This is a genomic window from Synechococcus sp. PH41509, assembly GCF_020514285.1.
In the GTDB taxonomy this organism is placed as follows: domain Bacteria; phylum Cyanobacteriota; class Cyanobacteriia; order PCC-6307; family Cyanobiaceae; genus Parasynechococcus.
Genome location: NZ_VTLD01000020.1, coordinates 54,003 through 108,167, shown reverse-complemented (window position 1 = coordinate 108,167; position 54,165 = coordinate 54,003). Strand labels below are relative to the sequence as shown.

The window sequence follows — 54,165 nt, the reverse complement described above, 5'->3', positions numbered from 1 at the left end:
AACTGGATGAAGGACATTCACGGCCAAGCGCCGTCACCCCCGATTCGACGGCCCCAACTCGCTGGGGTTGAGACGTCCACTGAGGCGTCTGAATCGCCTGAACAACCCGTGCAGAAGGTTGCTGACCAGCGGATTGATCTGGATCTCCATCCGTCTCAACAAGTTGCTGCGCCGGAGTTCGATCAGAATATCCAGCTATCTCCCTGAAAACAGCTCGGTTTTGCCGGTTCACGAGGCACAATGCCCTTAGGTCTCTTTACCCCAACCATGAGTCCCCTGATCCGGCCGCTGCGCAGTCTTGCCAATGGCCTTGGGGTCGCCTGGTGGGCTCGGATTCAGACATCAGGTCCCGATGTGACCTACTGGTTCGGACCGTTTGTCACCCGCAAAGGTTTGGAAAACGAGCTCAATTCCTTCCTTGACGACGTCAAGTCTGAGCAACCCCAGTCGATCAGCCACTCCCTGCTAAGGGCCCGTCGCTCCGAGCCCCTCACCATCACGGCTGAGGCCTGATCCTGCGGCTGATAGCGTCCTCCCTGCAATGGATCGCAGGGACATGACGATCAGCGCGTGGCGTCAGCAACTGCAGAGCGGTGAGATTTCCTCCCGTGAGCTCGTTGATCAACACCTCAAGCGGCTCGAAAACTCTGAGCCGTCTCTCAATGCTTTTGTTGAGGTGACGAGCGAAAAAGCCCGTGCTGATGCATCCAGCATCGATGAAGCACGCGCCGCTGGAGAGACCCTCGGCCCTCTGGCTGGATTGCCATTGGCCGTTAAAGACAACCTCTGCACCAAAGGTGTTCGCACCACTTGCTCCAGCCGCATGCTGGAACAGTTTGTGCCTCCCTACGAATCAACAGTGACCGAAAGGCTTTGGCAAGCCGGAGGTGTGCTGGTCGGTAAGACGAATCTGGATGAGTTCGCCATGGGCGGCTCCACGGAAACGTCGGCCTTTGGTGCGACTCAGAATCCTTGGAACACAGCCCATGTACCGGGCGGAAGCTCCGGTGGCAGTGCTGCGGCCGTCGCTTCAGGGAGTTGCGTTGCTTCTCTGGGGTCCGACACTGGAGGCTCCATCCGTCAGCCTGCGTCGTTTTGTGGCGTTGTGGGTCTTAAACCCACCTACGGCCGCGTCAGTCGTTGGGGTCTGGTGGCTTTTGCCAGTTCTTTGGATCAGGTGGGTCCCTTTGCAGGAAGTGTGGCTGATGTGGCCGAACTGCTTCAGGTGATCGCAGGGCCCGACCCCCTTGATTCCACTTGTCTTGATGCGGCTGTGCCTGATTTCAGTGCCGGCCTGAACCAGCCCATCAAGGGGCTCAAGGTTGGTGTGATCAAGGAGTGCTTCGATGCCGAAGGCCTCGATGCTGAGGTCAAGGCTTCGGTGCAGGCCTCTGCTGCTCAGCTGGAGGCTCTTGGCGCTGAGCTGGTGGAGGTGAGCTGCCCCCGTTTCAACGATGGCATCGCCACCTATTACGTGATTGCGCCGTCGGAGGCCTCTGCCAATTTGGCCCGTTACGACGGGGTCAAATACGGCTTTCGTGCGGACGACGCTGAGAGCCTTGCCGCGATGACAGCACGAAGCCGTGCTGAGGGGTTTGGTGCGGAGGTGCAGCGGCGGATCTTGATTGGCACCTATGCCCTTTCCGCCGGATACGTCGACGCTTATTACAAAAAGGCCCAGCAGGTGCGCACCCTGATCCGGCGTGATTTTGATGCTGCGTTCCAGAGTGTTGATGTGCTGCTCACGCCAACCGCACCGTCCACCGCGTTCAAGGCTGGCGCCCACGCTGATGACCCTCTGGCGATGTACCTCGCCGACTTGCTGACGATTCCCGTCAATCTCGCCGGGCTGCCGGCCATCAGTGTTCCCTGCGGATTCAGTGCGGCGGGTTTGCCGATTGGGATGCAGCTGATCGGCAATGTCTTAGACGAACCGCGTCTGCTCCAGGTGGCGCATCAGTACGAGCAGGCTGCGCAGGTGTTCGCTTCACGCCCTGAAGCCGCTCTGGTTCCCTGAGCTCCGCCACATGTGGGGTGTTTCGTTCCCCGTGAACGCTGGATCTTGCGTTGGGTCCTAGTCTGACCCCATGGCATTCGTCCCTCTCCACAACCACAGCGATTACAGCCTTCTCGACGGGGCGTCGCAGTTGCCGGCCATGGTGGAGCGGGCGAAGCAACTGGGCATGCCAGCGATCGCCCTGACCGATCACGGCGTGATGTACGGCGCCATCGAGCTTCTGAAGCTCTGTCAGGGCACCGATCTCAAGCCGATCATCGGCAACGAGATGTACGTGATCAACGGGTCTATTGATGATCCGCAACCCAAGAAAGAGAAGCGGTACCACCTGGTGGTGCTTGCCAAAAACGCCACGGGATACCGCAACCTGGTCAAGCTCACCAGCATCAGCCATCTGCGGGGGATGCGGGGACGCGGCATTTTTTCCCGTGCCTGCATCGACAAGGAGCTGCTGAAGCAACACAGTGAGGGGCTGATCATCGCGACGGCCTGCCTTGGTGGCGAGATTGCCCAGGCGATTTTGCGTGGTCGTCCTGATGTGGCACGCAAGGTGGCGGCCTGGTACCAGGAGGTTTTTGGCGATGATTACTACCTCGAGATCCAGGACCATGGATCTCCGGAAGATCGGATCGTCAACGTCGAGATCGTCAAAATCGCCAAGGAACTCGGCATTCAGATTGTTGCGACCAACGATGCCCATTACCTGAGCAAGCAGGACGTCGAAGCCCACGACGCTCTTCTCTGTGTCCTCACCGGCAAGTTGATCACCGATGAGAAGCGACTGCGCTACACGGGAACCGAATACATCAAGACCGAAGAGGAGATGGGGTGTCTCTTCGGTGACCATCTGGAGCCTGAGGTGGTCCAGGAGGCGATTGCCAACACCGTCAAGGTGGCCGACAAGGTGGAGCCCTACGACATCCTCGGGCGCTACCAAATGCCCCGCTTCCCGATTCCCGAAGGGCATACCCCTGTCAGCTACCTGAGGGAGGTGACGGAGCAAGGGCTGCGGGATCGCCTCGAGCTCGGTGTCGATGCTCCTCTGCCCGACGACTACGCCGAGCGCATGAGCCATGAGCTCAAGATCATGGAGCAGATGGGATTCCCCACCTACTTCCTGGTGGTCTGGGATTACATCCGCTTTGCCCGGGAACAGAGCATTCCTGTGGGCCCTGGCCGGGGCTCTGCTGCAGGCTCGCTTGTCGCCTACTGCCTTGGGATCACCAACATCGATCCGATCAGCAACTGCCTCCTGTTCGAGCGTTTCCTCAACCCGGAACGCAAGTCGATGCCTGATATCGACACCGACTTCTGCATTGAACGCCGTGGTGAGGTGATCGACTACGTCACCGAGCGCTATGGCGAAGACAAGGTGGCCCAGATCATCACCTTCAACCGGATGACCTCCAAGGCGGTTCTGAAAGATGTGGCCCGGGTGCTTGATATTCCCTATGGCGATGCCGACCGTCTGGCGAAACTGATCCCGGTGGTTCGCGGCAAGCCCGCCAAGCTCAAGGCGATGATTGGTGAGGAATCACCCAATCCCGAGTTCCGCGAGAAGTACGAGTCGGATCCAACGGTGAAGCGTTGGGTGGACATGGCGATGCGGATTGAGGGCACCAACAAAACCTTTGGTGTGCATGCAGCCGGGGTGGTCATTGCCGCTGACCCTCTGGATGAGCTTGTGCCGTTGCAGCGCAACAACGATGGTCAGGTGATCACGCAGTACTTCATGGAAGACGTGGAATCCATGGGTCTGTTGAAGATGGATTTTCTGGGGTTGAAGAACCTCACGATGATCGAAAAGACACTCGAGCTGGTGGAGGTGAGCAGTGGAACCCGCGTCGATCCCGACAAGCTCCCGCCGCAGGATGAAGAGACCTTTGCTCTTCTCGCTCGCGGTGACCTTGAGGGGATCTTCCAGCTGGAATCCAGTGGCATGCGGCAGATCGTGCGCGATCTCAAGCCGTCTTCTCTGGAAGACATTTCCTCAATCCTCGCTCTCTACAGACCGGGCCCCCTCGATGCTGGATTGATTCCCAAATTCATCAACCGCAAGCACGGGCGGGAGGCGATTGATTTTGCCCACGCGATCTTGGAGCCGATCCTGTCGGAGACCTACGGGATCATGGTGTATCAGGAGCAGATCATGCGTATCGCGCAGGATCTGGCTGGCTATTCCCTGGGTCAGGCCGATCTTCTGAGACGGGCGATGGGCAAGAAAAAAGTTTCAGAGATGCAGAAGCATCGCGGCATCTTCGTCAAAGGCGCTGGAGAGCGTGGCGTTGATGAAAAGGTCGCCGACGAACTGTTCGATCAGATGGTTCTCTTCGCTGAATATTGCTTCAACAAGAGCCATTCCACGGCCTACGGCGCCGTCACATATCAGACGGCCTATCTGAAGGCGCACTATCCGGTGGCCTATATGGCGGCCCTGCTCACGGTGAATGCCGGAGCGGCCGACAAGGTGCAGCGCTACATCTCCAATTGCAATGCAATGGGGATTGAGGTGATGCCTCCTGATGTGAACGCCTCCCTGACCGATTTCACCCCCAACGGCGATCGGATCCTGTTCGGTCTCTCCGCTGTTCGCAACCTTGGTGACGGAGCGATTCGGCAGTTGATCGCCGCCCGCGATAGCGATGGGCCCTTCCACTCCCTGGCCGATCTGTGTGATCGGATCCCCTCCTCGGTGCTCAATCGTCGTGGCCTTGAATCGTTGATTCACTGCGGCGCCCTGGATGCCATGGATCCGCAGGCCAATCGTGCCCAGCTGATGGCCGATCTGGACCTGCTCCTCGACTGGGCCTCCTCACGGGCTAAAGACCGTGACAGCGGTCAGGGCAATCTCTTCGATTTGATGGCCCCTGCATCCGATGACGCTGGCCCGGCTGATCTCAGCCATGCCCCCAAAGCTGCACCGGTGCCGGATTACCCCCCGACAGAAAAGCTGCGCCTTGAAAAAGATTTGGTGGGCTTTTACTTGTCAGATCACCCCCTCAAACAGCTCACGCCCTCCTCGAAACTGCTGGCGCCCATCGGCCTGGGATCCCTTGAGGAGCAGCCGGATAAAACCAAGGTGAGTGCCATCGCGATGGTGGCGGAGATGCGCCAGGTCACCACCCGTAAGGGCGACCGCATGGCGATTCTTCAGCTCGAGGATCTCACCGGAAGCTGCGAAGCCGTTGTTTTCCCTAAGAGCTACGCCCGCCTCGCGGATCATCTGATGGCCGAAGCCCGCTTGCTGGTGTGGGCTGGGGTGGATCGGCGTGACGAGCGCGTGCAGCTGATCGTTGACGACTGCCGCGCCGTTGATGAGCTCAATCTGCTTCTGGTTCAGCTCCCTTCTGATCAGGCCAGTGACATCGCCATTCAGCACAAGTTGCGGGAATGCCTGAACCAACATCGTCCCGAACGGGATGAGTTGGGCGTCAAAGTGCCTGTGGTCGCCGAGGTGCGTCATGGCGAGACCGTTCGCTACGTGCGACTTGGCCCTCAGTTCTGCGTAAAAAATGTCGATGCAGCGATCGAATCGTTGCGCAACCAAGCCTTTGAAGCCCGCAGCAGCGACCGTCTGGTTCTCACATGATGTTGTTTAGGTCATCAGAAGAGCACTCTTTAGGGCTCTTCTGATGACCTCTGCTGTTGCTTCTGGGCCCGGATCGACTCACGCATCCGCTGGACATTGGGTTTGAAGTTTTCAAAGCCCAAAAGGGAACCGGGTTCGGGATCCCAGCTGGCTGTCAACACGCCAACGCTGAGTCCCACCAGTCCTAGGAGGAAAAACAAGCCGGAGCCTGCGAGTGTGAGCCCCGGAGCGATATCGGCGATGCCACGGGTGACGACGACGTAGCTGCCAACAAAAACTCCCATCCCTGCGAGGGACGGGAGTCCTGTGAACACAGCCACACGACGAGCCATTCGATCGGCCACATACCGAGGAATGGCTTCCTGTCTGGGAGCCCCAGAGGCAGGCTTGCTTCCCTTCCCAGACCCTTTGGGCTCGAAGGGAAGGGCATTGCGTTGCTCAGCCATGGGGCAGTTCGATTAGCCGCGGATGCCCAGTTTGGCGATCGTATCGGCGTAGCGTTGCTCGCTCTTGCTGCGCATGTAGCTCAGCAGACGCTTGCGACGGCCAATCATCTTGAGCAGCCCCTGACGCGAGGAGAAGTCGTGGATGTTGTTCTGCAGGTGGCTGCTGAGACGGTTGATCCGCTCACTCAGCATGGCCACCTGGACCTCGGCCGAACCGGTGTCGGTGCCGTGGGTCTGGTGGGTGTTGATCAGCTGCTGCTTCTCGGTGGTATCAAGCGACATGCGCGGGGGGCGGCCCTGTCAGTGCAAACAACCAGCTTACCTTTGCGAGGGACGGATCAGGCCGATTCGCGACTTAGCCATTGGAGGCAGACCCGTAGCCAAGCGTCCTGGTCGCCTCCGGCAGGCGGGGGGCCATCTGCACCCTCGGCGATGGCACGGATGGCGCGACGGATTTCGAGATCGTCGTAACCCAGCATTGCCAGGGTTGCTTCGACGTCGGCCCCGCTCTCTGGCATCTGCTCTGAGCTGATTCCTTCAGCCAGGGAGGGAGCTGGATCAACGCCTGCGAATGCCGCGATGGAGGCCCTGAGTTCCACCGCAAGGCGCTCTGCTGTGCGTTTGCCGATGCCCTGCGCCTTGCAAAGTCGGCGCAGATCACCGCTGCTGATCGCTTCCACCAGTTCTTGGGGCCTGCATTCCTGCATCAGGGCCAGACCGGCCTGGGGACCGACACCGCTGACGCTGATCAGCAGCCTGAACAGATCCCGCTCCTGACGGAGAGGAAAGCCATAGAGGCTGCTGCCGTCCTCCCGCTGCACCTGATGAATCCACAGGTTCAGATCGCTGTCAGCAGAGAGGTTCTGCTGATGCCGCTCCGTCAGATGCACCTCATACCCGACACCACCGCAAAGCAACAGAACGCCGCTACGGTTGCCTTGAGTCCAGCACTCCATCGGTCGTCCTTGCAGCCAGCCGATCATGGGGAGAGGTTCCAACCGCGTCATGTTGCCGCAGCTGTCATTGCCTGTGTCTCTTTTGAAGCGTGTCTTGCAAAGGTTTCTTCAGGCGCTTTGCGTTTTGTCGATCGTGGTTTCCCTCACGGCCTGCAGTGGATCCCAACCGCCACGCGCTCTATTGAATGAAGCGCTGGCCCTGCAGATTCAGCTCACCCAGACGGCTATCGCCAGCTCCCTGGACCTCACCCCGATGCCCATCGCCCCCAGCGTTAGTCGTGTGCGGGTCGAAGACCAGGAAAGCTTCGCCCTGGGCGATGAGCAGGGCTTGAGGGTTTCGGGTCGGTTCGATTGGCAACTGCCCGGTGACCGCGTTCAGGTGGACAGCCCGTTTGAGCTGTTTCTGCAACGGGGCTCCCGCGGGCAGAGCTGGCGCCTGGTCCGCCCCAAGGGTGGAACGGATGACCGCCAGGCCTGGCTCACCTATCCCTTGGGATTGGACAAGGCCTGAGGTCTACTTCGAGTCGAGCTAACTCCGGGCCGACAGGCTGATCAGGGTGGCGGACAGCACAAGCATTCCCCCACCCACCTGCCAGGCATTCACCGATTCAGCAAACCAGAGCCAGCCCCAGCCAGCGGCGAAGACCACTTGCACGTAGTTGATCGACGTCGCTCGGGCGGCGGGCAGACAGCGCAGGCCTTCGGTGACCCAGATCTGGCCAAGCTGAGTCATCACGCCGACTCCCAGGAGCCAGAACCACTCGATGCCGTTGGGCCACACCCCCTGATGCAGCACCCAGGGCAGGGTCAGGGGAACCGAGATCATCGGGAAGTACAGGATGATCACCAGCGGGTGTTCGGTTTCCGACAGCCGCCGCACACTGACGTAGGCCAGGGCGGTCATCAGAGCGCCAGCAATGCCGATCAGGGCAGGGATGAGCTGAGCCGGCTGTGCTGTTCCCGTCAGCCACTGCGGTTGCACCACCAGCGTGACGCCGATCCATCCCAGCAGAACCGCTCCACTGATGCGTCGTCGGAGCGGTTCGCCAAGCAGTAACAGCGCCGCTAGGGCTGTGAATGTGGGGTAGGTGTACTGCAGCACCGTTGCCGAGGCGAGTGGCAGCTGATCAATCGCCTCGAAGAAACAAAGCAGGGCCAGGCTGCCCAGCACTCCACGGGCCACCAACAGCCCGCGTCGATGGCCCCAGGGAGAAATCCCGGCGAGGCGTAGCCCCACCCCGGTCAGAACGATGCTGATCAGCGCTCGGCTCAGCACGATTTCCACCACCGGAAGACGACTGTTCAGCTGCTTGACGCAGACCGTCATCAGACTGAAGGCCAAAGAGCTGAGGATTAGAGCCCGACTGCCCCGCACCGATTCCCGGTTCCACCAGGCTTGTTCGTTCTGCGTTTCGGCCATGGGTGTTCTGATGACGGGGTGCACGGAACCCTGCGACTTCGCAGAATGAACTGATGGTGAATGCCCGCCTGCACCCAAGAACGATCGAGGCCGTCAAGGAACGGGCCGACATCGTTGATGTGGTGGGCGAGCACGTGGTGCTCAAGAAGAAGGGACGGGAATTCGTCGGGATCTGTCCGTTCCATGACGACAGCAAACCGTCGATGACGGTGTCTCCCGCAAAGCAGTTCTACTACTGCTTCTCCTGCGGTGCCGGGGGCAATTCCATCAAGTTCCTGATGGAGTTCCAACGCCAGAGCTTCAGTGATGTCGTGCTGGATCTGGCGCGGCGTTACCAGCTCCCGATCGAGACGGTGGATGGTCCGCAGCAGGAGCGGCTGCGGCAGCAGCTTTCCCGTAGGGACAAGCTGCAACGGGCCCTGGCTCTGGCCGCCGGCTGGTTTCGCAGCCAGTTGCTCGCTCCCACGGGCGCAGAGGCCCTCAAATACCTCAGCGACTCCAGAGGTCTTAGCCCCGCCACCCAGGAGTCATTTCAGCTCGGCTATGCGCCGGATGAGTGGGACGGCCTGCTGAAGCATCTTCAACAGGTGGAGGGGCTGGCTCCAGAGCTCCTTGAGGCCGCTGGTCTGGTGGTGCCCCGCAAGGGCGGCAATGGCTTTTATGACCGCTTCCGCCATCGGGTCATGGTTCCGATTCATGACCGTCAGGGTCGGGTGATCGGCTTCGGGGGGCGCAGTCTTGATGGCAGCGAACCGAAGTACCTCAACTCCCCCGAGACCGAGGTGTTTGAGAAGGGAAAGCATCTGTTTGGCCTCGACAAAGCCTCCAATGCCATCCGTAAGGACGACAGGGCTGTGGTGGTGGAGGGCTACTTCGATGTGATTGCACTGCATGCCGCCGGCATCACCAACGCCGTGGCCTCCCTTGGCACGGCTCTGAGCAGTCAGCAGATCACCCAGTTGTGCCGCGTCAGCGACAGCAAGCGGATCGTTCTGAATTTTGATGCCGACGGAGCCGGTGTCCGTGCGGCCAATCGGGCCATTGGCGAGGTGGAGCAGCTGGCGATGCAGGGCCAGCTGGAGCTGCGGGTTCTGCACCTCCCGTCCGGGAAGGACCCCGATGAATACCTCAAACAGAACGGGGCCGGAGATTACCGCGCGCTGCTGGATCAGGCCCCCCTCTGGCTCGACTGGCAGATCGAGCAGGTTCTGGAGGCGAAAGACCTCAGCCGGGCTGACCAGTTTCAGCAGGCGGTGACGGCCCTGGTGGGGCTGCTGGGCAAACTGCCCCAGTCCGCTGTCCGCACCCACTACCTCCAACGGGTGGCGGAGCGGCTCAGTGGTGGGCAGGGACGGCTGGCGCTTCAGCTCGAGGACGATCTGCGCCAGCAGGTGAAGGGCCAGCGTTGGCATGGGCGCTCCAGCCGCCATGAGCAGCCGGGTGAATCCGGTCAGCGGGAGCGTTGCGAGGCAGACCTGCTGCGTTTGTATCTGCATTGCCCTCGGCATCGGGCCACGATTCGCCAGGAACTGCGCACGCGGGAACTGGAGGATTTCGCCATCCCCCATCACCGCCATCTTTGGGCGGCCATTACGGATCTAGAGGAGACCAACCTGGGTGAGGGGCGGTTGGAGGCGATCAGCCGATGCGACGACGACGGCGAGGGTCTTGATGTCATGGATCTGCCACGCCTGCTCACCGATCAGCTGTTGCTGGAGAGCAGTGCGCTGGTCTCCCGCCTGACGCCTCTCCTGGAGCCCGGTGAATTGCAGCTTGTTGCTTTGGCGGAGCCGTTGGAGCAGTTGCGGGGCATCGCTGCTCTGTTGGAGCGACAGAAAAGCCTGAAGCGCTGCCGGCATCTGCTGGAGGCCTGGGGTGGTCAGCGCCTGCAGACCCTTGAGGCCTGTATCGCCGTACTGATTGATCAGGACGCCTCGTCAGACGCGAGCAACGTGGACATGGAGCTACGGATTCAGGCCTTGTTCGATGACCTCAACCGTGATGCGCTGCGTTACCAGGAGCTTTATTACACCGAGAGAAAGCACATCGGCCATCTGGATCAGCAGCGTTGCGCGAGCTACACCGTTGCGGTCGATTCCCCTGCTGCGGCGACCTCAGGGGATGTGGTTCCTCCCGCCGCCTGAGCCATGGGCCATGGTTCTTGGCTTCGATGTGTGGTGAGGTTGCCAATGTTCTCGGCAAACTGCATCAAGACCTGTCCGTCGCGTTGAGATGTCTGAATTCTTCGAAGCGATCTGGCATGGCGATGGCGTCGGCGACGGCGGTGATCTCGAGGAAGCGCTGCAGGCCTACATCGCGGTGAAGCCGGAGGAGGGCGATTGGGTCGAAGCTTGCGCCGCCGAGGGAGCTGATCCGGTGATCGAGCGGTTCGCTTCTTTTGACGCCTACCTCGACAATGCCGATCCGCTTGAGCGCATCGCTGTAACCCCGCAGATGATCAGTGAAGCCCTCGCGTTGTTGCCGTCTTGATGTCTGATACGCAGCTTGATTTCGCGGCTCTCGCTCCGGTGAACCACCTCTGGCCGGCCTTCGTGGAGCGCTTGGGCTCTGACAAAGCGCAGCGGGCCGTGCGTCAGGCGTTGGATTTACAGGGCATGCGGGGACACCACGGCACGTTGCCGGTGTTGTTCACCGAAACCGGAGGATTGGCGCTGGCTAGCACCGATTTGGTGCGGGAGCAGACTGGCCTCAATGCCCATGGTGAGCGGATGGTGTTGCTGCTCAGCACACGTGAACAGGTCATTCAGTTGCTGCAGGAGGCCTGAGTGATGAACCCTCCTCCCTCTGAGCCACCCTCTCCTGCCAATAGCGGTCTTTATCTGGTTCCTTACTGGGTGCGTGGCGGTCGCCTCTGGGGCGTGATTGTGTTTGTTCTCGTGCTGGGTGGTCTCGTGGTGCCCATGCTGCTGTCGGCGGTGCGGCGCCAGGCCAGTTCACGCGGCTTCGGTCGTGGTGTCGCGACATCCCTTTGCAGTCTTGCTCACACCTCCACAGGCCTGAGTCGTGACGACGCCATGGCCGAGCTGGAAGAGATTCGAACCAGTTTTGTGCGCACGCGGGCGGTCGACGCTGAAGCTTTCCGCGACGGTGTGGATCAGGTGGCGATCAGCCTCCCTGCCTGCCGTTTTCTGGGTGAGCCGTGATCGATGGGTTCAGGCCCTCACCACGGGTAGATCCTGCAGACGGGTGGTGGCGGCGCGGCTGAGTTGCTCCCGTCGCATCAACCAGCTCGGCTGCAGTCCGCAGCCTGCCCATTGCAGGGTTCCACGCCCGTAACGCCGATTGATCTGGTCGATGGTCTGCATCAGGCATTCCCGTTTCTGCTGCTGCTCTCCACTCATCGGCACCATCAGATGGGTCTGGAGGATCTCATGGCTCTGCAGGTGCTGCATCAGCACGCCGGCCTTGGCCAGTTGACGGTGGGGGCGAAAGATTCGTGCCACCAAGGGTCGCGCTGCTTGCAGCAGCACGGCCGTGTCATTGCTCGGTAGATCCAGTTGCGTGCTGGCCGCTTGGCTGTAAAAGCCGGGAGCGAACGGGCTTGTGCGGGTGTAGATGGTGAGGGCTGCTGCCCGCTGCCGTTGCTTGCGCAATTTCTCGGCGGCGCGCACCACATAGGTCGTGATCGCCTGGTGCAGCTCACCCTCGCTGGTGATGGGTCGGCTGAAACTGCGGCTCACGCAGGTTTCCTGCTTCGGTGCCGGTGCAAGCTCCAGCGGTAGGCAGGCATGGCCGCGCAGTTCACGTTGCAGACGCAGACCCACCACGCCGCATTTGGCGCGTAGCTCACCGCTCGGCATGTCCCGCAGGCGTCGTGCGTTGCTGATGCCCCGCAGTCGACACCAATGGGCCAATTGACGACCGATCCCCCAGACATCCTCGATCGCAATTGTTTCCAGCCAGTGATCAGGGTTATCGCACTGGCCGAGGTCGAACATCCCGGCATGGTTCGGGGTCTGTTTGGCCAGGCGATTGGCCAGCTTGGCCTGTCCTTTGCTGGCCCCCAGGCCGATGGCGATTGGGATGCCGAGGTTCTGTCGGGCCCGTGCCCGCAGCTGCCGGGCCCAACCTTGTAGATCACCATTGCAGGGACGACGAATCCGCCCGAAGGCTTCGTCGATCGAATACACCTCCAGCTCTTCACAGTGGGCCTCCAGCAGGCTCATCATCCGCTGGCTCATATCGGCATAAAGGGCGTAGTTCGAACTGCGCACCACCACGTTGTGCCGTTCAAGCTCTCGACGCGCCTTGAAGTACGGCGTCCCCATGCGGATCCCCAGGGCACGGGCTTCGGCGCTGCGCGCCACGATGCAGCCGTCGTTGTTGGACAGCACCACCACGGGGTGGCCGATCAGGGCCGGGTCCAGGCTCTGCTCGCAGGAGGCATAGAAATTGTTTCCATCGATCAGGGCCGTGGCCTGAGGCATGGCGATGTCGCCTCAGAGCGGATGGATCACATGAATGGCGACGCCCCAGATCTGAACCTCGCCGCAGCGGTGAAGCTCCAGCGGGGGATAGTCCGGATGGGCGGCTTCCAGGCGCAACCTGCCGCGATGGCGCACCAGGCGCTTGAGGGTGAAGGCACCGTCAAGCACGGCCACGACCACCTTCCCCGGCCGCGGTTCGAGACTGCGATCGACCACCAGGAGATCACCGTCGTGGATGCCGGCGTCGGTCATGGAGTTGCCGCTGACATGCAGGAAAAAGGTGCTGGTGGGATGCCGGATCAGTTGTTCATTGAGGTCGATCCCTACATCGACGTAGTCATCGGCGGGGGATGGGAACCCAGCGGCAACGCATTCACTGGCTAGGGGCAGGGTGATCCGGGTTCGCCTTGGTTGCAGGGGCAGCGGACTGCGTTGGAGCTCCACGGCAACAGCAACAGCTGGCTAAATAGTACATGTGCACTGATCGCTATGGGGAGAGTCCGGTGAGGATGGTGGTCTTCGGGTTCTGGTATTGGCTGACTCTCCTTATCTCGTGGCCATGGCGTTGATCGATCAGCAGGGGAAGCGGGCGTTGCCTCTGGGGGGACGGTCTCAGAAAGAGGTGGCTCCGCAGGGTGAGGCTCCGGAAGAGTTGGGCCATGTCTTGGCGCTGGAGCTGCTGCTGCGGGTCTTCCAGCGCAGCGATCAGGGTTCTCTGCAGCGTGCTGCTGGAGCAGACAGCCTGCTGCTGGTGGAGCTGCCGATGGAGCGGCTGCCGGAGGATGTGCCCAGGCTTAAGGCGGCCTGGCTGAACACAGGTGATACGGCTGCATTCAAAGCGGCGTTGCAGACCTTTTCGCCGCGGGCCTGGACCGTATCGATCGAGAAATTCAAGCCGGTCGCTCTGCAGCCGTTGTGGTGAGGGGCGGGTGAGCCCAGATGTTCACGGCGACGGAGTAGCGCTCGCCTTCGAATGGGTTGATTCGATGCAGGATTCCGGGTGAGAAGAGCACCAAACGGTTCACCACAGGCGGGATCGAGATCACAGACCGGAACGTTGGCAGGGGGCCCTCATAGCCGTTGCTGATCGGGGGGTTGTCGGCGACCAGAAGTTCACCTCCAGCACAGCTGACGTGGGGATAGAACACTGTGGACAGCAACGGCAGTACGTAGCGGCCGCTGTATTGGCCTTCCAGTTCGTCCTTGTCGATGTGCCAATCGAGGTCGTTGTTGGTGTTGCACCACCACTCGATCCCGGCTCGCTGGGGTGCGAACGGTGTTGCTAGGGGGAGAAGAACCTTCTCGAGATAGCGATCGACGATGGCTTGCTGGGCGGGCGCGTGGATGGAGCGGGGGGTACCGCTCTCGGGTCGCCAGCTGAACTGAGCATCGCCGGAATGCTGCTCCCTGAGCCGGCCATGGATGTCGCAAAGATCCCGCAGGCGTTGCAGCTCCTCGGGCTGCAGCAGGTTGTCGACCACGTGCAGCATGGTTAGGGGTGTTGCGAGGCTTGCTTTTGCAGACGCATCACGTACTGGAACGCTTCGCTGTCTGTATCTCTTGCAATTTTTTTGAGTCCAAAGCTGTGATCGCTTTGGAGCAACCGATCGATGTTTTTGCAGGACACTTTTTTGCCCTCTGGTACTACGATCAAGGGAGGTTGAAAGTTGGCTTTTGGGCCCTCTAAAAGGTGAAGAATGCTGGGTATAGCGATTTCAGTTACGGGCCAGTGGCGTTTGGGCCTTCTCTTGAAGTAGTTGTTGTTGAAATAGTTGTTGAAGAGCACCCCGAAAGTTTTGAAGGTCGACCAGGGCATGTAGGCACCACAAACCCGGCCAACCCGAAGCTTTGAAGGGTCGTCGTCCAACATTTCCCTTATGAATTGTTTTAGATGAGGATCAGATTTAGCTTTTGATCTCCATTTCCAAAGACTCTTTCTGTCAAGCCGAAATGGCTTGGTGCCGCAGCCAATGCGGTGGCTTTGGAGTTGATCTTTTGCTTTGCCGGACACCAGCAGGTCGGTATCGGTGTGGATGAGGACCTTGTCGTGACTGTGGTGGTCGGAGAGGACGGTCTTGATGAGTTCACACAGGGCGTAAACGGTGCAGGGCCGCCAGGTGGGCTGCCTTCGTTTGGTGAAGTGGATGCTGTGCCCCTCCCGTTCGGCGAGCGCGGTGAGGTCGGATTGGAGGTCTGGATGACTCTCCAAAGAAACGTGGAAGTAATGACGCAACTCAAAGGGTGCAAGAAACACCCTGTAGTTCTCCAGTTGTCGGGCAATGTGATCAATTGACTGGCCATGGATCGGGGAGAGCAGAGCCAGACGCATGGTGGAGGGAGAAAGCTGCAGCGACCGCGAAATCTTAGGCGCGGTGATAAGGACTGCCTTGAACAATCGCCTGGGCCCGGAACAGTTGTTCCACAAGCATCAGTCGCGCTAGTTCATGGGGGAAGGTCATCGGAGAGAGGCTCAGGCGCCAGTGAGCCTGTGCCTTGAGTTCAGGGGTCAGACCATCGGCTCCACCAATCACAAAGACGAGCCGCTCGTAACCAAACTGTTCGAGTCGTCGCGCGAAGGGAACCGACGCCAGGGTCTCGCCCTGCTCCATTAGAGCGATCAGGGTCTCGTCTGGCCTTAGAGCCGCTCGGATCGCATCTGCCTCTTTGTCCGGGGTGCTGTCCCGAAGCTCGCTGATGGTCAATCCCGGCAGGCGTTTGAGGTAAAGCTCAATGCCCTCCTGAATCCAACTGCGCCGCACTTTGCCCACCGCAAGAATCCGACAACGAGCCGGGTTCAAACGTCATCTCCTTCGTCCTCGAGAAGCAGCTGGCCGAAGGCCACATAAAGGCTTTCCTCTTCGCTTCCCGGGTCAACCTTCGGCCGTTTTGGTTTGGTGTTTTTTCCAGGTCCAGCCTGGCTGCGCGTCGGGGCGGCCAGGCCTGGAACCTCGTTGCTGCTGTTCAAGGACGAAGACTGCCCCGACGGCTTGCGTTGGGCCTCCAACTGTTTGAGGCGGGCCATGAGGTGCTCAGGAACCGTGCCGTCCTGGCTGGCCTTCATCAGTTCCCGGAAAAGTTCCTCGGGATCCTTTTCCGTTTCGACGCGGTGGCGCGCTTGGCTTGCTTTGGCTGCCGCCGGGGGCTTGGGTTCTGGCAAACGTTCGGGGAGCTGGCGCCCCAACTCACGCAGGCGCTCCAGACTGCGGGGATCAAAGCTCATGGTTCAAGCGCAACCGAGACTTTCGCGGGTGCTTCGGCCAGTGACTGAATTAACGCCGTCGGCCACAGCACAAAGGCTTTTGAGTTGGTCACCGCGCATGGGGACATCGGTGAAGTCAGCTCCTGTGATCACCACATCCTTGAAGCGAGTGTTGAAGGCGAAGGATCCTTCCAGTACGGCATCCGAGAGGTTGGTTCCCGTCATCACGGCAGAATCCAGCGTGGCTTCGCGCAGATCTGTGCCGCTGAGGTCGGCGTCCTGCAGCTTCGCGCCGTAAAGGCTTGCCCCGCGTAGATCCGATCCAGAGAGATTGGCTTCGCGCAGGTTGCTGAGGTTGAAGGTGGCCCCACGCAGATCTTTGTCGGAGTAGTCGGCACCGATCAAGACCTGTTTGGCGACATCCATGGCCGCATGGGCTGGAGCTACCACCAGCCACTGAGCGGTTAAGACCAAAAAAGAGACCAGAAGGGCCGCGAAGCGTCTGCGCATGAGCGGAACAATCACCGCTGAACCCTAGAACCGTTCCTGGGGGGAATGGTTTGAACAAGAAAGTGATGGTTCATGCCGGTGAAGTCTCAATGCAGCGGTCGCTGGGCGGAACAGCAGGCCTTGCAACAGCTTGAAGCGAAGGGATGGCGGTTGCTCGATCGCAACTGGCGCTGCCGCTGGGGGGAACTGGATCTGGTGCTGGAACAGCATCAGCAGCTGTTGGTGGTCGAGGTAAAAGGGCGTCGCATCGCTCATTGGGACCGCCGCGGCCTGGATGCGTTTCATCCCGCCAAAAGGCGCCGCATGGCGCGTGCGATCAGTTGCTGGAGAGCTGCGCATCCAACCTGCGCCGAGAAGCTGCTCCGGATCAAGCTGGCTCTTGTGCCGTTGATGCCATCCCAAGAAACGATTTGCTGGATGGATGTGGAGCGGCTGTGCTGATGCACAGTTGATCCATGGGTTTCTCCGGACATCACGCCCGCAAGCGCTTCGGCCAGCACTGGTTGCGTGACGACTCCGTTCTGCAGCGGATTGTTGAGGCTGCCGATCTTCAGCCGACCGATCGTGTGCTGGAGGTGGGGCCTGGTCGGGGGGCTTTAACCGAGCGTCTTCTGGCTGCGGATGTGGGGGCAGTGCATGCGATCGAGCTTGATCGCGATCTGGTGGCCGGTCTGCAGGATCGTTTCGCTGATCACCCCGGGTTCAGCCTCCATCAGGGGGATGTTCTCGAGGCGCCCCTCGAATTGAGTGACGGTCACATCGCCGATAAAGTGGTGGCCAACATCCCTTACAACATCACAGGGCCTCTGCTTGAGCGGCTGGTGGGGCGGTTGGATCGCCCTGTGGAACCGCCGTACCAACGGCTTGTGTTGCTGGTGCAGAAGGAAGTGGCGGAGCGGATCCGTGCCCGTCCGGGCCACAGCAGTTTCAGCGCCCTAAGTGTGCGAATGCAGTTGCTTGCCCGCTGTGGTTCGGTGTGTCCAGTGCCGCCGCGCTGTTTTCAGCCCCCTCCGAAGGTGCAGTCGGAAGTGATCTGCCTGGAGCCTTTGCCGCCGTCCGAGCGGGTGGAGCCGGCCTTGGCTGCTCAGGTGGAATCCCTGCTGAAGCAGGCATTTCTGGCGCGGCGCAAGATGCTGCGCAACACCCTGGCGGGCGTGGCCGATCCCGACCGCTTGCAGGCTTTGGCTGCCTCCGCTGGCTTCAGCCTTCAGCAGCGCCCCCAGGAACTAGCACCGGACATCTGGGTTGCCCTGGCCAGGGGTTTGAATCGGGGCGACTGAACGACCACCATGATTACGGTGACGGCCCCGGCCAAAGTCAATCTGCACCTGGAGGTCCTGGGGCTGCGGTCGGACGGTTTCCATGAGCTGGCCATGGTGATGCAGAGCATCGAATTGGCGGACCGTCTCAGTTTTGAGAACACCGCCGATGCGCGGGTCAGCCTCAGTTGCGATGACGCCAGCCTCAGTGTTGGCGACGACAACCTGATCCTCCGTGCGGCTCACCTGCTGCGGGATCGTTCCGGCTTCAGTGAATTGGGGGCGTCGATTCATCTGGAGAAACGCATCCCCATTGGTGCTGGCCTAGCTGGAGGTTCCAGCGACGGCGCTGCGGCGCTGGTGGGTCTGAATGCCCTTTGGGGATTGGGCCATAGCCCCGCTGATTTGGAGCGGATGGCGGCTGAGCTCGGCTCTGATATGCCCTTCTGTGTCGCCGGGGGGTGCCAGCTCTGTTTCGGCCGAGGGGAACAGCTGGAGGCGGTGCCGCCGACCAACGAACCCCTGGCAGTGTTGTTGGTCAAAGACCCCAGGGCGAGCGTTTCAACGCCATGGGCCTACAAACGCTGCCGCGAGCTGAACCAATCCCGCTACCTCGCTGATGAGGCTGCGTTTGAACGCCGCCGGCAGGCCCTACGTCAGGACGATTGGCTGAACCCCTTGCGCAGCGATTGTCCACCGTCTTTGCGCAACGATCTGCAGGAGGTGGTGGCGCCCGAAACAGCTGCTGTGCGCTCGGCGCTTCAACTGTTGAAGAGCGTTCCCCACAGCCTGGCGGTGGCGATGAGCGGATCAGGTCCCAGTTGCTTTGCCCTGTTCCGTGATCTGGAGATATGTCGAGAGGTCCAGGGCGATCTCGCTCCCCAGCTGGAACGTGCCGGATTAAGGGCGTGGTCTTGCGCCTTTCGCCGCGATGGCGTGAGGATCGAGTCATGACTGATGCCAAGACCACAGAGAGCCCGGAGCCACGGGATCCCCGCAAAGGTCCGCTGAGTTTTCTCTCTGGGGCGCTCACAGCTGGATTCTTGGCTTGGCTTGCCCTGGGCTGGAGCCGGCGGATGGTGGTGTACTTCGCTGTTCACCCACCTCACTACAGCTCGCCGATTGCCCAAAACATTGCCGTCACCCTGAAGACCTTGCTGGTGGGCTTGTCCTTTCTGGCCACGTTCAGCACCGGGTTTGTGGCTCTCGGTCTGACCCTGGTGTTTCTTCGCAGTCTCTTTACGGCTCGCGATCAGAACCCTGCCTAGCGTCCGCTCATTGCCAGGGTTTGGATGACGCCCCACGACCTCGGTCAGCTGGCGCTGCTGCTGTCTCCAGCCATGCTTCTCTCGGTTTTACTGCTGTTCACCTTTGCGGCTGGCGGTTGACGCTGCGCTGACTGAGATAGCTTGGCGTCACCACCCGGATTGGCCGGGATCAAAGGGACGCCGTGGCAGGAACACTTCTCTTCAACGCCCTCCGGGAAGCCATCGACGAGGAGATGGGCAGAGACCCCCACGTCTGTGTGATGGGTGAAGACGTCGGCCATTACGGCGGCAGTTACAAGGTCACCAAGGATCTGGCGGAGAAATACGGCGATCTCAGGGTGCTGGACACGCCGATTGCCGAGAACGGATTCACCGGTATGGCGGTGGGTGCGGCGATGACCGGTCTCCGCCCGATCGTTGAAGGGATGAACATGGGCTTCCTGCTCCTGGCCTTCAACCAGATTTCAAACAACATGGGGATGCTCCGCTACACCAGTGGCGGCAACTTCACCATCCCCACGGTGGTGCGCGGGCCGGGTGGCGTGGGTCGTCAGCTTGGGGCTGAGCACAGCCAGCGGCTTGAGGCCTATTTCCATGCAGTGCCCGGCATCAAGATCGTTGCCTGCAGCACGCCCACCAATGCCAAAGGCCTGATGAAGGCCGCGATTCGGGACAACAATCCCGTGCTCTTCTTCGAGCATGTTCTGCTCTACAACCTCACCGAGGAGCTCCCCGAAGGCGACTACACCTGTGCCCTTGATCAGGCTGATCTGGTGCAAGAAGGTAAGGACGTCACGATCCTCACCTATTCCCGGATGCGTCACCACTGCCTCAAAGCGGTGGAGCAATTGGAAGCCGACGGCGTCAGCGTTGAACTGATCGATCTGATCAGTCTCAAGCCCTTTGATATGGAGACGATCAGCCGCTCCATTCGTAAGACCCACAAGGTGATTGTCGTGGAGGAATGCATGAAGACCGGCGGTATCGGTGCCGAGCTGATCGCTTTGATCACCGAGCAGTGCTTCGACGATCTGGATGCCCGTCCGATGCGTCTGTCCAGTCAGGACATTCCAACCCCCTACAACGGATCCTTGGAGAATCTCACGATCATTCAGCCGCATCAGATTGTTGAGGCGGCTCAGGCGTTGGTCAACAAGGACATCTGACGTTGATGGCGCGTTTTCAGGGTTGGTTTGCCCTTGTTCTTGCCCTGGCGATCGCAGCCGGGATGTTTTTAGTTCGTACTCCGCTGGAACTGGGCCTCGATCTGCGGGGCGGCAGTCAGCTCACTGTTGAGGTGAAGCCGGCCGGAGAGATCACCCGTGTGGGCTCCGAGGAAATGGAAGCGGTGAAAGCCGTGCTCGATCGCCGGGTCAACGGTCTCGGTGTGGCCGAGTCGACTCTCCAGACGGTGGGTGAGTCGCAGCTGGTGTTGCAGCTCCCTGGCGAACAGGACCCCACTGCTGCTGCGAGGGTTCTTGGCGACACGGCTCTGCTCGAGTTTCGTGCTCAGAAGCCCGATACCGAAGCTGAATTCCGTGGTCTGAGGCAGCTCCGCTCCCAGGTGGAAGCCATTCTCAAGCTCCGTGAGGATCAGATCCGCCGCGGTGAAACGCCGGCGCCGCTGGATCTGGATCAGCTCAAGACAACCCAGAAGACTCTTGGGCTCGAGGGCGAGGCCACCTCGGAGGAAGAGCAGCTTCGGGACTTGCTCGAGAAGGTCGACGCCGATTTGCTCACAATGCTTGAGCCGGCCGCACTGACGGGTAAGCAGCTTGTGACTGCCGGTCGTCAACCGCTACAGAACAACCCAAACAGCTGGGAAGTGACCCTCAACTTCGATGGGGAGGGAGCTGAGGCTTTCGCTGATCTCACCAAGTCGATTGCGGGCACCGACCGATTGCTGGCAATCATCTTGGACGATCAGCTGATCAGTGCCGCCAGTGTTGGTCCCCAGTTCAAGAGCGCTGGAATCTCAGGTGGTGCAGCCACCATCAGCGGCAATTTCAGTGCGGAAACGGCGCGCGAACTGGAGGTGAAGCTGCGGGGCGGCTCTTTGCCCCTCCCCGTTGAGGTGATCGAGGTTCGCACCATCGGCCCCACTTTGGGGGCTGAGAACATCCGCCGCAGCCTGGTGGCCGCCCTCTCGGGCCTTGCTCTGGTGGCCGTGTTCATGGTGGTGGCCTATCGCCTGCCTGGGGCTGTGGCTGTGATGGCTCTCAGCCTGTATGCCCTGTTCAACTTGGCGGTGTATGCCTTGATTCCAGTCACGCTCACCCTGCCGGGAATCGCTGGATTCATCCTTTCGATTGGTATGGCTGTGGACGCCAATGTTCTGATCTTTGAGCGCATCAAAGATGAACTGCGGCGGGGCAACACCCTGATTCGCTCGATTGATACCGGTTTCTCGGAGGCCTTTTCATCAATCGTTGATGGTCACCTGACCACGTTGATCAGCTGTGCAGCTCTCTTTTTCCTTGGCACGGGACTGGTCAAGGGCTTCGCGGCGACTTTGGGCATCGGCGTGTTGCTGAGCCTGTTCACAGCCCTCACCTGCACCCGCACCTTGTTGCGTTTCCTGATGGGTTACGCCGGTCTTCGTCGTGCCAGTAATTTCCTGCCCGCCCGGCAGCTTCCTTCTCCTTCCGCCTGAACCATGACTGAACCTTCGTCATCGGCAACAGCGGGCGAGGTCCGCAATCTGCGCTGGTCTCTCAGCAGCATGCGGCGCAGGGTGTGGCTGATCTCTGGCCTTGTGATGTTTGTGAGCCTGCTGGGGTTGCTGCTCAGCTGGCTGGATCCCGCCATTCGGGCCCCCCTGCGTCCGGGCCTGGACTTCACCGGCGGCACGCAGATTCAGTTGGAGCGCCGTTGTGATGACTCCTGCGGTGAGCTCAAGGCGATTGCGGTCTCCGATGTGATTCGCAGCCTGGACCTGCCAGTGGAGGAGGGGCAACCTCTCCCCAACCTGGGGGCGCCCCGGGTTCAGCTGTTGGATGGCGGTCAGTCATTGTTGTTGCGGCTTCCAACCCTGTCGGCTGCCCAGGGCCAAGCGGTGATCCAGGCGGTTGAACCGGTCGCGGGTCCGTTCCTCTCCGGTGGTCAATCGGTCGACACCATTGGTCCCAGCTTGGGTCGGCAACTGTTGCGCAGCAGCCTGATTTCTCTGCTGGTCGCCTTCAGTGGCATCGCGGCCTATATCAGCTTCCGCTACGACCGCCGCTACGCCTTCCTGGCCCTGGTGGCCCTTGCTCACGACGTTGCCATCGTTTGTGGTGTGTTCGCTTGGCTTGGCGTTGTGCTGCAACTGGAGGTCGACAGCCTCTTCGCCGTCTCGCTGCTCACGATTGCTGGATATTCGGTGAACGACACGGTGGTTGTGTTTGATCGCATCCGTGAACGCAGTAAGGATGCAGCTGATCTGCCTCTCTCTTTACAGGTGGATCAAGCGGTGTCGGCCACATTGACCCGCACCCTCTACACAAGCGGAACCACCCTGCTTCCTCTGTTAGCCCTGGTGTTCTTTGGTGGAGCAACGCTCTATTGGTTTGCGATTGCTCTGGCCTTGGGGGTCGTGGTGGGCTCCTGGTCGAGCATCGCCCTGGCACCCTCGCTGCTCACGCTCTGGGACCGTTCCCGTGACTGATCGCAGTGGCGAATCTCAACGGCGACGCCATCCTGCTCGGTGGTTTCCGATTCTTCTGATCCTCTTGGCCCTGGGCGATCTGCGCACCGAAGTGCAGCTCCTGAGTGATCAGTTCACATTCACAGGCTTGGGCTATGCGATTCGACATCACCAGTTGGCTGTGGTGGTGCTGCTGGGTTCACCGTCCCTGTGGCGTCGTTTCGGCTAGCTGGAGCCATTGCCGAATTCACGCCAGATTGAATCCCAGGTGCGCTGCTTCACATCAGTGTTCCAACGCCCCTGGCTGTGGGTCGAGGACCACCACGATTCGAACAGGTCCTGCGCTTCTTCGTGCAGTAATGCCGGATCGAGGTTCTCGCGAACCAGCTCCTTCACGGCCTGCCTCAGTTCCTCATAACGAGAGAAATTGAAGATGACGTCCAAGCCCGTTCGTCTCAAGACCTATTGGACACGCTATTGGATCGTTGGCCTGGAGGGGGTGGTGTTGGTATCAATCTGAACGTCATTGCGTGTTGCGCCTGAGCTACGACTCAACTGGTTGCTCAGGTCTCATGGAATTGAATCCTGGTCTCAATGAAGTGGTGTTCGGGTTGCGCGCCGAGGTTGAGGCTCTGAAATCACGGCTGAACAAAATTGAACGCGGCCAAGAGGTTGCGGTGTCTGCGGCCTATTGGCAAGCGGTTGAACGGGAACGCGATTCAAGTGAGAAGAAGAAGCGCCAGCTGCTCTAGGGGATTGAAAGCTCGCCCTGATCCGCTTGCCCTTGGTGCACGTTCAAAAAAAATTGGGACCCTCTCCCAAGAGCCCCAATGCTCGACGCGTCGCTCTCACGACACCGTAAAAGTACCTAGTCAGTGCTGGTCTCAGATGTGACCCTTGCTACAAGGTGTTCATTTGGATACACGGGTGGATTCTGGTCTTAGGCCCAGCGATCCATGATCTGCTGTACCACCACGCGCTGCATCAGCACCTGAATCACCACCACCAGAGGAAGGGCGAGCAGCACGCCTGGAAGCCCCAGCAGGGCGCCAAGGCTGAGCTGGGCTGTCAGGGCCACGGTCGGAAGCAGATTTACGGTTTTGCGCAGCAGCAATGGCGTGAGCAGAAATGCCTCGAGGTTCTGCAGCACCAGCCGGAAAACGAGCACTGAGAACATCAATTGCGGCGATTGCAGCAGGGCCAATCCCATCGGTAGAAGGGTTGCTGCCGTGGGGCCGATGGTGGGTACGAAGGTCAGCAGGCCGCAGACCAGGGCGCTCAACAGGGCAAGGGGAGCCTTGAGCAGCAACAGCCCACCCCAGGTGACCAAAAACACGCTGGTGGCGGAAAGGGTCATGCCGCTGAGCCAACCCCCCAGCGCTTGACGGCATTCATCCAGCAACAGTTCCATCTGCTGGCGGGCGGGGCGGGGCGTCACGGCGACGACCATGCGCCGATGGGAACTTGGATCCAGGGCCAACAAGATCGCTAGCAGGGCCATCAGGAACAGCTGAATCAGCGAATTCGCCGCACCGCCTGCAAAGCCCAGCAATGGTTGAAGCCCTTTCAAGTTGAGGCCCTCACCCAGCGCTTCATTCAGCTGTGCCAGGCGTGGCTCGCTGCTCAGCAGATCAGACACCTTGCTGAACAACTGCGGCAAATCACGACCCAATTGCTGGAACTGGCTGATGAGTTCCGGTACCAGCAGCTGTCCCAACAGCCCCCCTGCGACCAGCAAAATCCCAAGCACGGCAGCCAGGGCTTGTGGTCGTTTCAGCCGTGTTCGCTTCTGAACCTGAACAATCAGCACATCCAGTGCCACCGCAACCACCACGGCGCCGAACAGCACCAGGAGCACCCAGCGCAGGTGCCAGAGCAGCAGCACCAGCACCACCAGGGTGAGAGCAACAAGAAACGTGCCGGCTGTCATCGTGCGGGCTCCAGACGTTTCCAGCGATCCAAAACATCGTGGATCAGCACCTCACGAATGATCACCTGCAGCACCACCGCTAGAGGCAGAGCCATCAGCAGGCCGAGAGGTCCGAACAGCAGCGTGAACAAAAACTGTGCGGCCAGGGTTAACCCGGGCAGCAGCTTCACTTGGTGGTGCATCACCGAAGGCGTGATCACGTAACTCTCGATGTTTTGGATCACCACATAGACCCCTAGTACCGCCGCTGCCTTCCAGGGGGCATCCAGCAGGGCGACTGCCATCGGGAAGATGGTGCTCATCGTTGGTCCCACATTGGGGATCACGTTCAACAGTCCTGCCAGCAGTGCATTGGCCAGAACGAGTTTCACGCCCAACAGTGTCAGAGCGATGCTGCACAGCACAAACACCGCCAGTGAGCTGATCAGCACGCCGACCATCCAGCTACTCAAAGCGGCACCGCACTGATCCAGGATCCGCCGCCCACGGCGTCGATAAAAAGAGGGAATCAGCTGAAGCCCCACGCTCCGATAGGCCTGGGGTTGAATGCTGATCATCAAAGCGACTGCAAGCACGAACAACAGACGCAGCACCCCGTTGCCGAGGTTTCCCGCAACACCGAGCAGGCCCAGCAAGCCGCTGCCCACGCCTGCTGCCAGTGATGAACCATCGGGCACGAGTTGTCGCGGACCGCTCAGTTCCAGTTCATCGATGTCGGGGAATGCATCGGCGCCATAGATGGCTTCGCTGATGGTGTCGATCCAGTCGACTCCCATCCGAACCAGGGTCTGACCCGCTTCGGGCAGCTTCTGCAGCAGCAGGGCAAATTCCTCGAGGAATGGGGGCACCACAACACCTGCAGCCCCAGCGACGAGTAAGAGCAACCCGGCGATGCAGAGAATCAAGGCCAGAGGCCGTTGCATCGGCCTCCGTTCTCGAAGGATGCCCACAAGTGTGCAAAGGGCCATGGCCAGAACAACTGCAGCAAAGAGCAGTAGAACCAGCTCGCGCAGGGACCACAGCAAGATGATCGCTGCGATCAAGGCTGTTAACGACAGCCAGTGGGGCAGTCTCAAGCTTGTTGATCGTCGGCCGCGTCAGTCTGATTGGAATCCTGATTTTGTGAATAACCCAAGCCGTTGGCCTCGGCGTAGCGCTGGGCAAAGCGCATGAATCGCTCGAAATCCTCTTCGGATTTCCATGAGTAAACGGCTTCAAGAGCACTCGCTGTGCCGTTCACAAACTTGCCGTTCACTTCTCGGGTGACCATCTCACCTTCTTCATCGACCATCCACATGCCAGTGATGTCGCCCATCGTTTCTGGAGCAATCGCAGCAGGCTTCTCGAAACGGAAGGTTGCTTGACCAGTACGACCGTCGCGGCTGCGGGTCAGACGAATATCGGGAACCACCGGCTCATTGATTCCCCGAAAGAACTGAATCGCTGCTTCGCTCACGTCGTTCTGGACCCATCGGTAGAAGCGATCTTAATCGGGGATTTCAACAAACCCGTGCTTGATCAGCGTCTGCGCGGCTTGATCAGCACTGAGGCCCGATAGGTCGATGTTGTCGCGTTTGGGGGATCGCGCCAATTCGTGGTCGTAGCAACGGTCGTAATAGTCAAGTGTGGCGCGGCAGGCGCTGGACCAGTCTTCCCTGGCAATTGCCTCGAGGGCTTCCTTGGTGCGCTGCGGGCCGAGACGTCGACTGATCCGCTGGGTCGCCTCAGCGAGAGCCGACGCCCCTTGATGGCCGTACACCTGCACCAGCTGTGCGACCCGTTCGTTCAGGTCGCGCTGAATCTCAAGCACCGGGGCCTGTTGCATCTGATCGAAGAAAGGTTTGGGAATGCGGCAGCTCCCCACTTGGATGCTTTCGGCTTCCAACCAAATCGCCGTTGCCCGCTGGCGTTGGTGCTGATCCAGAACTTCAGCCAATTTGTTCTCGTAGTGCTCGGTACTGGGTTGATCCGGCAGGCCCAGGCCGCCGAAACTGCTGCCGCGGTGGTGGGCCAGCCCTTCCAGATCAACAACGGCTACTCCGCAGGCCGCCATGGCCAACAGCAAATCAGTTTTTCCAGTTCCCGTTCGCCCCCCCATGACGCGCAGGGGCCATACCTGTTCAAATCGGTTCTGGGCCCAGCGCCGGTAGCTCTTGTATCCCCCTTGCAGAAGTGTTGGCTTGAGTTCGATCTGCTGCGCGAGCCAGGCCATGCTGGCCGAGCGCATTCCTCCACGCCAGCAGTAGATCCTTGGATTGCCCAGCTCGCGAAGGGTCTCCAGATGACGGGCCAAGCTGCTGAGCTTGGGTCCGGTGAGTTCAAGACCCAGATGAATCGCTGGTCTGCGTCCTTGCTGCTTGTACGCGATGCCGACTTCGGCCCGCTCCTCATCGTTGAACAAAGGCAGGTTGATGGCCCCGGGCCAGTGCCCCTTCGCAAATTCGCTGGGGCTGCGCACATCCACCAGCGGACCTTTCAGCTCGCGAAGCTGCTGGATCTCGATTGAACGTGTCTCGCCCATGCCTGACATAGTGGCCAACACCGAGCCAGTTGGGGCCGGTTGCGACTCATGCTCTCCGGTTCCACACCCGCCACCAAACTCAGTATCGACCAGCTGCTGGATCGTTTCGCGAAGGGAACACCTCGCCAACGACGCCCTCTGATCAAGCAGGTCGAAGCACGATCTGAGGACCTTGCTGCCGTCGGGTCAGATCTTCTTACTGGCTTCGATCCTGCCGGTGATGACTGGGCTGCAGGCTGGATTTTGCAGGTGCTGCAGTGTCACCAGCCTGAGTCCATTGCCGCTCTGATCAAATCCCCAGATGCCGGCTGGCTGACAGCAGAATCCGCGGTTGGCCTGAATTACGGGCCGTTGCAGCAGGAGCTGCTCAACCAAAACTTTGAGGAAGCGGATCGCATCACAAGCCAGTGTCTGCGCGATTTGGCCGGGGATGCTGCTGTGAAGCGTGGCTACGTCTACTTCACCGAAGTGGCTCCTATGTCGGGAATTGATCTGGTCAGTCTCGATCGGCTCTGGACGGTTTATTCCCAAGGCCGCTTTGGCTTTACGGTTCAGTCCCAGCTACTGGGCGCCCTCGATGGCCGTTACGAACGCCTGTGGCCCAGGATCGGCTGGAAATGTGATGGTGTCTGGACCCGGTATCCCGGTGCATTCAATTGGTCGATCGAGGCTCCCGAGGGCCATATGCCGTTGATCAATCAGCTAAGGGGAGTTCGGTTGATGGATTCAGTCCTGAATCATCCAGCGCTTGTTGCCCGCAGAGCCTGACGAGGCGTTCCAACAACGGTAAGTTCAAAAGACTGACGTCAACGGGCTCGACTGTGCCGTCCAAGAGGTTTCGCTGGGCTGAGTTCACCTTGCCGTCCACGTTGCAGCTTGCCCCTCTGCTGGAGCTGCTCACCGAGCCGGTGGGCTGTGTGTTCACCAGTCAACGCATTGAGTTGGGGTTGCATGAGGCGCTTGTGAATGCCGTCCGCCACGGCAATGATGAAAATCCAGCCAAGAAGCTTCGCGTTCGTCGGATCCTGACGCCCAATTGGTTGGTCTGGCAGGTTCAGGATGAAGGCTGCGGCTTGCCGCAGCAGTCACGTACAGCGACCCTCCCCACGGCGCTTGATGCTGCCAGTGGCCGCGGACTGTTCCTCATTCATCAATGTTTTGACGATGTCCGCTGGAGCCGGAGGGGGAATCGACTGCAATTGGCCTGCCGTCGCCCCGTCAGTGACGGGGACAGCCTGGATCCTTCAGGTCTCCTTTAATCCAGCCAAGCGCTTGCTGGGTTAGTTGCTCGACATCCGTGCTGTCTCCCTGACGGAGTAATTGCACCAAAGCTGCCGCGAGTAGCTCGGCACCACGTCGCTTGCGGTTGCTTTTCAGTTGATGCCAGTCGCGATCACTAATGCGAAGCAGCTGATGTAGCTCTTCTGCTTTCGCTTTGGCGGAGTCGGGCCATGGGGCGGCAGGCGGTGTCATCCCTTGATCAGCAGATCGCTCTAGTTTCGGAGCACGTGGGTTCAATGCCTTGGAAGAGCACAAAGGCAAACGATGCCGCAGTGAACTGCGTTGGCTGCACCATGCTTCACGCTTGCTACTGCAAGGCCGAAGACAGTCCAATGTCGGTTCGGGCGTTGCCTCTCGACGCTGGGTTCAACGTCGCAAACTTGCCGCACACCTGATCAGCCAGCCGCTTGTGGGGTGGGATGTTCCAAGGGCATCTGGGCAGCGTTTCTGGGAGGCACTTCGCTTTGCTGGAGGGGGCTTCACTTTGGCCTGGTTGCTAGCCCAGCTCTAAGCCGATCAGGCCACCAGTTGGCGATGGGCTTATCCAACTACCACCAGAGAATTGGATGCAGGAGCTTCTTCCTTGGGGGCAGGAACCCCTGATGGTTGTGCCATGTCCTGACCGCGAAGCCATGCATTGTGCAGGGCCCTCCGCCGGCGATCTTCAGAGAGAACAAGACGATCTGCCGCTGCTTGGGGGCTTTCACCAGGAAGCAACGCTGTTCGCAAGCAGATGCCGAAACCATGAGCCTCGACCTGAACGTTTCCTTCCATCAGCACGACCTGAAACGTCCAGCCCTGAAGCCAACGCAGCCGGAAGGGATTAGTCATGAAGTTCCCTTCGTAATCGGATTCACCCTATGGCTCGCCGGCGTTCGTGCAAGGGACGCTGTCAGGGAATCCGCTCATCAGCTCTCCTCATTGCTGGGTTTGCGTGCCGACCAGACACGGGTCATGAAGTGGGATTCGGCTGTGATTCCGTCGAAGCCTGCCGTCGTTAAGCGTGCGTCGATGTCGTCACCGATGTAGTCGCGGTAATAGGGCTCATGGAAGACGCGCCTGAAGTTCTCCATTACTGCGGCAAATTTGGCCGAGTCGGCCATCTGGACAGAGTCGGCAAGAACAAGGACACCGCCTGGCTCAAGCACCCTCCACGCCTCGTTGAGCACGTTTTGGCGTGCTTCAGCTGGAAGTTCATGCAGCAGGAACACACAGGTCACGGCTTGAACCGATCCATCCGCCAAGGGAAGGGATTCCCCGTTGGCACGGATCAGCTGAACCAGCGACGCGTCCCCTGAATTCAGCCAGCGATTGGCCTGACGGAGGTACGACTCGGAGAGATCGGTGCCGATGAGTTGAGCATGGGGGACAGCCGCACGGATTTGGTGCAGGGTTCGACCTGTACCGGTGGCCACATCAAGGATCTTTAGGGAGCCGGGAGCACGGTCGGCGAAATGCCTCAAACCGCGTTTCAGCGGAGCCAAAACCCGGCGACGCATGGCATCGGCTGTGCCATTGAACAGGATCTCAACCTGTAGGTCGTAGAGACCAGCGGAGTGATCACTGAGATACCCATCGGTTTGATGGTGAAAGTTCTGGAGGTAGTAATCGGGGTACAGCGCTGCGTCGATGTCCTGGGGCAGATCGCGAACGTTGCGCTCGCGGCGTCGGTCCCAGGTCGAAGGAAGGTCCATCCACACCTGTGGATAGCGGCTGGCCCAGTCGAGCCAAGGTGCATCAAAGAGCAACTGCTCGGGATAGATCCCCTGTTGAGCCTCCTGCCAATCCTGTTCCTGGAGTTTGTTCATGTCCAGGCGCAGTTCACCAAGCACCTCGGTGGACACGGCTTCCGTTTTGGGAACGGCATCGGGTGCCACCCATTCCATCAGCTTGGTGCTCAGCTCTTTGTGGGCAAGGCCCGCGATGCTTTTGCCTTGCTGAAGCGTTTTGTACGCAAGCTTGCTCAGGGGCGTTGACGCCATCGCGGATTCAGACAACAGCCCTATTCCAGCGGATGTGACGCGCAACTGCGTGCCAAGCAGTCCACAAAAAAACCCGCCTCCTGGGAGGCGGGTCGTGGGGCTCAACGAGCGCTGATCAGGCGTCGTAGTACATGGTGAATTCGTGGGGGTGAGGACGCTGACGCAGCTGCTGAACCTCTTCGTATTTGAGGTCAATCCAGTTGTCGATGAAGTCGTCGCTGAACACACCGCCAGCAGTGAGGAAGCCACGATCGGCGTTCAGAGCTTCCAGGGCACCATTAAGGGAAGCCGGGACCGTTGCGATCTTCGAAAGCTCTTCAGCCGGAAGCTCGAACAGATCTCGGTCTTCACCGTCGCCGGGATCGATCTGGTTCTTGATGCCATCCAGGCCAGCCATCATCATGGCGCTGAAGGCCAGATAGGGATTGGCCAGGGCATCACCGGAGCGGAATTCGAGGCGCTTGGCCTTGGGGCTTGGGCCGGTGAGAGGAATTCGCACAGCGGCGGAACGGTTGCCCTCCGAGTACACGAGGTTCACTGGAGCTTCGAAGCCGGGCACCAGACGCTTGTAGCTGTTGGTGGTGGGGTTGGTGAAGGCCAGGAAAGCCGGAGCGTGCTTAAGGATGCCGCCGATGTACCAGCGGGCTGTCTGAGACAGATTCGCGTACGTGCCTTCGCCGAAGAACAGCGGCTGACCCCCTTTCCAAAGGCTCTGGTGCACGTGCATCCCTGTGCCGTTGTCGTTGAACACCGGCTTGGGCATGAATGTGGCTGTTTTCCCGTACTTCTTGGCCACGTTGCGCACGACGTACTTGTACGTCATGACGTTGTCGGCTGCCTGGATCAGCTCAGCGAATTTCATGCCGAGCTCGTGCTGGCCTGCGCCGGCCACTTCGTGGTGGTGCTTCTCGGTGGGGATGCCCAGTTGCCCCATCAGTAGAAGCATCTCGGAGCGGATGTCCTGGGCTGTGTCGTTGGGAGCAACGGGGAAGTACCCCTCTTTCACCTGGATTTTGTAGGCGAGGTTGCCGCCTTCCTCAATTCGACCGGTGTTCCAACCCGCCTCGATCGTGTCGACGCTGTAGAAGGATCCACCTTCGGCCGAGTTGTAGCGGACGTCGTCGAAGAGGAAGAATTCAGGCTCAGGACCGAAGAAGGCCATGTCGGCCAGCCCCGTGCTGGCGAGGTGATTCAAAGCACGTTGGGCCAGGGCGCGAGGACAGCGCTCATAGGGCTGACCGGTGCGCGGCTCCTGAATCGAGCAGATCATGCTCAGGGTTTTGTGCCGATAGAACGGATCAACCCAGGCCGTGTTGGCGTCGGGCACCATGGCCATGTCGGAGGCCTGGATGCCCTTCCATCCACGGATGGAGGAACCATCAAAGGCCAGGCCCTCAGTGAAGGATTCTTCCTCCAGTAGATCGGTGCAGACCGTTAGGTGCTGCCACTTTCCGTGCAGATCGGTGAATTTGAGGTCGATCAGTTCGATGCCTTCGTCCTTGATCTGGCGCAGGACGTCCTGGGGGGATTTCGACATAAGAAAGGACTGCTCGACTGAATTGTGCAGTGATGTGACCGTATAGAGCCACAAGTCACCATTTTGTATCAAGGGGTACGTTCCAACAGCCTGGAGTTAACTGCGTAACCGTTTCTGTCAACTTGGCTGAAATGCAGGCCTGCCAAAGGATTTGCCCGCTTCAACGGTGTTAGCGTCCGCGGGGGATCCTCTGGAGATTCAGGTAAATGCGCGATGCAATCAGCGGTCTGATCGGTCGCTACGACCAGCTGGGTCGTTATTTCGATCGTTCAGCGATCGACAGCATCAATGCGTATCTGGATGAATCCACGATGCGGATTCAGGCCGTTGAGCTGATCAATGGTTCAGCCGCCGAAATTGTGCGTGAGGCCAGCCAGCGGCTGTTCCGGGATGAGCCCGACCTGCTCCTGCCCGGCGGAAACGCCTACACAACCCGTCGGCTCGCTGCCTGTCTGCGGGACATGGATTACTTCCTTCGCTACGCCAGCTATGCCCTGGTTGCCGGCGACAGCACGATCCTCAATGAGCGTGTTCTTAACGGGCTGGACGACACCTACAAGAGCCTTGGCGTTCCCACTGGCCCCACTGTTCGCAGCATCGTTTTGCTCGGTGAAGTCGTGGCCGAGATGCTTCTGGCCAACGGTGCGCCGTCCGAACAGCTCGCCACTGTTATGCAACCGTTCGATCACCTGGCCAAAGGCCTTGGTGAAACCAATGTGCGTCAACGTTGAGCGCAGAAGTTCAGCGCAAGATTTGAACAGATTGCAATCGAGCAGCACTCACCTCTTGCGAGGGGCATGACTGCGTAGGCTCATCACCACGAACCAATGATCAGGGCTTTGGCGACGACGAACTCTCTTCTTCCTGTTGACGATCGTCACCGCAAAGCCTTTGCACCGATCGGCACTCCCGATCGACTGCTTCTCGGACCAGGCCCTTCGAACGCGCACCCAACGGTTCTGAAGGCTCTTTCGCGAACTCCCATCGGTCACCTTGATCCGCTTTATGTCGAGCTGATGGGTGAGGTGCAGGAACTGCTGCGCTACGCCTGGCAGACGGACAACCGCCTCACGCTGCCAATGAGTGGCACCGGGAGTGCCGCCATGGAGGCAACCCTTGCCAACACCGTCGAGCCTGGAGACACCGTTCTTGTGGCGGTGAAGGGATATTTCGGCCTCCGGCTGGCAGATATGGCTGGGCGATATCGCGCTGAGGTCAAAACCATTGAGAAGCCCTGGGGAGAGTGGTTTTCTCTCGATGAACTCGAAGCGGCTTTGATCGAGCACAAGCCCGCCATCCTGGCGATGGTCCATGCCGAAACCTCCACGGGTGTCTGCCAACCCATGGACGGCATCGGTGATCTCTGCCGCAAGCACGATTGCCTGCTGCTGCTCGACACCGTCACGTCACTAGGAGGAGTTCCGCTTTACATCGATGAGTGGAAGGTTGATCTCGCTTACAGCTGCAGCCAGAAGGGCCTGAGCTGCCCTCCTGGATTGGGACCGTTCACGATGGGCCCTCGCGCCGAGGCCAAGATGTCGGCCCGTCAGGGCAAGGTTCCCAATTGGTACCTCGATGTTTCCCTGCTGAATCAGTATTGGGGCAGTGATCGCGTCTACCACCACACGGCGCCGGTCAACATGAATTTCGGCATGCGCGAGGCATTGCGCCTGTTGGCCGAGGAAGGTCTAGATCAGGCCTGGGCTCGACACCGCAGCAATGCGGAATTGCTCTGGAGCGGCCTCGAAAGTCTCGGGCTTTCTATGCATGTTCCGGCCGACCGTCGACTGCCGACGCTCACCACTGTTCGCATCCCTGAAGGTGTGGATGGAAAGGCCTTCAGTCAGCATCTGCTGAACAATCACGGCATCGAGGTGGGCGGTGGTCTCGGCACCCTTGCTGGAAAAATCTGGCGAATCGGGCTGATGGGATACAACTCCAACCCAGAAAATGTGAACCGTCTCCTCAACCTGTTTGAGACAGAGCTACCCCGCTTCAGCGGTTCTGAAGCCGCCGCTGCCTGAACCAGCGCTCCAGCTGCCCTCTCGCCTCAGCCTCGCGCACACCGCGCAACACCTCCATGTGATGGTGTGCACTGGCATGGGTGGAGAGGTCAAGGCTGCCCCCCAAACCACCGCGTTTAGGGTCCGATGCGGCATACACCACTGCTCCCATTCGGGCCTGCACCAAGGCTCCCGCACACATGGGGCAGGGCTCGAGGGTCACGATCAAGGTGCAGTCGTTGAATCTCCAATCGCCCTGCACCACCGCTGCCTGCCGTAACGCCACCAGTTCGGCATGCCCAAGGGGGTCCATATGGTTCTGGCGTCTGTTGCGTCCATGTCCGATGGCCTTCCCGTTTCCATCCAGGATCACCGCGGCAACTGGTACCTCTCCTTCCGCGCCAGTGGCCTCGGCCCGCTGGAGCAGAACGTCCATCCAGCGAGTCAAGTCATCCCGCTGATCCACCGCCGTTACACGCTGTCCTTTGAGCACCATCCCACGAGACGCGAAGATCACTGAAGTTCACGGGTCTCCGTTGCAAGCCTGTTCCGAGTCTCAGCACCCATCGGATCGGCTCGCTCCGTTCGCCATCCCCTCGGCTGCAGACCCGGTACTGAATGACTTCTTGCACCGCAGTTCAGATCTGCTCTGCCGTTGGATCGGCTCGGCTGAACGAACGGGCCCGGTGCCCTTGATGCGCCCTTTGCCTGAGGTGGCTCCCGGGCTGGAAGGAGCTGGTGTCGAATCACTCCTGAGTGATCTGCAGCAAGTGATGGATGGGGCCTACCAGCCGTCTCATCCCGGTGCCTTGGCTCATCTTGATCCGCCCCCTCTCACCGCATCCATTGCGGCGGAGATGGTTTGCGCGGGCTTGAACAACAATCTCCTGGCAGAGGAACTGTCTCCTGGGCTGACTGGCCTGGAACATGATCTCTGCCGCTGGTTCTGCCACAGGATTGGCTTGCCGGCAGGATCCGGAGGCGTTCTGGCGAGTGGTGGAACCCTGAGCAATCTCATGGCACTGGTCTCGGCTCGGGCCGCTTTGGGCTCGATGCAGCGGGATCCCGTGCTCCTTTGCAGCCAAGACGCCCACGTCTCGATCAACAAGGCGGCAAGGGTGATGGGTTTGTCGGAGGATGCACTCCAGATGCTTCCGGTGGCCCCCGACGGCGGCCTCTGTCTTGACGCTTTGGGCGAGCGTTTGACAACACTGCAAGCCCAGGGCCGCCCTTGTCTGGCGGTGGTGGCCACCGCTGGGACAACCGTGCGTGGTGCCATTGATCCCCTCTCGGATCTGGCAGCTCTCTGTCGTGATGCAGGGGTCTGGTTGCATGTGGATGCAGCCATCGGCGGTGTGTTCGCCCTGAGCACCAGCCACGCATCTCTGATGCGCGGCATGGAGTTGGCGGATTCGATCACTCTGAATCCTCAGAAACTGCTGGGCATCACCAAAGCTTCATCGCTGCTGTTGCTGAGGGATCGCACCCACCTCCGCCAGGCCTTTTCAACAGGATTGCCCTACATGCAGGCGCCCAATGGGGTGGATCACGGTGGGGAGATCGGCTTGCAGGGAACCCGGCCCGCGGAGATCCTCAAGCTCTGGCTTGGCCTGCGTCAGCTGGGTGAGGCTGGGATTGAAGCGACCCTCAGCGGTGCCTTGCAACGGCGAAAGGCCTTTGCCTCCATGTTGGATCCCAACAAGCTGATGCTGTTGTCGGGTGACCTTCACCTTCTGGCGTTCCAGGCCAGGGAGGGGGGAATTGACGCTGCCGCTTGTTGGAGTGAAGAGACCCGCCAGATGCTTCTCTCTCACGGCTACATGCTCTCGAGACCCTTCTACGGCGACCGTTTCTGTCTTAAAGCGGTCTTGGGTAACCCGCACACCACAGCTCAGCATCTCAGCGACTTGTCCGATCGGCTGAATGCATCGCTGGCCTGAAGCCTGATCGTCCACAATCGCCCTCGTTTGAGGGGGTCCCATGCCGGAACAGAAGCAGGGTTCACGCTGGGTTGCGATCGTCACCGGTGCGATTTCAGTGGCTATTGGTGTGATCTATCTGCTGCTGATCACGGTGCTGGATGCCCGGGGGCCGATGCTCCCCCCTCCTGCTGAGGCTCTGGCCGGGGCGGAAGGCGCCCCGCTGCCGACTGCTGAAGCGGTTCCACCACTTGCCGCATGGCACTGGCCAGAAAGCGCTGCAGCGAGAGTTCCCGCCGATTGAGTTCAAAGGCCTGTTGCACGACGGTCTGCATCCCGCCGTCGCCCCAGTCTTGGTCTTGTTCGAAGTAACGGATGAAGCTGCTGCCGGCAATTCGGGTGAGCCATGCGGTGACCACCCCCTGGAGCACCTGACCAAGAATCAGGGTGGGCAAACTCAGGCTGAGGCTGGTGCCCAGCAAGGACATGGCCCCTTTGACGATGCCCAACTTGCCCAGGGTTTGCCCTAGGGACATGGCCAAGTCTTTGGCACGATCCCGGGACATCTCAACCCCGTAGATCTTCGCCATTTCCAGAATCATCTGGGCATTCACTGCTGCGGTACTCAACAGATCCACCCCTGGCAGTGGATTGGCAGCGACGATCCCAGCGCCCATCCAGCTGTAACGGTCGATGCAGCGTTTGGCTTCCCGGGAGCGCTGGTCGTTCAACAGGTCACGACCGCGGCTGTCGAGGGACCGACATTGGAGAAGGATGTTGTCGGCAATCAATTCCTCACCCTCGGCATGAAGCACGCCGGCGAGGCGTTGCAACAGATCGCTGACGTCAGGCATCGGCTGCAGGGGCCGACGACCGGGTTGAGGAATCGATTGAGGAGATGCACTGCAGGCCACCACATCGGCAGTGTTGAGATGTCCCTGGCAACGGGATCGAAGCACCTGCAGAAGCCGTTTTTCCTCATCCACACCTCGTAAATCTCGCTTGTTCAGCACCAAGAGCAGCCGCTTGCCGAGGCCAGCAAGGGATTGCACAACGGCGAATTCCGAGGCTCGGAGATCACCGTCCACCACCACAATCAACAGGTCGGCGCGTACCGCCCGACGACGGGCCGTCTCCTCGCGGCTGAGGCCTTCCTCTCCCGCTTCAAGGATCCCTGGGGTGTCGACAAGTTGCAGACCACGCTCTAACCCTTTCAAACGCAGGCGGTAGGCACGGCTGGTTTTTGTGACGCCCATGGGGGCACCCACATCGCCGACCATTTCATTGAGCAGCGCACGGATGAGCGATGTCTTGCCGCTGGATCCGGTGCCGAACACAACAACCACCAGATCCCCTCGCTTCAGTTCGTCTGCGACGCGATCGCGTTCGTTTTGCAGACTCCGGCGGCTGATGTCGTCCTGGATGCGTTCGATCAAACGATCGACATGGCCCAGGCTTGTATTTGCGGCGTCCCGGCGGTTCTGAGGAGCGGCGGCTGGCTGCCGCGGGTGTTGAGGGGGGCGTGACTTCCAGCGTTTCCACATGGGCCAGCCCACCTGCATCACCACAGTCACCAGCAGCACAAGACCCAGCAGCAGAACCGGCGTAAGCAGCCAGGGAGGCAAGAAGTAACTCAGATCCCACAGCAGGCTGCGGATGGTTTGAACGGCTACACCGATCACCACAAGTGCCACAAAGGCAACTGCAAGACCGATGAGCAACTTGGTTTGACGTTTCATGCCTGCGTCACACCAGCCTCAGGGCAAGTTTGGGTCAGCCACGGCTGGTGTCACCACGACGGGTCCAGAGATCGATGCCGAAGCAGAGCACAGCGAGATTGATGGCGACATCGGCTCCGTTGAAGATCGGGAAGTCGATCGGTTCGAGTGCCAGAAAATCGACCACGTAACCCAGGCGCCAGCGATCGAGCCCGTTGCCCAGGGTGCCGCCAAGAAGCGCTGCTGAAGCAAGTGCTTGCCAAAACGGCAGGACCCGTTGTCGCCAGATCCAGAGAATCAGCCCGATGCCGACCCCCAAGCTGAGAAGTCCAAGGAGGGCAGTGGATCCCCGCAGCAGGCTGAAGGCGGCTCCAGTGTTGTGCACCAACTGCAGGGAGATCAGGTGCGGTAGCAGGGGAAGGGTGTGGCCATCCTGCAAAACGCTGGAGGCCACAGCCTTGCTGACCTGGTCCACCACAACGATGACAAGAGCAATGAGCAGGGTGGATTGACGCGGCAGGGTTCTGTTCATGACTCAATGATCAACAGCCGACGCAACACAACCGAGAGCAGTCCTGCACCGATGCAGAGCAGCATCTGTGCAGGCAATGGGCCGATGGAAAACTGCATCAGGAGCTCGAGAAATCCAAGCGTCCATCGACCCAAAATGGCCCCGATGGCGAGATTGAGGAGACCGCAGATCTGAAGAACCAGGAGCCCTGCAAGGGCGGACAGCGACTGTCTGGGCAGGTCGTTCATGCCGTCCTGCTGCGCCAGGCGACCGGTGAGCCAGGCCGCCGGAACAAAACCCGCCAGATAGCCGAAACCTGGTTCCAGCACGTAGCTCAGCCCGCCACCGCCATGGAACACCGGCAGGCTGAACAGTCCCAGGGTCAGATACCCAACGGCGGCCATCACACCGGCGCGCGGGCCGCTCACCATGGCGCAGAGGAGGAGGGCTGGCACCTGCCAGGTCACGGGCAGGGGCAGAACAATTGGTTCCGGCACAGGCAGATACATCGCTGCCGGTACAAGACCACCAATGAGGATGGCCAGCAGACCCGCCAGGGCACCACACCAGGAGGCGAGAGCCCTCACATCAATCCGTCAACTCGGCCCATCCTGCTCGACAATGCAGATCCTGCCCAGTTCAGATGACGGTATCGATTGGTGATCGCCTGCTCCTGAAGCAGCAGCTTCCTTTCCTGAAATCCGCTGATCCGATGCCGATGTTGCGTCCCCCGGATCTGGTGGCGGCCGGTGAAGTGGGTGAGGTGGTTGCGCTCCATCCGATGGACACGGTGGCCGTCCGCTTCCGTCGGGGCACGTTCCTGATTGCGCTCGACCGGCTGGATCCCGTGGATGCCGCTAAGGCGGACTAACCAGCAACACGGCGCTGCCAGCGTCGTGCGAGCTGCTCCAGTGCTCCGGAGGTTCCGCACAGGCTGAGCCGTGGTTCACCGAGCCAGCGCGCTGCTGCAGCGCGAACATCAGACGGTGTCAGTTGCGAAAGGGCATCAACACATCTCTGGTCATGATCTTCGGGGAGGCCCTGCGCCTTCAGCTGAACGCGCCGCTCAGCCCTTTGGGAGCAGGTCTGCAGTCCTTGGGCGAGCTGGCCGATGTACTTCGCTCTAGCGAGCTCAAGCTCTGCCTCGCTGAGGAGTTGCTCGCGCAGCTCCTCCCAGATCTTCAGCAGCAAGTCCAGGGCGAGGTTGGCTCGTTCCTCCACGCTTGACGCCATCAGCACAAAGGGTGCGGGGCCGGCCAAGGCAGGGAAGTGGGCTGCCACGTCGTAGGCCACGCCATGGTCTTCACGCAGGCGCTGGAACAGCACGCTCGACATTCCAACCCCTAGATGGCACTGCAACAGCCGTAAGGCCAGCTCATCCGGCTGGCCATGCCCCAACGTTGCCTGCCCCAGCATCAGCACCACTTGTTCGGTGTCCATCGGTTCAAGGTGGATTGTTTCGGTGCCGACTCCTTCGGCGTAGGGGAGTCGGCTGGCGGAATCCTTGGCTCTGCCCTTAGGCCAGTTGCGGAAGTCCTCAAGCGAATGGAATTGATCGACAAGGTGCTGCGGGACGCTGCCCGCAAGGGCGAGAACACTGGAGGCCTCTGGCAGCCGTTCGGCGAGGGGAAGCAGCACCTTCCGATCCAGGTCGATCAGCTCCTCGGTGATGCCCATAGGGTCATGGCCGTAGCCACCGCTGCCGTAGGTCAGTTGCCTCCAGCCGGTCGTGGCGCAATGGAAGGGGTCCTCCCTTTGCCGCTGTAGGGCCTGAATCGTGAGCGAACGTTCTAGGGCCACCTGATCGGGCTCAAGGTGGGGGGCTCGCACCATTTGCGCCAGTAGTGGCAAAAGATGCTCGGCATCTTCCACCGTGCAGCGCAGGCTCAGGATGAGGGCGTCTTCCTGGGCATCACAGCGCAGACCGGCGCCGCATCCCTCCACCAGGTCAGCCAGCTCAAGGTTGTTGTGATTTCCGCAGCCTCGGCTGAGCAGGGACGCCAGCAGGTCATGGGCTCCCCGAGCCCCAGCGGGGTCCTCTGCGCTGCCGAAAGGGAGCAGCAGTTTTGCGGCCAATATCCCCGGGGTTGCGACCGGTTCGACCAGTAGTTCGGGGTTGCTCATTCGTGCTCCGACTTGGCTTGGGCCGTCAGGACGAAGGCCTGTTCGGGTTGAAGCCTGGGAAACAGCTGCGAGCGCAGCCGCTCCGCTGTCCACTTTGGGAGGAAGGCAAGGGGGTGCAGCAGGTCCTGCTGACGGTTCCAGAGGGTCTGACTGGCACAGAGACCTGAGACCTGACCCGTCGATTCCAACGCGTATCGGAGCCCATTGCTCACCAGCTGTTGCCCCCGTTTCAGTTCCTGATCGGTGACAAGCTCGCGCGCCATGGTGCGCAACTCACGGTTGACCTCCTCTTCAACAGCGTCCAGATGCTCATCTGGGCAGATCACTTCCAGGGTGATCAGGCTCCCCTGCTCCAGAACCGAGAGGTCCATCGACACACTTTCAACGATCTGAAGCTCCTCTCTCAGGCGGTTGACGAGACGACTGCGTCGTCCCTCCCCCAGCAATGTCGTAGCGAGATCCGCCGCCATCACGCCGCCCTGATCCTGGGCCTTGGGGGCTTCCCAGAGCATCAGCAGTCGCGCTGATTCCAGGCGATCCACCGCGACGCTCTGGCGTCCTGGGCGCACGCTCAGAGGGGCTGACCGGGCTGAGGGGCCAGGGGCATTCAGGAGTCCGGCCAGAGCCGAGGAGCCAATAGCGGAGCGCAGCTCAGTGGATGCGGGGCCAGCCACCGCTAGGCAGCAGTTGGAACCGCGGTACTGCCGTTTGTGAAACGCCTCCATAGCGCCCGGGGTCATGGCCTCCAGACTGCGGGGGGTTCCAAGAATCGGGCGGCCATATGGGTGCTGGTCACAGCCTTTGCTGAGCAGCAGTTGCAGCACTTGCTCATTCGGCTGATCGGCGTATTGCGCGATCTCCTCCAGAACCACACCCCGCTCTGTACTGAACCCGGCTGGATCGAGGCTCGGCTGCAGAACAAGCTCCAGCAGCAGATCCAACGCTTCGCGGGCCCGATCCGGTGGTGTCAGCACGTGAAAGTGGACGTCGTCAAAGCCCGTGGCTGCATTGCTGCTGCCACCTAGGGCCTCGATCGCCTCATCGAAGGCCCCTGCGGCTAGCCGCTCACTTCCCTTAAAGACCATGTGCTCAAGGAAATGGGCCATTCCCTCTTCCCCGGGATGCTCGCTGGCACTGCCTGCGCGGCACCAAAGATCGAGACAGGTCAAGGGTGCATCCGGCATGTCTGCCGTCACGCAGCGCACTCCGTTGGGGAGAGTCCAATGGTCCAGTGATGGGCCGGAGAACGGAATGTTCAGAACTGCGTGGCAAAGTTCCATTCTGTGCCTGCTTCTTCGATGCAGCCCAAGCCGCTGGCGCAACCGCCAGGACAGCATCCTCTTGTGCATGCCTTGGCAGCGTCGATTCGCAGTGCCTGGCAAGGATTACCTGGATTGGAGATCCTTCCCTGTGATGATGATTTGCGCTTCATCAAGGGGAAGCTCGATGGTGAAGGGCTGACGATCGGGAATGAACTCTTTCGCTGTGTCGGCCTTCGCAAATTGCATTTGGAGGTCGCGCGGCTCGGGAACGGTCTTCAAATCCTCCACAGCGTTTGGTTCCCGGATCCCTGTTACGACCTGCCGATTTTCGGGGCTGACATCGTGGCCGGCCCGGCTGGCATCTCCGCCGCCATCGTCGATCTTTCTCCCACCTCAGGTGCCCTACCGGAGCAGTTGCTGAATCGTCTCGAGGCCAAGCCCTGGCCTGCGTTTCGGCAGGTCCGGGACCTACCGGCGTGGGGATCAGCCATCTTCTCCAGCAAGGTCTGCTTCATTCGCCCGGATGGTGTGGAAGAGGAGACGGCCTTTCATGACCTGGTGAGCCACTACCTGCAGGTGATGGCAACAAGCGTGATCGAAGCGACTCCCGAACCGTCGACTGCTCTCACTACAGTTCGCCGATACGAGGGCCAGCTGAACTATTGCCTTCAGCAGAAACGCAACGACAAGACCCGACGCGTTCTCGAGAAGGCCTTCGATTCGGCTTGGGCCGATCGCTATATCGATTTGCTGCTCTTCGACAATCCACCCGAACCGTGATGAGTCCCAAGCGCTGGTCTGTTGTGGCTGGAAGTTTGGTCATCGCTGCAGTCGGCGGCTGGTTGCTTCGACCAAAGCCGGCCCCAACACCTGTTGTCCCCCCTGTTGAACGATCGGTTCGTCCACAAGCCGTTGCTGCTTTGGGGCAACTTGAGCCTGCAGGGGACATTCGCAATTTGGCGGCTCCCAACGCGGGAATGGCGGGGACCCCGAGGGTTGCCTCACTTCAGGTGAACGAGGGAGATGCGATCAAGCGCGGCCAGGTGTTGGCGGCGTTCGATCACCGTGTTGGCCTCCTGGCAGACCTAGAGCGTGTTGACGCTGAGCTGAGAAGCCTGGACCAGGAGATCCGTCTTCAGGCCATTGAGGTTGAGCGTTTCACTCAAGCCGCGGAATGGGGAGCTGCCGAGCTCTCTTTGGTGGACAACAAGCGTGAGGAGCTGGTGCGCCTCCAGGGACAGCGGGATCAGGCCCTTGCTGAACGCAAGGGGCTCAAGGCCGATCTCCTGCTGAGCCAGCTGATCTCACCCATCGATGGTGTCGTGCTCAAGCTGCACGCCCGCGAAGGCGAGCGGCCTGGTTCGGAGGGGGTCATGGACGTGGGTGCGAACCAGGCCATGCAGGCCAGCATCGAGGTCTATGAATCCGATATCGCTCGGATTAGCCCCGACCAGTCCGTTCGCCTCACCAGTGAGAACGGTGGCTTCCGCGGTGAACTTGTCGGGCGCGTGCTGCGCATTAGCCCGCAGGTGGAACAACGGTCTGTTCTCTCCACCGATCCCACCGGCGATGCCGACGCCCGCGTGGTGGTGGTTGATGTGGTGCTCAACCCTGAAGATGCAGCCAAAGTCAGCCGTTTGGCTGGCTTGAAGGTGATTGCCCGCTTCGATCCATGAACCGGTTCTGGCGGGGGCGTCGGATTCCTCTCTCTTGGCTGTTGCTGACGCGCCAGCCCGTTCGCTTGCTGGTGGCACTGGCCGGCATCAGTTTTGCGGGAATTCTGATGTTCATGCAGCTCGGATTCCGTGATGGCCTCTTTGACGCCAGCGTCACGGCGCACCGATTGTTCGATGCCGATGTCGTTCTGATCAGTCCCCGCTCCGCCAGCTCCGTGAGCATGGAGGCCTTTCCCAGGCGGCGGCTGGTTCAGACCCTGGCTGATCCCGATGTCGAGGGGGTGACCCCGGTGCACTGGGGGCTGATGCTTTGGCGCAACCCCGAAACGCGGCGCAACCGGTCGATCCTGGCCTTGGGCTTCAATCCCGATGACCCCTTCTTCGTCGACCCCTCCCTGGCTGAGAAAACTGACGCTCTCAAGCAGAAAGGACGGATCCTGTTTGATCAGCTTTCACGCCCTGAATTCGGACCCATTGCTGAGTGGTATCGCGATGGCCGGGTGGTGGAAACTGAGATCGCTGGCAACCGCGTCCGGGTGGCAGGTCTGGTGAGCCTGGGCACCAGCTTCGGTGCCGACGGCAATCTGCTTACGAGCACCGAGACGTTTCTCGATCTGATGCCTCAGAAGCCGCCTGGGGCGATCGAAGTGGGTCTGGTGCGGTTGAAGCCAGGAGCGGATCCTGAGCAGGTGGTGTCCCGATTAAGCCAGCGGCTGCCCAAGGATGTTTTGGTGTTAACCAAGCAAGGCTTCATCGATTTCGAGCAGAACTACTGGAAGAGCAGCACCTCCATCGGTTTCATCTTCACCCTCGGCGCTGCCATGGGGTTCGTTGTGGGCTGCGTGATCGTCTACCAGGTGCTGTACACCGATGTGAGTGATCACCTGCCTGAGTACGCCACCTTGATGGCGATGGGTTATCGCCTAAGCCATTTGTTGGGAGTGGTGGTCCGTGAGGGCTTCTATCTGGCGGTGATGGGGTACGTCCCCGCCTACATGGCCGGTCAGGGTCTGTACTGGTTCGTTCGTGACGCCACCAAGTTGCCCGTCGGCATGGATTTGTCCCGGGCGTTGACCGTTCTGGTGATGATCCTGGTGATGTGCATGTTGTCGTCGTTCCTGGCCATGCGTCGTCTCATTGATGCAGATCCTGCGGAGATCTTCTGATGCCCGCTGTTCTTGTCGACAACCTCTCCCATGCCTTCGGTCAAGGGGAGATGCGCCGCGAGGTTCTTCAGAACATCAGCTTCAGCATCGAGCCGGGCGAAGTGGTGCTGCTGACCGGTCCCTCCGGCTGTGGCAAGACAACGCTGCTCACCTTGATCGGCGCTCTACGCACGGTTCAGCAGGGCCAGGTGTCTGTGCTTGGGCAATCCCTGGATGGAGCCGGCCGTCGTCGTCGCCAGCAGGTGCGCCGACGCATTGGAATGATTTTTCAGGGGCACAACCTCCTGCGCTGCCTCACCGCAGAACAGAACGTGCAGATGGGAGCTGATCTTCTGCCTGATCTCAGTTACAGGGCCCGTCGGGATGAGGCCCGTCAGTGGCTCCGCTCCGTAGGCCTTGAGGACCACATGGCCAAAGTCCCCCATGACTTGTCTGGAGGCCAGAAGCAGCGGGTCGCCATTGCCCGTGCCCTTGCGGCTAATCCCAGGCTGCTCCTGGCGGACGAGCCCACAGCCGCCCTTGACAGCCGCACCGGCAGGGAGGTGGTGGAGCTGCTGCGCCGACTTGCGCGCGAACAGTCCTGTGCGGTGCTGATGGTGACCCATGATCCACGCATCGTTGATGTCGCCGATCGCGTGCTCCAGATGGAGGATGGGCGTCTGCTGAATGCCGTTGAGTAGACTCAGCGTTGATTCAAGAGCCCGCAGTTCCGCATGGCCAAGCGCAGAAACCTGAAGAAAGAGAAGCAGGAGCGGAACCGCGCCTACGCCCGCAAGTTCAAGAAGCGCAAGATGCGGAACGACGGCCGTGGTGAAGGCGCTGGCAATGGCGTGACCGGAACCGCCAACAATGGTGGCGCGGCGGACTGATCTGCCAAGCAATGTTCAGAAGAAAGGGGCCTTCGGGCCCCTTTTTTGTTGTTCGTAGGGTGGGTTCCTTCTGCATCGGCTGTCGCGATGTTCGTCAGCGTCGTTATTCCGACCTACAACCGACGCCCGATTCTCGAGAAATGCCTCTCGGCACTGGAAGATCAGCAGCTCGATGGTGCTCTGGATGATTACGAGGTTGTCGTGGTCGACGACGGCTCCACCGATGGAACGCCGTCGTGGCTGCGGCACCAGTCGGATCGTTTCCCCCATGTGCGTCTGATTGAGCAGGAGCATGGTGGTCCTGCGGAAGGGCGAAACCGGGGCGTCGATCATGCCCGTGGTGACGTCATTGTTTTTATCGACAGTGACCTGGTGGTCACAGAAACCTTTCTGGCGACCCACGCACTAGCCCTGAGGCAGTGCTGGCAGAAACGGGGTGATCGCCTTTGTTTCACCTATGGCGCTGTGATCAACACGGCCAACTTCGAGGCGCCCCGCTCCGAACGTCACAAGTTGAGGGACTTGTCTTGGGCCTATTTCGCTACGGGGAACGTGGCCATCGATCGGGCGGTGTTGGAGCGCTCAGGCCTGTTCGACACAGGTTTTCGCCTCTACGGCTGGGAGGATCTGGAACTTGGTGAGCGCCTGCGGCGGATGGGGGTTGAGTTGGTGAAGTGTCCTGCCGCTGTCGGCTATCACTGGCACCCTGCTCTGAGCCTCGATCAAATCCCCCGCCTTGTGGAAGTGGAGGGAGAACGGGCCCGCATGGGGCTGGTGTTCTTCCGCAAACATCCAACCCGGCGGGTGCGCCTGATCATCCAGTTCACCTGGTTCCATCGGATCCTCTGGGAGCTTCTCACTTTCGGGGGGCTGATTAATCCGTCCAGCCTTCGCCCCCTGCTCCGCTGGTTAATTCGTCATGGCTACCCGGGGACTGCAATGGAGCTGCTTCGTCTGCCTCTGAATCGCATCGGTGTGCGTGCCCTGTTCCGCGAAGCCAAAGCAGCTGGACTGCGTTGATCAACGTTTTGATACCTTCTATAGGTCCTTTCACTCCGCACACCTGCCCGTTTCGGGTGCACCGTGACACCAGCATCTGCTGGTTGTTCAGGTCCCTGGCAGGTGGAGGCGAACCCGAAACCCACAAACCATGGCTGTCGTCACCCTCGCCGAGATGATGGAGGCTGGTGCCCACTTTGGGCACCAGACCCGTCGTTGGAACCCCAAGATGTCGCGCTACATCTATTGCGCGCGCAATGGTGTTCACATCATTGATCTTGTGCAGACCGCTGTCTGCATGAACAACGCCTACAAGTGGACCCGTTCAGCTGCTCGCAGCGGCAAGCGCTTCCTTTTTGTTGGCACCAAGAAGCAAGCTTCTGAAGTGGTTGCTCTCGAAGCTGCCCGCTGCGGAGCCTCCTATGTGAACCAGCGCTGGTTGGGCGGAATGCTCACCAACTGGACCACGATGAAGGCCCGGATCGACCGTCTCAAGGATTTGGAGCGGATGGAATCCAGTGGCGCCATTGCCATGCGCCCCAAGAAAGAGGGTGCGGTGCTTCGTCGCGAACTTGAGCGTCTCCAGAAGTACCTGGGCGGTCTGAAGAACATGCGCCGTCTCCCCGACGTCGTGGTTTTGGTGGACCAACGCCGTGAGTCCAATGCGGTGCTTGAAGCCCGCAAGCTCGACATTCCCCTGGTGTCAATGCTCGACACCAACTGCGATCCGGACCTCTGCGAGGTTCCGATTCCCTGCAACGACGACGCTGTCCGTTCCGTTCAGCTTGTCCTGGGTCGTTTGGCCGACGCGATCAATGAAGGTCGCCACGGTTCCAACGATCAGCGTGGCGGCGACGCCGACGCCTGATCACCCTTTCCCTTCTCGACCTCGCCGTTCTCCGTCAACGGAGAACGGCGCATCCACCCTTTTCTTCCCTTCCGACCGATGGCTGCCGTATCCGCCAAGCTTGTCAAAGAACTCCGCGACAAGACCGGCGCGGGAATGATGGACTGCAAAAAGGCCCTGGCCGCAACGGATGGGGACACCAATAAAGCCGTTGAATGGCTTCGCCAGAAAGGCATCGCCAGCGCTGAAAAGAAATCAGGACGCACCGCTGCCGAGGGTGCGATCGGCAGTTACATCCACACCGGCGCCCGGGTGGGTGTGTTGATCGAAGTCAACTGCGAAACCGACTTCGTGGCTCGTGGCGACATGTTCCAGGAACTTCTTCGGGATGTATCAATGCAAGTTGCGGCATGCCCCAACGTGGAATACGTCACCACCGACGAGATCCCCGACGAAATCCGTGAGCGCGAGAAGGCGATTGAGATGGGCCGAGACGACCTCGACGGAAAGCCTGAACAGATGAAGGAAAAGATCGTTGAAGGTCGGATTGGCAAGCGCCTCAAGGAACTCGCTCTGATGGAGCAACCCTTCATCAAAGACAGCTCAATCACCGTTGCTGATCTCGTCAAGCAGGCTGCCGGCAAGATCGGCGAGAACGTGAAGGTTCGTCGCTTCACCCGCTACACCCTTGGTGAGGGCATCGAGGTGGCGGAGAACGATTTCGCCGCTGAAGTGGCGTCCATGCAGAGCGCCGGCTGATTCCATTGTCCGACCCGGACGTCAGGCCTGCTTACGACCCGTCAGATCAGCTGGCGCGCCTTCAACGGTTGTGCCGGCTGCGGGCCATCGCCCTCTACCGGGAGCAGGCTCTCTATCTGCAGGTGCTGCGTGAGCTGCTTCCAGGAGCCACCCGTCAGGCTCTGTTTAATCTTCTCGGCGAGGTTGATCCTTCCCGATTTAGTCGGCTTCCAGACTCGACCCGCCAGAACTTCCATGCGTCGGTCAATAATCTGATTGAGCGCTGCAGCGTCCTGCTCACGGTGGAGCAGCTGATGCAGCTTGTTCAGCAGATGCAGCAAGAGCAGCGGCGCCAGCAGGCCCATGCCAGCCGAACCATGCTTCAGAACCTCGGCCGTCAGCCGTTGAACAGAGACGCTGCGTCCGAGTCGCCATCGTCTCCTCCGCAGCAGGACGAACCCAGTGGCTCGATTCAGTTGAGCCTGGCGTCCCCCCTCGATTCCCCCCAGGGAGATCCAGGTTCAGGTCCTGTTGTTGAACCTCTCCCTGAACAACCAGACAGCCAACCTTCAGGGGATCTTGACGTGCTCCGCTCGCTGTTCGAGCTGGCCGGTGATGCGATGCAGCAGGCACAAATGCCCGTCGAGGCCAGTGGCGCATTTGATCAGTCTGCTGAAGGCGACGACCACTTCCTTCCTCGTGAGCCGGATGCGCTGTTGCATTGGATCCAGGCCATGGATCAGGCACTTGAGCGACGGCTTCGCAACCTGTCCCACGCTGTGAATGTGCAGATGCTGCGCTCAGGGCTGGCCCAGACGCTTCTGCCCATCAGCCTTCTCGACGCCGTCCTGAAGGGTCAGGTGGAAACACAGCCAACGGCCACAAATGTGTTGCGTTTGCGGCTGCCTCTGGCCGTCGGTGATCTCGACCAGGGCATGGATGTTCTTTGTGTGCTCCTGCGCAGCAACGATCTGGAGTTCGACAGCCCACGACTGCGTCAGTGCCGCAAGCGTTTGCGCACTCACCACCATGCTCTGCTCACAATGGTTCGGCAGCAACGCCACTGGCAGCGTCGCTCCCTCGATCGTGAGGCCCGTACCCATTGGCAGACCCCATCCGATTCAACGCAGCAGCTGAGCGGGGACTGACCGGCGAGCAACTGTCGCTGTTGTTGGCATGGATGCTTCCCATCCAGCGTTCGCTGGGGTTGGAGGCCGACCGAGGCTTTCGGAACTTGCAGGGTCGCCAGCAGCGTTTTCACGACTTTCTGCAGCAGCAGCTTGCAGCCCCGCCGGCACTGCCCTTCCCTCAGGCCGTAACCGATCGGATGACCAGGATCAGCGCTGGTTTCGCCGAGTATCCGGAGTTGGCTGATCCTGCCCGCCGGCGTCTGGTTACCGATGCTCGCCAGTGGCTGTATGAGCTGCGCCATCGTCTGGAACCCTCGGCCCCCATGGCACCGCCAAGGCTGAAGGTTCAGTCGTCCTCCAAGGCTGGAGAGGGCGCTCAACGGCCTGCGTCACCGTTGCAGCTCGATAGTCCGATCACGCAAATCCGTGGTGTGGGTCCGAAATTCGCCGCACGGCTGGCGTCGATCGGCCTGCTTCTGGTGCGCGACCTGCTGCGCTACTACCCCCGTGATCATGTCGACTACTCGGCGATGCGGCGTATTGAGGCGCTGGTGTTGGGGGAGACCGCCACGATTGTTGCCACGATCCGCCGCTGCAATGGATTTGTCAGCCCAAGGAACACCAATCTCGCCATCATTGAGCTCCAGCTCCAGGATCCGACAGGTCGCCTGAAGGTGAGTCGCTTCCTGGCTGGCAAACGCTTCAGTTCTCCGGCGTACCTCAAAGGTCAGCAGCGCCTTTACCCCGTTGGTGCCACCGTGGCCGTTAGTGGTCTGGTCAAGGACGGCCCCTACGGCATCACCTTCCAGGATCCGTTGATTGAGGTGTTGGACAGCCCCTCTTCCCCTGTGAAGTCCCCCAGCATCGGTCGTCTTCTGCCGGTGTACCCCCTCACCGAAGGGGTTGGTGCTGACCGTTTCCGCAGCTTGATTGATCAGGTCTTGCCCCTCGCGGCCACCTGGCCCGATCCCCTTCCTGCTGAGCTGCAACGGCGATTCGAGCTGGCGACATTGGCGGAAGCCTTGCAAGCGCTGCATGCGCCGAAGGATCGTGAAAGCCTCGATCGGGGCCGCCGCCGGCTGGTGTTCGATGAGTTTCTGCTCTTGCAGTTGGGCCTGTTAAGACGACGTCAGCTGCTGCGCTCTCGGACGGGGCCTGATCTCGATCTTCAGACCAGTGCCGATGGGCTTGTGGGGGAGTTCATGGACCTTCTTCCCTTCCGCTTCACCGCAGCCCAGCAACGTGTGTTTCAGGAAATTGAAGCCGATCTCGGTCGCACCGAACCCATGGCCCGACTGGTGCAGGGGGATGTCGGTTCGGGAAAGACGGTGGTCGCCATTGCGGCGTTGCTCAGCACCATCGCCTCTGGTTGGCAGGGGGCCCTGATGGCCCCCACGGAGGTGCTGGCCGAGCAGCATTACCGCAATCTCTGCCAGTGGTTGCCTCAGCTTCACGTCAGCGTCGCCTTGTTGACGGGATCCACACCACGACCACGCCGCCGTCAGCTGTTGGATGACTTGGCCAATGGTTCTCTGAAGGTTCTTGTGGGGACCCATGCCCTTCTTGAGGATCCGGTCGTTTTCAATCGCCTGGGGCTAGTGGTGGTTGATGAACAACACCGCTTCGGGGTTCACCAACGGGATCGTCTGCTCAATAAGGGGTTGCAGCCCCACTTGCTCACCATGACGGCGACGCCGATCCCACGCACCCTGGCGTTGTCGATGCATGGGGATCTGGATGTCAGCCAGATCGATGAATTACCTCCAGGTCGCACACCGATTCGCACCAGCATGCTCACGGCCGGTAAGCGCGAGAAGGCCTATGAGCTGATCCGTGAGGAGGTGCAGCTTGGCCAGAGGGCCTATGTGGTCCTGCCGCTGGTGGATGAGTCGGAGAAACTTGAGCTTCGTTCGGCTGTTGAAGTCCATGCCGAGTTGGCCTCGGAGGTTTTCCCTGACTTGGCTGTCGGCCTCCTGCATGGTCGTCTTTCCAGTGTCGATAAGCAGGCGGTGTTGAACGCGTTCGCCACCGGTAAAACCCAGGTGCTGGTGTCGACCACGGTGGTGGAGGTGGGCGTGGATGTACCTGAGGCCAGCGTGATGGTGATCGACCATGCCGAGCGCTTTGGACTGGCGCAGTTGCATCAATTGCGGGGTCGCGTCGGTCGGGGCGCCGCCGCCTCCCACTGCCTGCTGATCAATGGCAGTTCCAATCCCTTGGCACGCCAGCGTCTGGATGTGCTGGTGCGCTCCACCGACGGTTTTGAGATCGCTGAGATGGATCTGCGTCTGCGCGGTCCTGGACAGGTGTTGGGGACCCGTCAGTCGGGCCTGCCCGATCTGGCCTTGGCCAGCCTTGCCGATGATGGTGCTGTTCTGGAGGATGCACGAACGGCGGCTCAGGAGCTGCTGAAACACGATCCAGACCTTGAACAGCTCCCGCTGCTGCGCAAGACCCTGGATGAGCAGCAGCGTCGCCTCAGCGGCGGCACCCCCCTGAACTGACCCATCCCCTCTCAACGATTCGATGCGCCCCTGGAGCCCTATCCCGATCGAGGAGTGCGGTGAGCCGCTGCAAGACCTCCCTCGGGAGTTCTTGCGGATGGAACCCCATCCCTACATGGCGCTCGGTGCACCCTATGGGGCCTCAGGGAATCCCTTCCAATTGCGCCAAGGGGTGGTTCAGCGTCTGCTGAAGGCGCAGCAGCGTCTGAGCGATCACGACCCCAGCCTTCGCCTGAGCATTTTCGATGCGTGGCGCCCGATCGCGGTGCAGGCCTTCATGGTGGAGCACAGCATTGCCGACCTCTGCCGCGAACGCGGGGTTGAACTGATGTCGGGGGACGCCTTCGACCGGGTGGTTGCCGATGTGGGGCGGTTCTGGGCCGCCCCCAGCCGCGATCCAGCCACACCGCCACCCCACAGCACCGGTGCCGCTGTTGATCTCACCCTCAGTAGCCGTGAGGGAATCCCGCTGGAGATGGGTGGAGAGATCGATGCCATTGGTGCGATTTCAGAGCCCGAGCATTACGCCGGACAGGAGGATCCCGATGCCCGCTGCTGGCATCAACGTCGGCAGCTTCTGGCCGATGTCATGGATGCTTCCGGCTTCGCCCAGCACCCGAACGAGTGGTGGCACTACTCGTTCGGTGATCAGCTCTGGGCCTGGCGCAAGGGTGCTGCTGTAGCGGTCTATGCCGAGGCCGCTAACAGTGCGCTCACTTCCTGATCCCCCAGCTTTTCGATGTGATCCCCGAAGCTGCGTCGACCACCGGCGGCCTTCCAGCTCAGCAGCAACGGTTCGAGGGTCTTTTCAAGATCGTCGAGGGGCAGTTTCTCCATGTAGGGACGCGCCAAACGTTGGAGGTTGGGGGTCCCACCGAGCCATAGCTGGTACTGGTTGACTCCGTTGCCCACCAATCCCAGCTCCGCCATGTAAGGCCGAGCACAGCCATTGGGGCAGCCGGTCATGCGCACGAGAAGCGACTTCTCGATCTCGAGCCGCCGCAGCTGGGCATCCAGGCGATCAAGAACATCTGGAAGGATGCGCTCCGATTCGGTGATCGCCAGGCCGCAGGTGGGGAGTGCTGGGCAGGCGATGGCATGTCTGGCGAGGCGGGCTGGTGCTTCAGGCACCTCAAAGCCCATCGCCTCAAGCTGCGTGCGAATGCTGGCGCGCTGGGAGGTACCGATGTTGCAAAGGAGCAGGTCTTGATTGGCTGTGAGACGAATCTCCAGCTGGTAGGTCTCGACGAGTTGCCGCAGTCCCGCTTTCAGATCACCGTTCAGGCGTCCACATAGCAGGGGCAGCCCCACGAACCACATCCCTGCCTTCTGCCGATGCCAGCCGAGGTAGTCGAGCAGTTTGGCCTTTGGTTCATTGCGCAGACCTTTGAGTGCTCCCTTGAAGTAGGTAGCGCAAAGGGTTTCGCGGAACCATTGAATGCCCTTGTCATGAATCAGGTACTTCATACGGGCGTGCTTACGCACTTCCCGGTCACCATGGTCCCGTTGCAACGCCAGGATCGCCTGAACCACATCGAGAACGTCAGCGGCTTCGACGTAGCCAAGGGGGTCTGCGGTGCGGGCGAAGGTCTCCTCCTTGTTGTGGGTGCGACCCATACCACCGCCGACATAGACGTTGCAGCCCCGAAGCTCGCCTGAAGGATCGGTAAAGGCCACCAGACCGATGTCCTGGGTGAGCAGATCCACGGAGTTGTCCCCCGGCACGGTGACGGCCACCTTGAACTTCCGGGGGAGATAGGTGTCCCCGTATAGAGGCTCCTCAGAGCTGCCTGAAAACACACCGTCTTCGCTCTGGCGCTTCCTGGCCTTCCGAACGGCGCGGCTGGGCTTGAAGCGATAACTCAGGTCACCATCCACCCAGAGATCGAGATAAGCCCCCTCAGCAGCCTCAGGGCTGAGTAGATCCGCAATCTCATCTGCCAGGCGGCGCGCAACGGGATACCCGCCCTTCTCAAAGGGAGCCGGAGGCGCCATCACATTGCGGTTGATATCTCCGCAGGCCGCCAAGGTCGAGCCCAAGTTGCGAACGATGGTGCCGATCACCTCTTTCAGATCAGCCTTGGGGATGCCATGCATCTGGAAGGCCTGGCGGGTGGTTGCCCGCAGGGTTCCATCCCCCAGACGATTGGAGAGTTCATCCAGGGCAAGAAAGAGCCTGGCGGGGATGCGTCCCCCTGGGCTGCGCAGCCGCAGCATCATCTGCCAGCTGCGGACCTTGTCGGTTTTGCGCAGTTCGCGGTGATGTTGCTGATAGCTGCCGTGGAACTTCAGCAGTTGAACGGCATCTTCTGTGAAGCGAACCTCATCGTTGCTGAGCTCGCTCAGCAGTGGGTCGCGCAGATGGTCACTGTCCAGCTTGCGCTGCTCCGCCTTAGACAGGGATTGAGATCCGGTTTCCGCCACTGTCAAGGAGCTTTCCCCCACCCCGAAAAGGACTTCTTGATTTGAACGTAGCGAAACGGCTTCCAATACAGTCGCCTCCGGCTCTGACCTTGGCGTGACGGCAACCTTTCTTCTGGAAATCGGCACCGAGGAGCTTCCCGCTGATTTCGTCAAGCAAGCGCTGACCCAGCTTGAGCAGCGGGTCAGTCGCGACTTGCGTGAGGCAAGGCTTGGGCACGGGGCTGTGTCGGTGTTCGGCACCCCCCGGCGTCTGGTGGTCTCCGTCGCCGATCTGGAAGACGGACAAC

64 protein-coding genes (2 of these 64 running past the window's edge) are annotated in these 54,165 nt (G+C 60.4%); 37 read left to right on the top strand and 27 right to left on the bottom strand.

What is annotated here, in order from left to right; genetic code table 11:
• From rlmB to FZZ88_RS07035, 4 genes are all read left to right on the top strand, one after another.
• A protein-coding gene (gene rlmB, locus FZZ88_RS07050; RefSeq protein WP_166018180.1) for a 23S rRNA (guanosine(2251)-2'-O)-methyltransferase RlmB crosses the window boundary here: on the top strand, positions 1-207 show its final stretch. The gene continues 1,377 nt to the left of window position 1, outside the view; 207 of the gene's 1,584 nt are visible here — the last part of the coding sequence; its start codon lies off the left edge, out of view; its stop codon occupies positions 205-207.
• A 60-nt stretch (positions 208-267) separates the two neighbouring features.
• Positions 268-513: a DUF1816 domain-containing protein gene (locus FZZ88_RS07045; protein ID WP_166018182.1), complete on the top strand. Its 246-nt coding sequence runs from the start codon at positions 268-270 to the stop codon at positions 511-513.
• A gap of 28 nt (positions 514-541) precedes the next feature.
• Entirely contained in the window at positions 542-2,017 is a 1,476-nt protein-coding gene (gatA, locus tag FZZ88_RS07040) for an Asp-tRNA(Asn)/Glu-tRNA(Gln) amidotransferase subunit GatA (protein ID WP_166018184.1), read from the top strand.
• A gap of 70 nt (positions 2,018-2,087) precedes the next feature.
• The gene (locus tag FZZ88_RS07035; RefSeq protein WP_166018186.1) at positions 2,088-5,606 is read left to right on the top strand and encodes a DNA polymerase III subunit alpha; all 3,519 of its coding nucleotides are present in this window, start codon (positions 2,088-2,090) and stop codon (positions 5,604-5,606) included.
• Positions 5,607-5,635: 29 nt separating this feature from the next.
• On the opposite strand, the gene FZZ88_RS07030 is transcribed toward FZZ88_RS07035, so the two are convergent.
• Genes FZZ88_RS07030 through ruvA form a run of 3 tightly spaced genes read right to left on the bottom strand, consistent with a single transcriptional unit; the run spans position 5,636 to position 7,035 of the window.
• Positions 5,636-6,052: a PAM68 family protein gene (locus FZZ88_RS07030; protein ID WP_166018188.1), complete on the bottom strand. Its 417-nt coding sequence runs from the start codon at positions 6,050-6,052 to the stop codon at positions 5,636-5,638.
• A gap of 12 nt (positions 6,053-6,064) precedes the next feature.
• Positions 6,065-6,334, bottom strand: a complete 270-nt coding sequence (gene rpsO / locus FZZ88_RS07025; protein WP_006851408.1) for a 30S ribosomal protein S15 — start codon at positions 6,332-6,334, stop codon at positions 6,065-6,067.
• A 56-nt stretch (positions 6,335-6,390) separates the two neighbouring features.
• Positions 6,391-7,035 (bottom strand): Holliday junction branch migration protein RuvA, encoded by a 645-nt coding sequence (gene ruvA, locus FZZ88_RS07020; protein WP_166018390.1) that lies wholly within the window; start codon positions 7,033-7,035, stop codon positions 6,391-6,393.
• Between the two features lie 106 nt (positions 7,036-7,141).
• Between ruvA and FZZ88_RS07015 the strand changes: the two genes are divergently transcribed.
• Positions 7,142-7,519: a hypothetical protein gene (locus FZZ88_RS07015; protein WP_370629770.1), complete on the top strand. Its 378-nt coding sequence runs from the start codon at positions 7,142-7,144 to the stop codon at positions 7,517-7,519.
• Positions 7,520-7,537: 18 nt separating this feature from the next.
• Here the strand turns inward: FZZ88_RS07015 and FZZ88_RS07010 are convergent, their stop codons facing one another.
• Positions 7,538-8,428 carry a DMT family transporter gene (locus FZZ88_RS07010; protein ID WP_166018190.1) on the bottom strand — a complete coding sequence of 297 codons (891 nt, stop codon included), beginning with the start codon at positions 8,426-8,428 and terminating at the stop codon, positions 7,538-7,540.
• A gap of 53 nt (positions 8,429-8,481) precedes the next feature.
• Here FZZ88_RS07010 and dnaG point away from each other — a divergent pair, with 53 nt between their 5' ends.
• From dnaG to FZZ88_RS06990, 4 genes are all read left to right on the top strand, one after another.
• Positions 8,482-10,572: a DNA primase gene (gene dnaG, locus FZZ88_RS07005; RefSeq protein WP_166018192.1), complete on the top strand. Its 2,091-nt coding sequence runs from the start codon at positions 8,482-8,484 to the stop codon at positions 10,570-10,572.
• 88 nt (positions 10,573-10,660) lie between these two features.
• Positions 10,661-10,918 (top strand): hypothetical protein, encoded by a 258-nt coding sequence (locus FZZ88_RS07000; protein WP_115023358.1) that lies wholly within the window; start codon positions 10,661-10,663, stop codon positions 10,916-10,918.
• A complete protein-coding gene (locus FZZ88_RS06995) occupies positions 10,918-11,214 on the top strand; it encodes a hypothetical protein (RefSeq protein ID WP_115023356.1) in 297 nt (98 codons plus the stop codon). The genes FZZ88_RS07000 and FZZ88_RS06995 overlap by 1 nt, the downstream gene beginning before the upstream one ends.
• 3 nt (positions 11,215-11,217) lie before the next feature.
• The gene (locus FZZ88_RS06990) at positions 11,218-11,592 is read left to right on the top strand and encodes a hypothetical protein (protein ID WP_166018194.1); all 375 of its coding nucleotides are present in this window, start codon (positions 11,218-11,220) and stop codon (positions 11,590-11,592) included.
• A 9-nt stretch (positions 11,593-11,601) separates the two neighbouring features.
• Here FZZ88_RS06990 and FZZ88_RS06985 read toward each other — a convergent pair whose 3' ends face one another.
• Positions 11,602-12,876, bottom strand: coding sequence for a Y-family DNA polymerase (locus FZZ88_RS06985; RefSeq protein WP_166018196.1), 1,275 nt, complete (start codon positions 12,874-12,876; stop codon positions 11,602-11,604).
• Between the two features lie 12 nt (positions 12,877-12,888).
• Positions 12,889-13,320 (bottom strand): translesion error-prone DNA polymerase V autoproteolytic subunit, encoded by a 432-nt coding sequence (locus tag FZZ88_RS06980; protein WP_166018198.1) that lies wholly within the window; start codon positions 13,318-13,320, stop codon positions 12,889-12,891.
• Between the two features lie 88 nt (positions 13,321-13,408).
• On the opposite strand from FZZ88_RS06980, the gene FZZ88_RS06975 reads away from it, so the two are divergent.
• Positions 13,409-13,798, top strand: coding sequence for a hypothetical protein (locus FZZ88_RS06975; RefSeq protein WP_166018200.1), 390 nt, complete (start codon positions 13,409-13,411; stop codon positions 13,796-13,798).
• Here FZZ88_RS06975 and FZZ88_RS06970 read toward each other — a convergent pair.
• The 5 genes from FZZ88_RS06970 to FZZ88_RS06950 are packed head-to-tail and all read right to left on the bottom strand — an operon-like array spanning position 13,767 to position 16,585.
• Positions 13,767-14,366 carry a 2OG-Fe(II) oxygenase gene (locus FZZ88_RS06970; RefSeq protein ID WP_166018202.1) on the bottom strand — a complete coding sequence of 200 codons (600 nt, stop codon included), beginning with the start codon at positions 14,364-14,366 and terminating at the stop codon, positions 13,767-13,769. The two genes, FZZ88_RS06975 and FZZ88_RS06970, sit on opposite strands and share 32 nt — an antisense overlap.
• A 2-nt stretch (positions 14,367-14,368) precedes the next feature.
• Positions 14,369-15,205 carry a hypothetical protein gene (locus tag FZZ88_RS06965; protein WP_166018392.1) on the bottom strand — a complete coding sequence of 279 codons (837 nt, stop codon included), beginning with the start codon at positions 15,203-15,205 and terminating at the stop codon, positions 14,369-14,371.
• Positions 15,206-15,239: 34 nt separating this feature from the next.
• Complete coding sequence (locus FZZ88_RS06960) at positions 15,240-15,674, bottom strand: 23S rRNA (pseudouridine(1915)-N(3))-methyltransferase RlmH (protein WP_166018204.1); 435 nt, start codon at positions 15,672-15,674, stop codon at positions 15,240-15,242.
• The gene (locus FZZ88_RS06955; RefSeq protein ID WP_166018206.1) at positions 15,671-16,096 is read right to left on the bottom strand and encodes a hypothetical protein; all 426 of its coding nucleotides are present in this window, start codon (positions 16,094-16,096) and stop codon (positions 15,671-15,673) included. The genes FZZ88_RS06960 and FZZ88_RS06955 overlap by 4 nt, the downstream gene beginning before the upstream one ends.
• Positions 16,097-16,099: 3 nt before the next feature.
• A complete protein-coding gene (locus FZZ88_RS06950; protein ID WP_115024199.1) occupies positions 16,100-16,585 on the bottom strand; it encodes a pentapeptide repeat-containing protein in 486 nt (161 codons plus the stop codon).
• A 72-nt stretch (positions 16,586-16,657) separates the two neighbouring features.
• Here FZZ88_RS06950 and FZZ88_RS06945 point away from each other — a divergent pair, with 72 nt between their 5' ends.
• The 8 genes from FZZ88_RS06945 to FZZ88_RS06910 all read left to right on the top strand — a co-directional run bounded on the left by FZZ88_RS06945 (position 16,658) and on the right by FZZ88_RS06910 (position 22,966).
• Entirely contained in the window at positions 16,658-17,026 is a 369-nt protein-coding gene (locus FZZ88_RS06945) for a YraN family protein (protein ID WP_166018208.1), read from the top strand.
• Between the two features lie 14 nt (positions 17,027-17,040).
• Positions 17,041-17,865 (top strand): 16S rRNA (adenine(1518)-N(6)/adenine(1519)-N(6))-dimethyltransferase RsmA, encoded by an 825-nt coding sequence (gene rsmA, locus FZZ88_RS06940; RefSeq protein WP_166018210.1) that lies wholly within the window; start codon positions 17,041-17,043, stop codon positions 17,863-17,865.
• A 9-nt stretch (positions 17,866-17,874) separates the two neighbouring features.
• Positions 17,875-18,798, top strand: coding sequence for a 4-(cytidine 5'-diphospho)-2-C-methyl-D-erythritol kinase (gene ispE / locus FZZ88_RS06935; protein WP_166018212.1), 924 nt, complete (start codon positions 17,875-17,877; stop codon positions 18,796-18,798).
• A complete protein-coding gene (locus FZZ88_RS06930; protein WP_115023336.1) occupies positions 18,795-19,112 on the top strand; it encodes a DUF3082 domain-containing protein in 318 nt (105 codons plus the stop codon). Before ispE ends, FZZ88_RS06930 begins: the two co-directional genes overlap by 4 nt.
• A 182-nt stretch (positions 19,113-19,294) precedes the next feature.
• Complete coding sequence (locus tag FZZ88_RS06925; RefSeq protein ID WP_115093759.1) at positions 19,295-20,278, top strand: pyruvate dehydrogenase complex E1 component subunit beta; 984 nt, start codon at positions 19,295-19,297, stop codon at positions 20,276-20,278.
• A 5-nt stretch (positions 20,279-20,283) separates the two neighbouring features.
• Positions 20,284-21,765, top strand: a complete 1,482-nt coding sequence (gene secD, locus FZZ88_RS06920) for a protein translocase subunit SecD (protein ID WP_166018214.1) — start codon at positions 20,284-20,286, stop codon at positions 21,763-21,765.
• 3 nt (positions 21,766-21,768) lie between these two features.
• Positions 21,769-22,758, top strand: coding sequence for a protein translocase subunit SecF (gene secF, locus FZZ88_RS06915; RefSeq protein ID WP_166018216.1), 990 nt, complete (start codon positions 21,769-21,771; stop codon positions 22,756-22,758).
• Positions 22,751-22,966, top strand: coding sequence for a hypothetical protein (locus tag FZZ88_RS06910; protein WP_166018218.1), 216 nt, complete (start codon positions 22,751-22,753; stop codon positions 22,964-22,966). The genes secF and FZZ88_RS06910 overlap by 8 nt, the downstream gene beginning before the upstream one ends.
• Here the strand turns inward: FZZ88_RS06910 and FZZ88_RS06905 are convergent.
• Complete coding sequence (locus tag FZZ88_RS06905) at positions 22,963-23,181, bottom strand: hypothetical protein (protein ID WP_226426248.1); 219 nt, start codon at positions 23,179-23,181, stop codon at positions 22,963-22,965. The two genes, FZZ88_RS06910 and FZZ88_RS06905, sit on opposite strands and share 4 nt — an antisense overlap.
• A gap of 128 nt (positions 23,182-23,309) precedes the next feature.
• Here FZZ88_RS06905 and FZZ88_RS06900 point away from each other — a divergent pair, with 128 nt between their 5' ends.
• Positions 23,310-23,489 (top strand): hypothetical protein, encoded by a 180-nt coding sequence (locus tag FZZ88_RS06900; RefSeq protein WP_166018222.1) that lies wholly within the window; start codon positions 23,310-23,312, stop codon positions 23,487-23,489.
• Positions 23,490-23,677: 188 nt separating this feature from the next.
• On the opposite strand, the gene FZZ88_RS06895 is transcribed toward FZZ88_RS06900, so the two are convergent.
• Genes FZZ88_RS06895 through mnmH form a run of 4 tightly spaced genes read right to left on the bottom strand, consistent with a single transcriptional unit; the run spans position 23,678 to position 27,197 of the window.
• Entirely contained in the window at positions 23,678-24,667 is a 990-nt protein-coding gene (locus tag FZZ88_RS06895) for an AI-2E family transporter (RefSeq protein WP_166018224.1), read from the bottom strand.
• The gene (locus FZZ88_RS06890; RefSeq protein ID WP_166018226.1) at positions 24,664-25,743 is read right to left on the bottom strand and encodes an AI-2E family transporter; all 1,080 of its coding nucleotides are present in this window, start codon (positions 25,741-25,743) and stop codon (positions 24,664-24,666) included. The genes FZZ88_RS06895 and FZZ88_RS06890 overlap by 4 nt, the downstream gene beginning before the upstream one ends.
• The gene (gene psb28, locus FZZ88_RS06885) at positions 25,740-26,123 is read right to left on the bottom strand and encodes a photosystem II reaction center protein Psb28 (protein ID WP_115023322.1); all 384 of its coding nucleotides are present in this window, start codon (positions 26,121-26,123) and stop codon (positions 25,740-25,742) included. Before psb28 ends, FZZ88_RS06890 begins: the two co-directional genes overlap by 4 nt.
• A gap of 30 nt (positions 26,124-26,153) precedes the next feature.
• Entirely contained in the window at positions 26,154-27,197 is a 1,044-nt protein-coding gene (mnmH, locus tag FZZ88_RS06880; RefSeq protein WP_166018394.1) for a tRNA 2-selenouridine(34) synthase MnmH, read from the bottom strand.
• Positions 27,198-27,236: 39 nt separating this feature from the next.
• On the opposite strand from mnmH, the gene FZZ88_RS06875 reads away from it, so the two are divergent.
• A complete protein-coding gene (locus FZZ88_RS06875) occupies positions 27,237-27,956 on the top strand; it encodes a GUN4 domain-containing protein (RefSeq protein ID WP_166018228.1) in 720 nt (239 codons plus the stop codon).
• Between the two features lie 53 nt (positions 27,957-28,009).
• A complete protein-coding gene (locus FZZ88_RS06870; RefSeq protein ID WP_166018230.1) occupies positions 28,010-28,447 on the top strand; it encodes an ATP-binding protein in 438 nt (145 codons plus the stop codon).
• Here the strand turns inward: FZZ88_RS06870 and FZZ88_RS06865 are convergent.
• The 4 genes from FZZ88_RS06865 to glnA all read right to left on the bottom strand — a co-directional run bounded on the left by FZZ88_RS06865 (position 28,407) and on the right by glnA (position 31,988).
• Entirely contained in the window at positions 28,407-28,661 is a 255-nt protein-coding gene (locus tag FZZ88_RS06865) for a DUF6439 family protein (protein WP_166018232.1), read from the bottom strand. The genes FZZ88_RS06870 and FZZ88_RS06865 overlap by 41 nt on opposite strands.
• Before the next feature lie 348 nt (positions 28,662-29,009).
• Entirely contained in the window at positions 29,010-29,300 is a 291-nt protein-coding gene (locus FZZ88_RS06860; protein WP_166018236.1) for a copper-binding protein, read from the bottom strand.
• Between the two features lie 77 nt (positions 29,301-29,377).
• Positions 29,378-30,451 (bottom strand): class I SAM-dependent methyltransferase, encoded by a 1,074-nt coding sequence (locus FZZ88_RS06855; protein ID WP_166018238.1) that lies wholly within the window; start codon positions 30,449-30,451, stop codon positions 29,378-29,380.
• Between the two features lie 115 nt (positions 30,452-30,566).
• Positions 30,567-31,988, bottom strand: a complete 1,422-nt coding sequence (glnA, locus tag FZZ88_RS06850; protein ID WP_006849711.1) for a type I glutamate--ammonia ligase — start codon at positions 31,986-31,988, stop codon at positions 30,567-30,569.
• Between the two features lie 206 nt (positions 31,989-32,194).
• On the opposite strand from glnA, the gene FZZ88_RS06845 reads away from it, so the two are divergent.
• A complete protein-coding gene (locus FZZ88_RS06845; protein WP_166018241.1) occupies positions 32,195-32,719 on the top strand; it encodes an allophycocyanin subunit beta in 525 nt (174 codons plus the stop codon).
• 96 nt (positions 32,720-32,815) lie between these two features.
• On the top strand, positions 32,816-34,012 hold the full coding sequence (locus FZZ88_RS06840; RefSeq protein ID WP_206339297.1) for an alanine--glyoxylate aminotransferase family protein: 1,197 nt from the start codon (positions 32,816-32,818) through the stop codon (positions 34,010-34,012).
• Here the strand turns inward: FZZ88_RS06840 and FZZ88_RS06835 are convergent.
• A complete protein-coding gene (locus FZZ88_RS06835) occupies positions 33,984-34,487 on the bottom strand; it encodes a nucleoside deaminase (protein WP_166018245.1) in 504 nt (167 codons plus the stop codon). The genes FZZ88_RS06840 and FZZ88_RS06835 overlap by 29 nt on opposite strands.
• Before the next feature lie 40 nt (positions 34,488-34,527).
• Between FZZ88_RS06835 and FZZ88_RS06830 the strand changes: the two genes are divergently transcribed.
• Complete coding sequence (locus FZZ88_RS06830; protein ID WP_166018247.1) at positions 34,528-35,931, top strand: aminotransferase class V-fold PLP-dependent enzyme; 1,404 nt, start codon at positions 34,528-34,530, stop codon at positions 35,929-35,931.
• A gap of 128 nt (positions 35,932-36,059) precedes the next feature.
• Here FZZ88_RS06830 and FZZ88_RS06825 read toward each other — a convergent pair whose 3' ends face one another.
• Genes FZZ88_RS06825 through FZZ88_RS06815 form a run of 3 tightly spaced genes read right to left on the bottom strand, consistent with a single transcriptional unit; the run spans position 36,060 to position 38,726 of the window.
• Positions 36,060-37,649 carry a YcjF family protein gene (locus FZZ88_RS06825; protein ID WP_166018250.1) on the bottom strand — a complete coding sequence of 530 codons (1,590 nt, stop codon included), beginning with the start codon at positions 37,647-37,649 and terminating at the stop codon, positions 36,060-36,062.
• A gap of 34 nt (positions 37,650-37,683) precedes the next feature.
• A complete protein-coding gene (gene lspA / locus FZZ88_RS06820; protein ID WP_166018252.1) occupies positions 37,684-38,160 on the bottom strand; it encodes a signal peptidase II in 477 nt (158 codons plus the stop codon).
• Positions 38,157-38,726, bottom strand: a complete 570-nt coding sequence (locus FZZ88_RS06815; protein ID WP_115093777.1) for a biotin transporter BioY — start codon at positions 38,724-38,726, stop codon at positions 38,157-38,159. Before FZZ88_RS06815 ends, lspA begins: the two co-directional genes overlap by 4 nt.
• A 56-nt stretch (positions 38,727-38,782) precedes the next feature.
• Here FZZ88_RS06815 and FZZ88_RS06810 point away from each other — a divergent pair, with 56 nt between their 5' ends.
• Positions 38,783-39,010 (top strand): NAD(P)H dehydrogenase assembly family protein, encoded by a 228-nt coding sequence (locus FZZ88_RS06810; protein ID WP_166018254.1) that lies wholly within the window; start codon positions 38,783-38,785, stop codon positions 39,008-39,010.
• On the opposite strand, the gene FZZ88_RS06805 is transcribed toward FZZ88_RS06810, so the two are convergent.
• Together FZZ88_RS06805 and FZZ88_RS06800 are read right to left on the bottom strand one after the other, a co-directional pair.
• A complete protein-coding gene (locus tag FZZ88_RS06805) occupies positions 39,007-40,263 on the bottom strand; it encodes a pitrilysin family protein (RefSeq protein ID WP_166018257.1) in 1,257 nt (418 codons plus the stop codon). The genes FZZ88_RS06810 and FZZ88_RS06805 overlap by 4 nt on opposite strands.
• Positions 40,260-41,543 (bottom strand): pitrilysin family protein, encoded by a 1,284-nt coding sequence (locus FZZ88_RS06800; RefSeq protein ID WP_166018259.1) that lies wholly within the window; start codon positions 41,541-41,543, stop codon positions 40,260-40,262. The genes FZZ88_RS06805 and FZZ88_RS06800 overlap by 4 nt, the downstream gene beginning before the upstream one ends.
• An 18-nt stretch (positions 41,544-41,561) precedes the next feature.
• Between FZZ88_RS06800 and FZZ88_RS06795 the strand changes: the two genes are divergently transcribed.
• The 11 genes from FZZ88_RS06795 (at position 41,562) to FZZ88_RS06745 (ending at position 52,178) form a co-directional block, all read left to right on the top strand.
• Positions 41,562-42,305, top strand: coding sequence for a phycocyanobilin:ferredoxin oxidoreductase (locus tag FZZ88_RS06795; RefSeq protein ID WP_166018261.1), 744 nt, complete (start codon positions 41,562-41,564; stop codon positions 42,303-42,305).
• On the top strand, positions 42,305-43,201 hold the full coding sequence (locus FZZ88_RS06790; protein WP_166018263.1) for an HlyD family efflux transporter periplasmic adaptor subunit: 897 nt from the start codon (positions 42,305-42,307) through the stop codon (positions 43,199-43,201). The genes FZZ88_RS06795 and FZZ88_RS06790 overlap by 1 nt, the downstream gene beginning before the upstream one ends.
• A complete protein-coding gene (devC, locus tag FZZ88_RS06785) occupies positions 43,198-44,367 on the top strand; it encodes an ABC transporter permease DevC (protein WP_166018265.1) in 1,170 nt (389 codons plus the stop codon). The genes FZZ88_RS06790 and devC overlap by 4 nt, the downstream gene beginning before the upstream one ends.
• Complete coding sequence (locus tag FZZ88_RS06780) at positions 44,367-45,047, top strand: DevA family ABC transporter ATP-binding protein (protein ID WP_166018267.1); 681 nt, start codon at positions 44,367-44,369, stop codon at positions 45,045-45,047. Before devC ends, FZZ88_RS06780 begins: the two co-directional genes overlap by 1 nt.
• Positions 45,048-45,080: 33 nt before the next feature.
• Positions 45,081-45,236 carry a hypothetical protein gene (locus tag FZZ88_RS06775; RefSeq protein ID WP_006850288.1) on the top strand — a complete coding sequence of 52 codons (156 nt, stop codon included), beginning with the start codon at positions 45,081-45,083 and terminating at the stop codon, positions 45,234-45,236.
• A gap of 87 nt (positions 45,237-45,323) precedes the next feature.
• Positions 45,324-46,256: a glycosyltransferase family 2 protein gene (locus FZZ88_RS06770; RefSeq protein ID WP_166018269.1), complete on the top strand. Its 933-nt coding sequence runs from the start codon at positions 45,324-45,326 to the stop codon at positions 46,254-46,256.
• Between the two features lie 130 nt (positions 46,257-46,386).
• Entirely contained in the window at positions 46,387-47,103 is a 717-nt protein-coding gene (gene rpsB, locus FZZ88_RS06765) for a 30S ribosomal protein S2 (protein ID WP_115023287.1), read from the top strand.
• Positions 47,104-47,181: 78 nt separating this feature from the next.
• Positions 47,182-47,841 (top strand): translation elongation factor Ts, encoded by a 660-nt coding sequence (gene tsf, locus FZZ88_RS06760; RefSeq protein WP_166018271.1) that lies wholly within the window; start codon positions 47,182-47,184, stop codon positions 47,839-47,841.
• A gap of 5 nt (positions 47,842-47,846) precedes the next feature.
• The gene (locus FZZ88_RS06755) at positions 47,847-48,968 is read left to right on the top strand and encodes a hypothetical protein (RefSeq protein WP_166018274.1); all 1,122 of its coding nucleotides are present in this window, start codon (positions 47,847-47,849) and stop codon (positions 48,966-48,968) included.
• A gap of 32 nt (positions 48,969-49,000) precedes the next feature.
• Positions 49,001-51,454, top strand: a complete 2,454-nt coding sequence (gene recG, locus FZZ88_RS06750) for an ATP-dependent DNA helicase RecG (protein WP_226423750.1) — start codon at positions 49,001-49,003, stop codon at positions 51,452-51,454.
• A 22-nt stretch (positions 51,455-51,476) separates the two neighbouring features.
• On the top strand, positions 51,477-52,178 hold the full coding sequence (locus tag FZZ88_RS06745; protein WP_166018278.1) for a M15 family metallopeptidase: 702 nt from the start codon (positions 51,477-51,479) through the stop codon (positions 52,176-52,178).
• Here FZZ88_RS06745 and FZZ88_RS06740 read toward each other — a convergent pair.
• A complete protein-coding gene (locus FZZ88_RS06740) occupies positions 52,142-53,884 on the bottom strand; it encodes an NADPH-dependent assimilatory sulfite reductase hemoprotein subunit (protein ID WP_166018396.1) in 1,743 nt (580 codons plus the stop codon). The genes FZZ88_RS06745 and FZZ88_RS06740 overlap by 37 nt on opposite strands.
• A gap of 88 nt (positions 53,885-53,972) precedes the next feature.
• Here FZZ88_RS06740 and glyS point away from each other — a divergent pair, with 88 nt between their 5' ends.
• On the top strand, positions 53,973-54,165 hold the 5' end (the start) of the coding sequence (glyS, locus tag FZZ88_RS06735) for a glycine--tRNA ligase subunit beta (RefSeq protein ID WP_166018279.1). 1,973 nt of this gene lie beyond the right edge of the window; 193 of the gene's 2,166 nt are visible here — the first part of the coding sequence; the start codon lies at positions 53,973-53,975; its stop codon lies off the right edge, out of view.

Coding starts and splice junctions, on each gene's coding strand:
- FZZ88_RS07045 (WP_166018182.1), top strand. CDS start 268: ATGAGTCCCCTGATCCGGCCGCTGCGCAGTCTTGCCAATGGCCTTGGG.
- gatA (WP_166018184.1), top strand. CDS start 542: ATGGATCGCAGGGACATGACGATCAGCGCGTGGCGTCAGCAACTGCAG.
- FZZ88_RS07035 (WP_166018186.1), top strand. CDS start 2,088: ATGGCATTCGTCCCTCTCCACAACCACAGCGATTACAGCCTTCTCGAC.
- FZZ88_RS07030 (WP_166018188.1), bottom strand. CDS start 6,052: ATGGCTGAGCAACGCAATGCCCTTCCCTTCGAGCCCAAAGGGTCTGGG.
- rpsO (WP_006851408.1), bottom strand. CDS start 6,334: ATGTCGCTTGATACCACCGAGAAGCAGCAGCTGATCAACACCCACCAG.
- ruvA (WP_166018390.1), bottom strand. CDS start 7,035: ATGATCGGCTGGCTGCAAGGACGACCGATGGAGTGCTGGACTCAAGGC.
- FZZ88_RS07010 (WP_166018190.1), bottom strand. CDS start 8,428: ATGGCCGAAACGCAGAACGAACAAGCCTGGTGGAACCGGGAATCGGTG.
- dnaG (WP_166018192.1), top strand. CDS start 8,482: ATGGTGAATGCCCGCCTGCACCCAAGAACGATCGAGGCCGTCAAGGAA.
- FZZ88_RS07000 (WP_115023358.1), top strand. CDS start 10,661: ATGTCTGAATTCTTCGAAGCGATCTGGCATGGCGATGGCGTCGGCGAC.
- FZZ88_RS06995 (WP_115023356.1), top strand. CDS start 10,918: ATGTCTGATACGCAGCTTGATTTCGCGGCTCTCGCTCCGGTGAACCAC.
- FZZ88_RS06990 (WP_166018194.1), top strand. CDS start 11,218: ATGAACCCTCCTCCCTCTGAGCCACCCTCTCCTGCCAATAGCGGTCTT.
- FZZ88_RS06985 (WP_166018196.1), bottom strand. CDS start 12,876: ATGCCTCAGGCCACGGCCCTGATCGATGGAAACAATTTCTATGCCTCC.
- FZZ88_RS06970 (WP_166018202.1), bottom strand. CDS start 14,366: ATGCTGCACGTGGTCGACAACCTGCTGCAGCCCGAGGAGCTGCAACGC.
- FZZ88_RS06965 (WP_166018392.1), bottom strand. CDS start 15,205: ATGCGTCTGGCTCTGCTCTCCCCGATCCATGGCCAGTCAATTGATCAC.
- FZZ88_RS06955 (WP_166018206.1), bottom strand. CDS start 16,096: ATGAGCTTTGATCCCCGCAGTCTGGAGCGCCTGCGTGAGTTGGGGCGC.
- FZZ88_RS06950 (WP_115024199.1), bottom strand. CDS start 16,585: ATGCGCAGACGCTTCGCGGCCCTTCTGGTCTCTTTTTTGGTCTTAACC.
- FZZ88_RS06945 (WP_166018208.1), top strand. CDS start 16,658: ATGCCGGTGAAGTCTCAATGCAGCGGTCGCTGGGCGGAACAGCAGGCC.
- rsmA (WP_166018210.1), top strand. CDS start 17,041: ATGGGTTTCTCCGGACATCACGCCCGCAAGCGCTTCGGCCAGCACTGG.
- ispE (WP_166018212.1), top strand. CDS start 17,875: ATGATTACGGTGACGGCCCCGGCCAAAGTCAATCTGCACCTGGAGGTC.
- FZZ88_RS06930 (WP_115023336.1), top strand. CDS start 18,795: ATGACTGATGCCAAGACCACAGAGAGCCCGGAGCCACGGGATCCCCGC.
- secD (WP_166018214.1), top strand. CDS start 20,284: ATGGCGCGTTTTCAGGGTTGGTTTGCCCTTGTTCTTGCCCTGGCGATC.
- secF (WP_166018216.1), top strand. CDS start 21,769: ATGACTGAACCTTCGTCATCGGCAACAGCGGGCGAGGTCCGCAATCTG.
- FZZ88_RS06900 (WP_166018222.1), top strand. CDS start 23,310: ATGGAATTGAATCCTGGTCTCAATGAAGTGGTGTTCGGGTTGCGCGCC.
- FZZ88_RS06895 (WP_166018224.1), bottom strand. CDS start 24,667: ATGACAGCCGGCACGTTTCTTGTTGCTCTCACCCTGGTGGTGCTGGTG.
- mnmH (WP_166018394.1), bottom strand. CDS start 27,197: ATGTCAGGCATGGGCGAGACACGTTCAATCGAGATCCAGCAGCTTCGC.
- FZZ88_RS06875 (WP_166018228.1), top strand. CDS start 27,237: ATGCTCTCCGGTTCCACACCCGCCACCAAACTCAGTATCGACCAGCTG.
- FZZ88_RS06865 (WP_166018232.1), bottom strand. CDS start 28,661: ATGACACCGCCTGCCGCCCCATGGCCCGACTCCGCCAAAGCGAAAGCA.
- FZZ88_RS06860 (WP_166018236.1), bottom strand. CDS start 29,300: ATGACTAATCCCTTCCGGCTGCGTTGGCTTCAGGGCTGGACGTTTCAG.
- FZZ88_RS06855 (WP_166018238.1), bottom strand. CDS start 30,451: ATGGCGTCAACGCCCCTGAGCAAGCTTGCGTACAAAACGCTTCAGCAA.
- glnA (WP_006849711.1), bottom strand. CDS start 31,988: ATGTCGAAATCCCCCCAGGACGTCCTGCGCCAGATCAAGGACGAAGGC.
- FZZ88_RS06845 (WP_166018241.1), top strand. CDS start 32,195: ATGCGCGATGCAATCAGCGGTCTGATCGGTCGCTACGACCAGCTGGGT.
- FZZ88_RS06840 (WP_206339297.1), top strand. CDS start 32,816: ATGATCAGGGCTTTGGCGACGACGAACTCTCTTCTTCCTGTTGACGAT.
- FZZ88_RS06835 (WP_166018245.1), bottom strand. CDS start 34,487: ATGGTGCTCAAAGGACAGCGTGTAACGGCGGTGGATCAGCGGGATGAC.
- FZZ88_RS06825 (WP_166018250.1), bottom strand. CDS start 37,649: ATGAAACGTCAAACCAAGTTGCTCATCGGTCTTGCAGTTGCCTTTGTG.
- lspA (WP_166018252.1), bottom strand. CDS start 38,160: ATGAACAGAACCCTGCCGCGTCAATCCACCCTGCTCATTGCTCTTGTC.
- FZZ88_RS06810 (WP_166018254.1), top strand. CDS start 38,783: ATGACGGTATCGATTGGTGATCGCCTGCTCCTGAAGCAGCAGCTTCCT.
- FZZ88_RS06805 (WP_166018257.1), bottom strand. CDS start 40,263: ATGAGCAACCCCGAACTACTGGTCGAACCGGTCGCAACCCCGGGGATA.
- FZZ88_RS06800 (WP_166018259.1), bottom strand. CDS start 41,543: ATGGAACTTTGCCACGCAGTTCTGAACATTCCGTTCTCCGGCCCATCA.
- FZZ88_RS06795 (WP_166018261.1), top strand. CDS start 41,562: ATGCAGCCCAAGCCGCTGGCGCAACCGCCAGGACAGCATCCTCTTGTG.
- FZZ88_RS06790 (WP_166018263.1), top strand. CDS start 42,305: ATGAGTCCCAAGCGCTGGTCTGTTGTGGCTGGAAGTTTGGTCATCGCT.
- devC (WP_166018265.1), top strand. CDS start 43,198: ATGAACCGGTTCTGGCGGGGGCGTCGGATTCCTCTCTCTTGGCTGTTG.
- FZZ88_RS06780 (WP_166018267.1), top strand. CDS start 44,367: ATGCCCGCTGTTCTTGTCGACAACCTCTCCCATGCCTTCGGTCAAGGG.
- FZZ88_RS06775 (WP_006850288.1), top strand. CDS start 45,081: ATGGCCAAGCGCAGAAACCTGAAGAAAGAGAAGCAGGAGCGGAACCGC.
- FZZ88_RS06770 (WP_166018269.1), top strand. CDS start 45,324: ATGTTCGTCAGCGTCGTTATTCCGACCTACAACCGACGCCCGATTCTC.
- rpsB (WP_115023287.1), top strand. CDS start 46,387: ATGGCTGTCGTCACCCTCGCCGAGATGATGGAGGCTGGTGCCCACTTT.
- tsf (WP_166018271.1), top strand. CDS start 47,182: ATGGCTGCCGTATCCGCCAAGCTTGTCAAAGAACTCCGCGACAAGACC.
- recG (WP_226423750.1), top strand. CDS start 49,001: ATGCTTCCCATCCAGCGTTCGCTGGGGTTGGAGGCCGACCGAGGCTTT.
- FZZ88_RS06745 (WP_166018278.1), top strand. CDS start 51,477: ATGCGCCCCTGGAGCCCTATCCCGATCGAGGAGTGCGGTGAGCCGCTG.